This is a genomic window from Geodermatophilus amargosae, from assembly GCF_900116515.1.
Lineage (GTDB): Bacteria > Actinomycetota > Actinomycetes > Mycobacteriales > Geodermatophilaceae > Geodermatophilus > Geodermatophilus amargosae.
This window is the reverse complement of record NZ_FPBA01000003.1, coordinates 112,923-168,972: the sequence shown is the minus strand read 5'-3', so window position 1 is coordinate 168,972 and position 56,050 is coordinate 112,923. Positions and strand designations below refer to the sequence as shown.

Genomic DNA, 56,050 nt, shown 5'->3' with positions numbered 1-56,050 from the left:
CCGCAGTCTCCCGGACCCCCGGGTCTCGCTCGCCCCGACAGCCCGGAGGGCCGCCGTGGCGCTGTCGGCTCGCTCAGGCGGGGACGGACTCCATCGCCTCGGCGGTCAGGGCGACCGAGCGCAGCCGGACCTCGGTGGTGGGCGCCTGGTGGGCCACGATCAGCTCGTCGGCGTCGGCGAGGCGGGCGAAGTCGGTGAGCGCCTCGCGCACCTCGGCGGGCGTGCCGGCGGCGGTGTGGGTGAGCATCCCGTCGACGTGCCGGCCGGCGCCCGAGGACAGCAGCAGGTCCGCGGCGGCGTCGTCGAGGTCGCGGCCCTGGCCGAACAGACCGACGGCCAGGCGGCGGCGCGTGGTCCGCAGCGCCTCGCGGGCGGCCTCGGTCGTGTCCGCGGCGACCGCGTTGACGCCGGCGATGACGTAGGGGGCGTCGAGCTGCTCGGAGGGGCGGAAGTCGCGCCGGTAGGCGGCCACCGCGGGCTCGAGCAGCTGCGGGGCGAAGTGCGAGGCGAAGGCGTACGGCAGGCCGAGTGCGGCGGCGAGACCCGCGCCGAACATCGACGAGCCGAGCACGTACAGCGGCACGTGCGCCCCGCGGCCGGGGACGGCCTGCACGCCGGGCACCCGCGAGTGGCCGGTCAGGTAGCCCTGCAGCTCCAGCACGTCCTGGGGGAACCGCTCGGCCGAGGCCGGGTCACGGCGCAGCGCGTACATGGTGTTCTGGTCCGAGCCGGGCGCGCGGCCCAGGCCGAGGTCGATGCGCCCGGGGTACATCGCCTCGAGCGTGCCGAACTGCTCGGCGATCGTCAGCGGCGAGTGGTTGGGCAGCATGACGCCTCCGGCGCCGAGCCGGATCGTCGAGGTGTGCGCGCCCACGTGCGCGACCAGCACGCTGGTGGCCGACGACGCGATCGCGGGCATGTTGTGGTGCTCGGCGTACCAGACCCGCGTGTAGCCGGCCTCCTCCGCGGCCTGCGCCAGGGCGACGCTGGCGGCGATGCTGCTGCCGTAGGTCTCCCCCCGGGCGACAGGGGCGAGGTCGAGCACGGACAGCGGGATGCGCATGGAGGAGCTCCTGGGGACGGGGGTGCGTGGCCGGTGCAACGCGCGGCGACCCCTCGCCCTTCCGGCACCCGGGCAGTCGGCTGCAAGTCACCGGCAACCGGTCCGGGGGACCGTCGCACCGTGACCGCGACCGCACCGCTGCCGTTCCCCGTCACGCCCCGCCGGCCCGGCGATCCCGAGGTCGACGTCGCCCGCCTGGCGCTGGCGCACCGCGCGCTGCGACGTGGTTGCCGGCTGCTGGCCGACGTCGCGGAGGAGGCCGCCGCCGGCGGTCCGTGGTCGCCCCGGCGGCGGCAGGCGGTGGTCGGCTTCGGCCGGGCCGTGCTGCGGGAGGTGCACGCGCACACCGCGCGGGAGGACGCCGTCCTGTGGCCGGTGGTCGCCGCCAGCGCCGGCGCGCACGGTGCGGACCTCGATCCGCTCACCGAGGACCACGCCGTCCTCCGCGCGCTGCTCGGCCGGGCCGGGAGCGCGCTGACGGCGTTCGCCGCCGCCCCGGGCGCCGCGCCCGCGCTGGCCGCCGTCCTCGCGGAGCTGGCCGTCGTGCTGGACGAGCACGTCGAGGAGGAGGAGCGCGAGGTGTTCCCCGTGCTGCGCCGGTGCGTCTCGGTACGCGACCTGGCCCGCTACGAGGCCGTCTGCGCGCGCGGGTCCGGACTGCGGCAGGCGGCCTTCGCGCTGGCGGAGGTCGCCGACGCCTGCGCCACCCCCGCCGAGCGCGCCGGGCTGCTGGCCGCGACGCCCCCGCCGCTGCGGGTGCTCCTCCGGGCGGCCGAGCCGCGCTGGCGCCGCCGTCGCGACCTCGTGTCCGGCCGGGGCAGCCATTAGCGCTACGAAGGCTCCTCAGTCGAGGGCGGTACGGGCGGCCGCGAGCCACCCGGGGTGTCCGGTGCGCTCGGCCACGGCGACCGCCACCGCGCGGTGCGCCTCGGCCGCCTCCCGGTCGCCGCGCGCCGCGGCCAGGCGGGCGAGCAGCGTCGCCGTCGGGCCGAAGGCCATGAGGGCCGTCTCGGTCCCGCAGACGCCGTCCCGGTAGGGGAGCAGTTCGGCCTCGGCCTCGGCCATCCGCGCGGCGTCGCCGAGGGCCAGCCCCACCTCGCCCCGGACGAACTCGAAGAACGGCGTGAACAGGTCGCGGACCGCGCGGGAGTGCGGTGGGCACAGAGCTCGCACCTCGTCCGTCCGCCCGGCCAGCACCAGGGTCAGGGCCCAGGTCTCGGTGGAGATCTCGGGCGAGATCGGGACCATGGCGGCGATCTCCTCGGGCGCGACCGGTTGCGCCTCCGGGCTCCCGAGCTGCAGGCCGAGCTGGGTGTGCAGCCGCAGCGCCCGCGTGATCTCGGGGTAGTACCCGGCCGCGAGCAGGGCCTGCTCGGCGACGTCGTAGGCGGCCTCGGCCTCGGCCACCCGTCCCGCGACGGCGGCGCGCATGCCGACGTAGCAGCGGGCGATGCCGTGCAGCAGCGGCAGCCCGTGTGCCGCGGCCAGGCGCTCGGCCTCCGCGGCGTGCGTGTCGGCGGCGTCGAGGTCGAGCACCGCGCAGGTGTCCTGCAGGAGCATCAGCCGCGCCACCGCCTCGAACAAGCCGAAGCCCTCGCGCCGGGCGAGGTCGAGCAGCTCGGTGCCCAGCGCGGTCGCCTCGCTGCGGTCGGGCCCGCCCACCGCGTGGAACTGCCGGGCCGCCAACGCGTGGGCCAGCGCGAGCGGGTCCCCGCCGAGCCGGCCCTCGGTCACCGCCTGCCCCGACGCCTCGACGGCCCGCGCCTCGTGCCGCTCCTCGAGCTCGGTGGCCAGCAGCGCGAGCAGCCGGGTCCGCTGCGGGTCCCCGACCGGCAGGGCGGCGATCGCGGACTCGGTGCGCGCGACGAACCGGTCGTCCACGGGGTCGACCCAGGCGTTCCAGAACGTCGGCACGTCCGAGGACAGCAGCACGCCCGCGGTCAGCTCCGCCGGCGCGTCCTCGGGCAGCACCGCTAGGGCGCGGGCCCGCAGGGCGCGGGCCTCGCCGACCGCGCCCGCCCGCGCCGACGCGTGCGCCTGCGCGCCGAGCAGCCAGGCGAGCCCCACCGTGTCGCCGGGCCGGGCCACGCGGTGCGCCTCGGCCGCGCGTCCCCACATCACGGCGGCGTCGGCGTGGGCGAACCGGCGCCCGGCGAGCTCGGCGGCCGCCTGCGCCCAGCGGGCGGCCGCCGCGGCGGAGCCGGGCCCGGCCGCGGCGGCGTGGTGGGCCAGCGCGGTGACGTCGTCGGGCCGCAGCCGCTCGAGGACGGCGGCCACCCGCCCGTGCAGGCGGGTCCGGCGCAGGGAGGACAGGTCCTCGTAGAGGGTGTCGCGCACCAGGGAGTGCACGAACCGCAGCTGCCCCGGCCCGGGTTCGACCAGCAGCCCGCTGACCAGTGCGGTCTCCAGGGCCTCGACCAGCGCCTCCTCGTCCTCGTCAGTGCCACCGCCGGCCGGGGCCGCGGCCGACAGCAGCACCTCGGCGTCGACGTCGCGGCCGATCACCGCTGCCAGCTTCAGCAGGGTGCCGGTGCGCGCCGGCAGGCCGGCCAGCCGGTGGCGGACGACGTCGCGCACGGTGCCGGGCACGGAGGCCACCTCGGCGCCGGAGTCGACCAGCCGCAGCAGCTCCCGCACGTAGAAGGGGTTGCCGTCGGCGCGGGCGGCGATCGCGGCGCGGGTGCGGCGGTCGACCGGGGTGAGCGCCCAGTCCTCGACCAGCTCGTCGACGGCGGCGGCGTCCAGGCCGCGCAGCGGGAGGCCGAGGGGGGACCGGCGGGCGAGGGCGGCGAGGACGTCGGCCAGCCCGGCGCTCTCCTCGGGGCGGTGCCCGGCGACGACCAGCACGCGGCACCCGGCGAGGGCCGGCAGCAGGTCCAGGAGCAGTGCGGTGGTCTCGCGGTCGGCGCGGTGCAGGTCGTCGACGGTCACCAGCAGCGGCGCCCGCGCGGCGACGGCGGCCAGCCAGGCGGCGACGGCGCGGTGCAGCCGGAAGCGGTGCCCGGTCGGGTCGCCGGGCAGGGCGGGGGCGTCGTCGGTGAGCAGCGCCGCCAGGGGAGCGGGGTCGGCCGGCGGGGTCCCGGCGGCCAGCGCGCGCAGCGCGGCGGCCCACGGCCAGCCGGGCGGGGCGCCGTCGGTCTCCGGGCAGGACACCGCCAGCGTCGCCCAGCCGCGCCGGGCGTGCTCGGCGCGCAGGTGGTCGAGCACCGTGGTCTTGCCGCTGCCCGCCTCCCCGGCGAGCAGGGCGACCTCGACCGAGCCGGCGGCGGCCCGCCCGGCCGCGGCGTGCAGTGCGGCCAGCTCGGTCTCGCGGCCGACCGGCCGGGGCACCTCCGCCGCAGCGGTGACGGCGGGTGGCGGCGGCGAGGGCTCGGGGGACGGCGCCGGGCGGCCGACCGCGGGGGCCGGCCGGCGCACCGGCAGGAGGGAGGGCGCCTGGGCCAGCACGGCCTCCTCCAGCGCCCGCAGCTCCGGGCCGGGGTCGACGCCGAGCTCGTCGGCCAGCCGGGTCCGCACCTCGCGCAGGGCGCCCAGGGCCTCGCCCTGCCGGCCGGCGCGGTAGAGACCGAGGGCGAGCAGCCGCCAGCCCTCCTCGCGCAGCGGGTGCTCGGCCACGTGCGCCCGCAGCTGCGGGAGGGGGTCGCGCCCGCCCGGGGCCTCGAGGGCGACGGCGGCCCGCCGTTCGACGGCGGTGAGCCGCAGCTCGTCCAGGCGGGCGGCCTCCGGCGCGGCCCACGGCTCGTCGGCGTACTCGGCGTAGGCCGGGCCGCGCCACAGGTCGATGGCCGCGCCGTAGCGCTGCCGCGCCTCGGCGGGGTCGGTCGCGGCGAGCCGGTCGCCCTCGTCGAGCAGCCGCACCGCCTGCAGCACGTCGACGGCGTCGTCGGCCGGGCGCAGCGCGTACCCGGGCGGGACGGTGACCAGCAGCCGGGCCGGCGTGCGCGGGGCCCGGCCGGGCTCGAGCACCCGGCGCAGGTGGCTGACGTGCGCCTGCAGCGTCCCGAGCGCGTCGGCCGGGAGGCGCCGCGCCACAGGTCGGCCACGAGCACCTCGGCGGGGACCACGTGGCCGCCGGCCACCAGCAGCCGGGCGACGACCGAGCGCTGCCGCCGGCCGCCGAGGTCGAGGGGGACGCCGTCGCGGACGGCGGTGACCCCGCCCAGCACCCTGAACCCGACGGTCCCGGCCCCCGCGGTATCCATGGCGGGCGCGAGCATAGGTCGGCACAGGCCGCGACGCCGAGCGGCTGTGGCAGGTCCCACACCAAGGGGGCACGGCCGGGGTCCTCGGCTCAGGGGACCCCGGCCGGCGGCGGTCAGGCGCTGCGGCTGCGGCGGTTGCGCGCGGGGACCGACTCGACGGACTCGACCGGTGCGTCGGGGCCCTCGACGCCCAGGCGCCGCTCGAAGCCGGGTGGGATGACCAGGTCGTCGCGGGCCAGGTCGGCCACCGAGTCGCGGCCCAGGCCGGTGAGTGCGGAGCCGAGGCCGTCGCGCAGCAGGTCGAGCACGTTCTCTACGCCGGCCTGCCCGTTGGCGGCGAGGCCCCAGAGGTAGGCGCGGCCGATCATGACCGCCTTGGCGCCCAGGGCGAGGGCCTTGGCGACGTCGGTGCCGCGGCGGATGCCGCCGTCGAGGAGCACCTCGACCTGGTCGCCGACCGCCTCGGCCACCGCCGGCAGGGCGCGGATGGAGGCGGGGGTGCCGTCGAGGTTGTTGCCGCCGTGGTTGGACACCGAGATGGCGGTGACGCCGGCGTCGACGGCCTTCTTCGCGTCGTCGACGCGCATGACGCCCTTGAGCATGAACGGCCCGTCCCACTGCTCGCGCAGCCAGGCGAGGTCGTCCCAGCCGGGCATGGGGGATGCCTGCCACATGCCGTAGGCGCCGAAGAAGGTGGGCGCCTGCTCGCCCGGGGTGGCGACCATGTTGGGGACGGTGAGGTCCGGGATGCGGCCGGTCCTCGCGAAGGCGGCCAGCCAGCGCGGGCGCATGAGCACCTGCGGCGCGTAGCGGCGGGCGGCCTCGAAGTCGATCTTCGCGGGGATGAACGGGCTGCCCCAGTCGCGGCCGTAGGCGAAGGACCAGTCGAGGGTGGCGATCATGCCGACGGCGCCGGCGCGCCTGGCCCGGTCCATGCGGGCGAGCATCTCCTCGCGGGTGCCCACCCAGTACATCTGGAAGAAGGTCTGCGGGTTGGCCGCGACGACCTCCTCGACCGGCTTGCTGGCGAACGAGGACAGGCCCATCGCCACGCCGCGGGCGGCCGCGGCGCGGGCGACGGCGACCTCGCCGTCGGGGTGCACGGCCTGCACGCCGGTCGGGCTGATCAGGACCGGCATCGACACGTCCTGGCCCATGACGCGGGTGGCCATCCGGCGCTCGTTGGCCAGGCCCGCGGTGTGCGGCGCGAAACCCAGCTCCTCGAAGGCCCGGATGTTGTCGTCGACGGTCAGGCCCTTCTCCGACCCGGCCACCAGGGCGCCGTAGACGCCCTTGGGGAGCCGGCGCTTCGCGCGCCGCTGGGCCTCGGCCACCGTCTCGAACCACGCGTTCGCCACGAGTGTCTCCGTTCGTCCGTCCCGCCGGGCCGGCCCCGGTGGCACTCAGTGCCACTCTAGCGGCGGAGTGTGGCGCACACCACCGCCGGGGAACCACCACCGCCCGGGAACGGGGCAGCCCCGCGGCCGGTGGCCACGGGGCTGTCGGGGGAGTGCGCCGGGCGGACCCGGCCGGTGCTCAGAAGCGGGCGGCCAGCGCGGCGATCTCGTGCGCGGACTCCTGCGTCGGGGCGGTGGCGAGGGCTCGCTGCAGCTCGCGCTCGTCGCGGCGGCGGGCGCGGGTGCTGCGGGCGGTGGCCAGGGCGGTGCTCAGGCGGGTCATGTCGGGTCCCTCTCAGGCGGTGTCACGTCCGTGACGGTCCACGGCGGCGGCCACCTCCGGTCGTCACCGGCGGGCCCGTGCGGGTGCGGCGCCGGTCACACGGATTCCGGCTCCGACCTGCTGGGTCTGCATGTCCAACCATCCTCCCGAGTGCATGGTTCGTCAAGCGAACCCAGCGTGACCTACGCTGCACCCGTGACGGCCGACACACCGCCCGCCCCCGACGGCACCGCCCTCGACGTCTACGACCGCGCGCGCTGCTCGGTCGCCGGCACCCTCGCCGTGGTGGGGGAGAAGTGGAGCCTCCTGGTGCTGCGCGAGGCGTTCCTCGGCGTGCGGCGCTTCGCCGACCTGCAGCGTGCGCTCGGCGCACCGAAGGCGGTGCTCACCGACCGGCTGAACTCGCTGGTGGCCCAGGACCTGCTCGTCCGCGTGCCCTACCGCGACGAGGGTGCCCGGCAGCGTTCCGAGTACCGGCTCACCGAGCGCGGCCGCGACCTCTACCCGGCGGTGGTGGCCCTGATGCAGTGGGGCGACCGGTGGCTGGCCGCCGACGGCACCCCGCCCCTGGAGCTCTCGCACCGCGACTGCGGTGCGCCGGTGTCGCTGTCCCTGCGCTGTGCCGCCGGGCACGAGGTCGGGGGCCCGCGGGAGGTGGTGGCGACGCCGGCCGGGCACGAACGGGCCGGGAAGACGGGCGACACACCCGCGGGCTAGCGTCGGCGGCGCCTGCGCTGCCGCTGCGACCCGGGAGGCCGACCTGCCCACCACCGTGATCCCCGGCGGCGCGAGCGCGCCGGAGCTGTCCGCCCACCTGGCCGTCCCGCCGGTGGGCGAGGGGCCCTGGCCCGGTGTCGTCGTCGTCCACGAGGTCTTCGGTCTCACCGACGACGTGCGGCAGCACGCCGACCGGCTGGCCGCGGCGGGCTACCTCGCCGTCGCGCCGGACCTGTTCACCGCCGGGGGCGCGGTGCGCTGCCTGCGCTCGACGTTCCGGTCGCTCAACCGCGGCGAGGGCCCGGCCTTCGGCGACCTCGAGGCCGCGCGCCGGTTCCTCGCCGGCCGGGACGACTGCACCGGCCGGATCGGGGTCCTCGGGTTCTGCATGGGCGGGAAGTTCGCGCTGATGGGCGCCACCCGCGGGTTCGACGTCTCGGCGCCCAACTACGGCCCGCTGCCCGCGGACGCCGAGCGGGTGCTCGCCGGCGCCTGCCCGGTGGTGGGCAGCTACGGCCGCCGCGACGTCGCGCTGCGCGGCGCGGCCGGCCGGCTGGACCGGGTGCTCACCGACCTCGGCGTCGAGCACGACGTGAAGGAGTACCCCGACGCCGGGCACTCGTTCCTCAACCGCCACGACGCGGGGCCCCTCACCGCGCTGGGGAAGGTGCTCGGCGTCGGTCACCACGGGCCGTCGGCGGAGGACGCGTGGGCGCGCATCCTGCGCTTCTTCGACCGGCACCTGCGGACCCGGACGTGAGCGGGGGCGGAACCGGGGGACCGCTGGCCGGCCTGCGGGTGGTGGAGCTCGGCGGCATCGGGCCCGGCCCGCACGCGGCGATGGTCCTGGCCGACCTCGGCGCCGACGTCGTCCGGGTGGAGCGGCCCTCCGGCGGGCTGTCGCTGGGCGGTGCGGCGCGCGACGTCGTGATGCGCGGCCGGCGCTCGCTCGCCGTCGACGTGAAGACGCCCGAGGGCCGCGACCTGGTGCTGGGCCTGACCGGGCACGCCGACGTGTTCCTCGACGTCTTCCGCCCCGGCGTGGCCGAGCGGCTGGGCCTCGGCCCCGACGCCTGCCTGGAGCGCGCGCCGGGTCTGGTCTACGCGCGGATGACCGGGTGGGGGCAGGACGGGCCGTGGGCCGACCGGGTCGGCCACGACGTCAACTACCTCGGGCTCACCGGCACCCTGGCCGCCCTCGGCCGGCCCGGTGAGGTGCCCCGCCCGCCGCTGAACCTGGTCGCCGACTACGGCGGCGGGTCGATGCTGGTGCTGGTCGGCATCCTGGCCGCGCTGCACGAGCGGTCGCGCTCGGGCCGCGGCCAGGTGGTCGACGCCGCCATGGTCGACGGCGTCGCGCTGATCTCGCAGATGCTGTGGTCGATGCGCGGCATGGGGCTGTGGTCGGACCGGCCGGGCACCAACGTCCTCGACGGCGGCGCGCCCTACTACGACGTCTATGCCTGCGCCGACGGCCGCTTCGTCGCCGTCGGCGCGCTGGAGCCGCAGTTCTACGCGGCGCTGCTGGACGGGCTGGGGCTGGCCGGGGAGGACCTGCCGGCGCAGGCCGACCCGCGCGGCTGGCCGCGGCTGCGGGAGCTGTTCACCGCCGCGTTCGCCGCGCAGCCGCGGGAGCACTGGGAGCGCGTCTTCGACGGCACCGACGCCTGCGTCACGCCGGTCCTGACGTCGGACGAGGCCGCCGAGCACCCGCACCTGGCCGCCCGCGGCACGCTCGTGGACGTCGACGGCGTCCGGCAGGCCGCCCCGGCGCCGCGGTTCTCCCGCACGCCGGCGGGGCCGCCCGCCCCGGTGCCGCCCGGCCCGGCCGACGCCGCGGCCGTGCTGGAGGAGTGGTCGCGCCCCCGATGACGGGGACGCACGAGCCGCGGTGCGCCGCGGAGGAGGAGGCCCAGCAGTGAGCGAGCCCGGAACCGAGTCCGTGCTGGTCGAGCGCCGCGGCGCCGTCCAGGTGATCACCATCAACCGGCCGCAGGCCAAGAACGCCCTGGACGGCGCGGTCGCCCGGGGCGTCGCCGACGCCGTGGACGAGCTCGACGCCTCCGACGACCTGCGCGCCGGCGTGCTCACCGGTGCCGGCGGCACGTTCTCCGCCGGCATGGACCTCAAGGCGTTCCTGCGCGGCGAGCGGCCCTCGATCGAGGGGCGCGGGCTGTGCGGGATCACCCAGACGCCGCCGCGCAAGCCGCTGCTGGCCGCCGTCGAGGGGTGGGCGCTGGCCGGCGGGTTCGAGCTGGTGCTCGCCTGCGACCTCGTCGTCGCCGGGCGGTCGGCGCGCTTCGGCGTGCCCGAGGTGTCCCGGTCGCTGATCGCCGCCGGCGGTGCCGCGCTGTTCCTGCCGCGGCGGGTGCCGCACGCCGTCGCGATGGAGATGCTGCTGACCGGGCAGCCGGTCGACGCCGAGCGGGCCGCCGCCGTCGGGCTGGTCAACCGCGTCGTCGACGAGGGCGGTGCGCTCGAGGCCGCCGTCGCGCTGGCCGAGGTCATCGCCGCCAACGGCCCGCTGGCGGTCGCCGTGACCAAGCAGATCGCGCGCAGCACCTCCGACTGGACGGCCGAGGAGGCCTGGGCGAGGCAGCAGCCGCTCATCGAGCCGGTGTTCGCCTCCGAGGACGCCCGCGAGGGCGCGACCGCGTTCGCCGAGCGCCGCAAGCCGGTCTGGAAGGGGCGCTAGGCGGGCGGGCCCGTCGAGGTCCGGACGACGAGCTCCGCGGGCAGGCTCCGCGGCGCGGGGGCGGGCCGGGCGGCCAGCAGGTCCAGCAGGGCCTGACCGGCCGCCCGGCCCTTCTCGCGGGTCGGCTGGCGGACGGTGGTGAGGCCGAGGCCGGGCGCCGTCGCGGCGTCGTCGAAGCCGGCGACCGACAGGTCCCCGGGCACCCGCAGGCCGAGCCGGGCCGCCGCCTGCAACGCGCCCTCCGCGAGCCGGTCGCTCAGGCACAGCAGCGCCGTCGGACGCGGGTCGGTGGCGAGGACGGCATCCGCGCCGACCTCCCCGACCTCGGGCGTGCTGTCGCCGCCGTGGAACACCGGGACGCCCGCCCAGTCGAGCCCGGCGCGCCGCGCGGCGTCGCGGTAGCCGGCCAGCCGGTCACGGGTGACGGCGTAGGTGGCGGCCGCCTGCGCCCGCTCGTCCACCAGCCCGGGGGTGATCGGGTCCCGGTGCATCCCGAAGGAGACGACGGCCAGCCGCCGGTGCCCGAGGTCGAGCAGGTGCCCGGCCACGGCCGCCGCGGCGGCGCGGTCGTCCACGCCCACCCACGGCGTCCCCGGCGCCCCGAGCGCGGCGAGCCGGTCCGGACGGGGCTGGTCCACGACGACGAGCGGCAGCCCGCGGACGATCGCCGCCGCGAGCAGCGGGTCGTCGTCGCCCACCGAGGAGACGACCAGCCCGTCGACGACGGCGTCGCTCACCGCGGCCAGGCGCCGCGCGGGGTCGGACGAGCCGGGCACGAGCAGCAGCCCGGAGCCGGCCGGCTCCGCCGCCGACGCGACCCCGGCGAGCAGCGCGACGGCGACCGGGTCGTCGAAGGCGTAGGACAGCCCGTTGTCGTAGGCGACGCCGATCGCGCCGACGCGGCCGCGCCGCAGGCCTGCAGCGAGCGGGTTGGGCCCGGGATAGCCGAGCCGGCGCGCGGTGGCCAGGATCCGCTCGCGCAGCGCGGCGGAGAGCTGGTCGGGCCGGGAGAACGCGTTGGACACCGTCTTGGCCGAGACGCCGACCGCCGCGGCCACCTCCTGGAGGGTCACCGGGCGGTGGCGGTCGTGCGGCACCCGGTGATCCTCGCGTGCTTCATCGATGAAGAAGCGGGTACCGCCGCGGCATGACGGCGGTGGTCCCGCTCTGCGCGGTGCAGTTCGTCGACGTCCTCGGCACCACCCTGGTGATCGCGGCGCTGCCGACGATGCTGGCCGACCTCGGCGCGCCCGCGTCGGCGGCCACCCCGGTGGTGGCCGTCTACGCCGTCCTCTTCGGCGCGCTGCTGGTGCTCGCGGCCCGCCTGGGCGACCGGTTCGGGCACGCGCGGGTGCTGTCGGTGGGGCTGGCCGGCTTCGGCGCGGCGTCCCTGGCGGCGGCGGTCGCCCCGTCGGTCGGGGTGCTGGTGGCCGCTCGCGGCGCCCTGGGTGCGGCGGCCGCGCTCTCGGTGCCCACCGCGCTGCGCCTGCTGACCGCCGCGACCGAGGAGGGGCCGGCGCGGCGGCGGGCGCTGGCCGCGTGGAGCGCCACCGGGGCGGCGGCCGGCGCGAGCGGGCTGGTCCTCGGCGGCGTGCTCACCGACCTCGCCGGGTGGCGGCTGCTGTTCTGGGGGAACCTGCCGCTGGCGGTGCTGCTCGTGGTCGCCGTGCGCCGCACCGCGCCGCCCACCCCGCGTGAGCGCGGCGGGCCCCTCGACCTGGCCGGCGCGGCGGTGCTCGTCGCGGCCGTGGCGGCGGTCGTGGCGGGCGCGTCGCTGCTCGAGGACGGCGCGCACCGGGCCGCCGGCGCCGGGCTGCTCGTGGCCGGCCTCGCCGCCGCGTCGGCGCTGCCCGCCGTCGAGCGCCGGGCCCGCGACCCGCTGCTGCCGCGCACCGCCGTCGGGCACCCCGGCCTGCGCCGCGGCGTGCTCGCCTCGGCGGCCAACACCGCGACGACGAGCTCGGCGGTCACCGTGGCCACGCTGCACCTGCAGGGCAGCGAGGGGCTGGGTGCGACGGCCACCGGGCTGGCGCTGCTGCCCTTCAGCGTGTGCGTCGTCGGGGGCGCGGCCCTCTCGGCCCGGGTGATGCGGTCGGTCTCCGCGCGCGCCACCGCCGCCGCGGGCCTGGCCGTCATCGCCGCCGGTACCGCGGCCCTGCTCGGCGCGGGGCTCGGGCCGTGGGTGGTGTCGGCCGGGGTCGCCGTCTCGGGGCTGGGCATCGGGCTGTCCTCGGTGGCCGCCACGTCGCTCGGGACCGACGTCCCCGCGGAGCTGCAGGGGACCGCGGCCGGGGTGCTCAACACGGCCGCCCAGCTCGGCACCGCGCTCGGCGTCGCCGTCGTGCTGCTCGTCGTCCGGGTGAGCGAGGGGACGGCGCTGCCGCTGGCCGGTGCGGGCCTGGGGTGGCTCGCCGCCGCGCTGCTGGCCGCCCTGGCCGCGGGCCTCCTGCTGCGGCGTCCCGCCCGGGCCGCCGTCGCCGCCAGGAGCGCGGGTTAGTGTGCCGGGCACCACACCTGGTCGAGGGGAGCAGACATGCGTGACGCGGTGATCGTCGAGGCGGTGCGCGCGCCCGTGGGCAAGCGCAACGGCGGGCTGTCGGGGGTGCACCCGGTCGACCTGTCCGCGCACGTCCTCACGTCCCTGGCCGAGCGGGCCGGCATCGACCCGGCCGAGATCGAGGACGTCATCTGGGGCTGTGTCTCCCAGGTCGGGGAGCAGACCTTCGACATCGCGCGCACCGCCGCGCTGGCGGCGGGCTGGCCGGAGACGGTGACCGGCGTGACCGTCGACCGGCAGTGCGGGTCCTCGCAGCAGTCGGTGCACTTCGCCGCGGCCGGGCTCGTCGCCGGGCAGTACGACGTCGTCGTGGCCGGCGGCGTCGAGTCGATGAGCCGCGTGCCCATGGGCACCGCGCGCAAGGACGCCGACCCCTTCGGCACCCGGTTCGCCGAGCGCTACGCCGGTGCGAAGATCAACCAGGGGCTGGGTGCGGAGACCATCGCTGAGCGCTGGGGCCTGTCCCGCCAGCAGTGCGACGAGTTCTCAGTCGCCTCGCACGAGAAGGCCGCCGCCGCCCGCGCCGAGGGCCGCTTCGACGCCCAGATCGCGCCGGTGACCACGCCCGACGGCACCGTGGTCAGCCAGGACGAGGGCATCCGCGAGTCGACGGTGGAGAAGCTCGGCACGCTGAAGACCGCCTTCCGCGAGGACGGCGTCATCACCGCCGGCAACTCCTCGCAGATCTCCGACGGCGCGGCCGCGCTGCTGATGACGACGTCGGAGAAGGCCGCCGAGCTGGGCCTCACGCCCATCGCCCGGGTGCACACCGCCGTCCTCGCCGGCAGCGACCCGGTGGTCATGCTCACCGCCCCGATCCCGGCGACCCAGAAGGCGCTGGCCAAGTCGGGCCTGTCGATCGACGAGATCGGCGCCTTCGAGGTCAACGAGGCCTTCGCCCCCGTGCCGCTCGCGTGGCTGGCCGACATCGGCGCCGACGCCAAGGCGCTCAACCCCAACGGCGGCGCCATCGCGCTGGGGCACCCGCTCGGCGGCTCCGGCGCGCGGATCATGACCACGCTCGTGCACCACATGCGCGACAACGGCATCCGCTACGGCCTGCAGACCATGTGCGAGGGCGGCGGCCAGGCCAACGCCACCATCCTCGAGCTGCTGTAGCGGCCCGACCCCCGGCGCCCGGGGCCGCCCGCAGGGGTGGCCCCGGGCGCCGTTACGTTCGGCGGTCGTGAGCGCCACCGCGGGGGATCCCACGCTGCTCGACGTCCTGACGCTCGAGGAGGTCGACCGCGACCTCTACCGCAGCACCCTGGTCTTTCCCGACCCGCTGCCGCTCTACGGCGGCCAGGTCGCCGCGCAGGCGCTGCTCGCGGCCGGCCGCACGGTCGCGCCCGACCGGCTGGCGCACTCGCTGCACGGCTACTTCCTGCGCAGCGGCGACGCCGCCCGGCCCACCGTCTTCCGGGTCGACCGGGACCGCGACGGCGGCTCGTTCTCCGCCCGCCGGGTGGTGGCGGTGCAGGGCGGTGAGGTCGTGCTGTCGATGTCGGCGTCGTTCCAGGCGCCGACCGCCGGGCCCGACGTGCAGGTGGCGGCCGCCCCGGCCGCCGAGGACCCGGCGGAGTGCGCACCGTTCACCCTGCCGCGGCTCTTCACGATGGAGGGGCGGACGCCGTCCCAGCCGTGGCAGGCGGCTCACATGCCGACCCGCTTCTGGTCCCGGTCGACCGTGGCGCTGCCCGACGACCCGCTGGTGCACGCCTGCGCGCTCGCCTACCTCTCCGACATCGGCACCGGGCTCTCGGCGCTGCCGGAGGACGAGGCCGCGCCCGGCCCGACGCTGGACCACGCGGTGTGGTTCCACCGGCCGGCCCGGCTCGACGCCTGGGTGCTCATGGACCTCGTCCCGCACACCGTCTCCGGCGGACGGGGCTGGTACACCGGGTCGGTCACCACCCGCGACGGCGTGCTGGCCGCGAGCCTGACCCAGGAGACGCTGTTCCGGCCCGGCCGCAACCCGTTCCGCCCGGGCCGCTGAGCCGGTCGGTCCCTCCTCGGAGGAGCCCGGCGGTGGCACCGTCGTCCTGATCGGCGAGGATGGGGGGCCTGCGAGGGGGAAGGACGGACACGTGGCGAAGCACCGGGCACCCGAGGGCAGCCCCACCGACTTCGACGCGGCGACGGTCGCACTGGCCGACGTCTCGGGCGACTACACGATCGACGTGGCGCACACCCGGATCGGCATCCGCGCGCGGCACGCGATGGTGACGACGGTCCGCGGCGCGTTCACCGACTTCGCCGGCGAGGCCCACCTGGACACGCTGAAGCCCGAGGCGAGCAGCGTGTCGATCCGGATCCGGACGGCGAGCATCGACACCGGGCAGGCCGACCGGGACGCGCACCTGCGCTCCCCGGACTTCCTCGACGTCGAGCGCTGGCCGGAGATGGTGTTCTCCTCCACCGACGTCGAGCAGGTCGACGAGGAGACCTTCGAGGTCACCGGCGACCTCACCATCCGCGACGTCACCCGGCCGGTGACGGTCGAGTTCACCCTGACCGGGTCGGCGAAGGACCCCTTCGGCAACACCCGTGTGGGCTTCGAGGGCGCGCTGTCGATCAAGCGCAGCGACTGGGGCCTGGTCTGGAACACCCCGCTGGACACCGGCGGCGTGCTGGTCAGCGACCGCATCCAGGTCGAGTTCGACGTCTCGGTGATCCGCAGCGCCTGACGCCGCTCAGTCCGGCCGGCGCGGGCGGTCCTCCCCGCATGGCGCGCGTGCTGCTGGACATGGCGGTCTCCCTCGACGGCCTGGTGAGCGGTCCCGGCGGGACCGACGTCGGCCTCTACGACTGGTTCTTCGACCCTCCCGAGGCCAGCCGGCCCGTCGTCGAGGCGATGGTGGCCGACACCGGCGCGATCCTCGTCGGGCGGACCGCCTACGGGACGGCCGACGACGCCCAGGGCTGGGACGAGACGCCCTACGACGTGCCGCACGTGGTGGTGACCCACCGGCCGCCGGACCCGCTGCCGGCCGGGCCGGTGCGCTTCGAGTTCGTGGCCGGCGTGCCCGCCGCGGTGGCGCGGTCGGCGGAGCTGGCGGGGGAGCGGTGGGTGGCGGTCGGCGGCGGTGCCGACGTCGCCCGCCAGTGCCTCGCCGCCGGCCTGGTCGACGAGGTGCAGCTGCACGTCGTCCCGATCGTGGTCGGCGACGGGCTGCCGCTGTTCACCCGCCCCAGCCGCGCGCTGCGGCTCACCCCGGTCCGGGTGGTCTCCGCGCCGAGCGTGACCCACTGCCGCTACCGCGTCGAGCCGGGCTGACGCCTGCGCCCGGATCGGCACGTCGACGGATCGTCATGTCGACGGATCGTCATGTCGACGGATCGGCACGTCGAGGTGTCGTCCCGTCGAGGTGTCGACATGGCGACCGGGCGGTCAGCCGGGACGCACGACGTCGTAGCGCACGACGGCGAACTCGCCGTTCTGCGCCACCTCGCGGGTCACCAGCTCCACGTGCGTGGGCAGCAGCGGCGCCCCGGCGCCCAGGGTCACCGGCGCGATCGACACGGCCACCTCGTCGAGGAGTCCGGCGTCGGCGAACTGCGCGGCCACCGGGCCGCCGCCGACCACCCACACGTCGAGGTCCCCGGCGGCCGCGACCAGCTCCGCGTGCAGCGCGAGCAGGTCCTCCCGGGAGTCGACGGCGGTGAACCGGATGTCGGCGCCGGCGTACGGCTCCATCGTGCGGTGGGTGAGCACCCAGGCCGGCTGGTCGTAGGTCCAGGCGTCCGGGCCGCCGTTGTCGCGCAGCCACTGGTAGGTCGAGGCGCCCATGACCAGCGACCCGACGGTCTTCTCGAACGCCTTGTAGCCCATCGCCCCCTCGTGGTCGGCCTCCCGCGTGAGCAGCCAGTCCAGGGAGTGCTGCGGGTCGGCGATGAAGCCGTCGAGCGTGGTGGCGGTGTAGTAGACGGTGCGGGTCATCGTTCCCTCCGGGAGAGCCACTCGATGGGGTCGCCGGTGTCGACCGCGACACCGGCCTCGCGCAGCCAGTGCCGGGCCAGGAGCCGGCGGTGCGCGGAGAAGGTGAGGACGTGCGCGACGACGCTGCCGAGGACGAAGCTCTCCGGCGGCTCGCACAGCGCGTCGACCAGCCGGTCGCCCCAGGCGCCGCGGCGGGCGATCTCGCGGACGGCGGCCAGCCAGCGCGGCGCGACGGCGTCGTGCCGGTCGAGCAGCGCGGCAGGGTCGTCGGCGCCGCGGACGGGGGCGTCGCCGCCCTCGAGGGAGGCCACCCACACCTCCGTCGTCCACACGAGGGTGTCCAGGACGGCGGCCAGCGTCTCCTCGGCGCCGTCCCAGGGCAGCACCGACAGGCCCGGTGCCCGCACCCGCCGGTACTCCTCGGCGGGCAGGCCCTTGGCCAGCTCCAGCAGGGCGCGGGTGTCCTCGACGCCGTGGTGCACCAGCAGTGCGGTGACCTCGTCGCCGCCGCGGCGGGCCGGCTCGTCGGACACCCACAGCGACGACGGCGGGTGGAAGTGGATGCCGTTGGGCGCGGGCAGCCAGTGGGCGTCCCGCCCGGCGCCGCCCGCGGCCGCCGAACCGGGACTGCGGCCGTAGGCGCGCGCAAACGCCCGGCTGAAGCCCTCGATCGACTCGTAGCCGGCGGCGAAGGCGGCGTCGGTGACGCTCGTGCCCTGCCGCAGCTGCCAGGCCGCGCGCTCCAGCACCACCCGGCGGCGCAGCGCGACCGGGGACTCCCCGGCGCCGCCGGACACCTGCCGGCTGAAGTGGAACGGCGAGGCGTAGGCGTCCCCGGCCATGTCGGAGAGCGTCCGGTTGTCCTCGTCGAGGACGGCGTCGAGCAGTTCGCGGAGGCGGTCGCGGCCGGGTGGGGTCACACGACGAGTCTGGCGACCCGGCCGCCTCCCGCGCCCGACCGTTCTTGCGCCGTCAGCCGGCCGCCCACGCCGCCTCCACCGAGGCGCGGCACCGGTCGATGTCGTCCCCGGCGGCGGCCAGCAGGGCCACGGTCGTCCCGGTGGCCAGCGGCGCGAGGACCTCGGCAGGCAGCACGCCCTGCACGACCAGCGAGACGAGCCCGTGCCCGGCGGCCCAGACCTGGGTGGCCAGCGTGCGCGGGTCGGCGCCGGGGGCCAGCCGGCCCTCGTCGCGCGCCCGGGCCGCCGCGGCCACCAGCCGGTCGAACGACGCGTCGGCGGCCGCCTCGTCGGCGAGGTCGGCGCCGGCGTCGAACATCGCCCGGTACAGCTCCGGGTGCTCCAGGGCCGTGCGGGCGTAGGCCACACCGAGGGCGGCGAGGTCGTGCACCGCGTCGTCGGTCCGGGGGACGGCGGCCAGCCGGGCCGCCAGGCGGGTGAAGCCCTCCTGCCGGACCGCGCTCCACAGCCCGGGCATCCCGCCGAAGTGCGTGTAGACCGCCATCGTCGAGGCACCGGTGCCCTCCACCAGCGCACGCAGGGTCACCGGCTCGCGCGCGGCGAGCATCCGGGCCGCCCGCTCGACGAGGAGCAGACGGACGGCGGGATCGGGTCGACGGGGCACTGGACCATCATGCCATAGCAACGCTATGGTTCAGTCCCGACCACCCCTCAGGAGGAACCGTGACCGTCGAGCTGATCGACCCGCCCGGCCTGCCCGTCCCCGGCGTCTACCGCCAGATGGCCGTCGCCCGCGGGAGCCGCACCGTCTACCTCGCCGGCCAGGTGGCCCGCACCGCCACCGGCGAACCCGTCGGCGCCGGCGACCTCGCCGCCCAGGTCGAGCAGGCCTACCTCAACGTCGCCACCGCGCTCGACGCCGTCGGCGGCAGCTTCGACGACGTCGCGAAGGTGACCCTGTACCTCGTCGACTGGGACCCCTCCAAGCTCGCCGCGCTCGGCGAGGGTGTGGGGCGGGCCGCGGCGAAGCTGGGGTGCGACCTCACCCGGCCGGTGACCCTGCTCCCGGTGGCCGCGCTGGCCGAGCCGGACCTGCTCGTCGAGGTGGACGCGACCGCCGTCCTGGAGTGACGGGCTCGGAGCGACGGCCCGGGGTGACCGCCACCGGCACGGGTGCGTGTCGGTGGTGCGCGACCGGGTAGGGCAGCACGGCGCGGCGGCCGGAGGGCGGCCGCGCCCCCCGGCCGGGCGGGATCGCCGTGCCGGGCGCCCGCTGCACCACCGGAAGAGGCCTCACCGTGCCGCCACGCGCATCGACCGACGCCGCCCCGGGCTCCTTGCAGGCGGAGTCCGCCGCCGAGGAGTACCACCCGGACCCGAAGCGGTGGAGCGCGCTGTCGGTCACCCTCGTCGTCGGCTTCATGAGCCTGCTCGACGTCAGCATCGTGTCCGTGGCCCTGCCCTCGCTGCAGCGCGACCTCGGCGCCACCCCGGCGACCGTGCAGTGGGTGGTGTCGGGCTACGCGCTCACCTTCGGGCTGATGCTGGTGCCCGCCGGGCGGCTCGGTGACGCCTTCGGCCGGCGGCGGCTGTTCCTCCTCGGGCTGGCCGGCTTCGTGCTGTCCAGCGCCGCGGCGGGGGCGGCGCCGTCGGTCGCCTGGCTGATCGCCGCGCGGCTCGTGCAGGGGCTGGCCGCCGGGTGCCTGGCGCCGCAGAACTCCGCGCTGATCCAGCAGCTGTTCCGCGGCGGCGAGCGCGGGCGGGCGTTCGGCCTGTTCGGCGCCACGGTCGGCATCTCCACCGCCGTGGGCCCGGTCGTCGGCGGCGCGATCCTCGGGCTGGCCGACGGGGCCGACGGCTGGCGGTGGCTGTTCTACGTCAACGTGCCGATCGGCGTCGTCGCGTTCGCGCTGGCCCTGCGGCTGCTGCCCCGCGGCGGGGGCGGCGGGCGCGGGCGGATCGACGTCGTCGGGGTGCTGCTGCTCGGCGCCGGTGCGCTGGCGGTGCTGTTCCCGCTGGTGCAGGCGGAGTCCGGCGGGCTGGCGCAGCTGTGGTGGCTCTTCGGTGCCGGGGCGGCGCTCCTCGTGGCGTTCGTCTCCTGGGAGCGGCGGGTGGTGGCGCACGACGGGCAGCCGGTGTTCGACCCGCGGCTGGTCACGCAGACCCGCGGCTACGGCATCGGCGCGGCGCTGGGCACCGTCTACTTCGTCGGGTTCAGCGGCATCTGGCTGGTGCTGGCGCTGTTCTTCCAGACCGGCCTGGGCTACACGCCGCTGCAGTCGGGTCTGGCGGTGACGCCGTTCGCCCTCGGGTCGGCGTCCGCGGCCGTGGTGGCCGGGCGGCTGGTCGAGCGGTACGGGCGGAGGCTGACGGTCCTCGGGCTCTCGGGCGTCGTCCTCGGGCTGGCCGCCGCGGCGGTCGTCCTGCTGCTGGTGCCGCCGTCGGCCGCCGGGTGGGCGATCGCGCCGGCCCTGCTCGTGGGCGGCATCGGCGGCGGGTTCGTCATCTCGCCGAACATCACGATGACCCTGCGCGACGTGCCGGTGTCGATGGCCGGCTCGGCCGGCGGCGGCCTGCAGACGGCGCAGCGGTTCGGGGCGGCGATCGGCACGGCGGCGCTGCCGGGGTTGTTCTACCTCGTCCTCTCGGCGACCGGCGACGACTACCCGGCCGCGGCGGCCGCGGGACTGGCCGTGTCGGTGCTGGGCGCCGTGGCCGCGCTGGTGCTCGGCGTGGTCGACCTGCGCCGCAACCGCGCCGAGGACGCCGCCGCGGCCGCCGACGACGAGGCCGACGGCGTGCACGGTCACGCCCACGCCTGGCACCACTGACGCCGGCCGGCCGCGTGCACACAGCGCTGCGCGCGCCGGCTCACTCCGGTGGACCTGCCCCGTGTCCACGAGCTCCGTGGCGACGTCGCGGACCTCGGTGTCGGTCCGGTTGGAGACGCGGGCGAGGGCGTCGAACGCCTGACCGGCGGTGAGGCGGAAAGCGCTCCATCAGGATGCCCGTGGCGTGGTCGATGACCGCGCGGGACTCGAGTGCCACCTGCAGGTGCTCGGTCAGCTGCAGCGCCCGCGCGTGGAGCAGGGCGTTGGCCACGGGGACGACGGCGTGGCGGGAGAACCGCTCCACGCGCTCCCGGGGCCCCGCGCCGGGTGCCGGGGGCGACTGCACGTAGGCGTCGAGCCCGCCCGTCACGGCATCCCGGGACGGGAAGGGCGTCGACACGACGCCGCGCTGGCCGGCCTCGGCGGCGGTCCGGGCGAGGTCCGGCCACCGTCGCTCGGTCCCCGAGTCCTCGACGAGGAGCATCCGGCCACGGGTCGCGGCCTCCAGGCAGGGGCCGTTCCCGGTGCGGTACTGCACGCCGTCGAGTTCGGCGGCCACCGGTGAGCTCGTGGACACGGTGCTGCCGCCCTCGGACCCGACGACGGTCACCGACAGGGCCGGCCGTCCTCCGAGCACCTCGGCGGCCAGGTCGGCGACCTGCTCCATCACGAGGGGCAGTGGGCGGTCCACCGGCACGAGTCCGAGGTCGAGGAGAGCGGCCGAGAGCCGGTCGTCCGCGGGGTTCACCCGAGTCACTCCGAGCAGGGCGGTCCCGGCCGTGCGAGTCGGCTGTGGGCGTCGGGGTCCCGGTCGTCGCAGGACCCTCGGACGGCGGGGACGGACCCCGGGGCACGCCGGCTGTGTGACGCGACAGCCAGGACGGCGCCGTCGTCCCGGGGCGCTCGGGGCACGCCCGGAGGCGCGTGGCGCGACCGGCCGCGGGTAGGGACCGCCCGTGGCAGACACCCAGGACGGTCCCGAGCTCCACCCGGTCACCCGCGAGCTGGCGGAGGGCCCCAACTACGCGGCGATCAGCACCCTGCTGCCCAGCGGGCGCATCCAGACGCAGTACATCTGGGTGGGCACCGACGGGGAGCGGCTCTACGTGAACACCGAGACCGGACGGCGCAAGTTCGAGAACCTCAAGAGAGACGCGCGGGTCACCCTGGCCATCCGCGACGAGGGGAACCCGTACCGCTACGCCGAGGTGCGCGGCCGGGTGTCGGAGACGACGACCGGGCCGGAGGCGCGGGCGCACATCGACGAGCTGTCGCAGAAGTACGACGGCCGGCCCTACCCGGCGGAGAACATCACGACCGAGCGGGTCACCGTCTGGATCGAGCCGGAGCGGCAGACGACGGCCGGCTGACCCCCGCCGTACCGGGCCCCGCCGGGCCCGGCGCGTACCGCGCGGTGAACTCCCCGGGGGTCATCCCGGTGACCCGGGCGAAGTCGCGGGTCAGGTGCGGCTGGTCGGCGTAGCCGAGGTCGGCGGCGACCTGGGCGGCCGTCGCCGTCCGGTCGCGCAGCCGCTCGGCGGCCTCCTGCAGCCGGCGCCGCTGCACCAGCCACTTCGGGGACAGCCCCAGCCGGCGGGCCGCCAGCCGCTGCAGCGCGCGCTCGGACAGCCCCGTCTGGGCGCACAGCTGGTCGACCCGCGTCAGGTCCGGCCGCGACTCCACCAGCGCCACGAGCCGGTCGACGAGCAGCCCCTCCCCGTCGACCGGGAGGAAGCGCCGCAGGGCGTCGTCGTAGGCGGCCCGCGCGGCTGCGTGCGCGTCGGGCGAGTGCGGGTCGCCGGCCATCGCCGCGCGCACCCGCGCGGCGAGCCGGTCGCCGTCGTCCCCCAGGACCTCGGCGACGTCGACGGACCGGTCGGTGTACGCCGACACCGGCCCGCCGGCGACGAGCGCACCGGCCGCCGGGGTGAGCATGACGCCGGCCGCCCAGCCCTCGCCGGTGAGCGTCGTCGTCGACAGCCCGGACACCACGCCGTAGAAGCGGGCGTAGCCCGGGGTGACGACGACGAGGCAGACCGGGTACTGCAGCACCCGCTGGACGGCCTCCTCACCCGGCGGCACCGACCACACCGGGATCCACGTCCGCTGCACCAGCGCGGCCATCGGTCCCGTCGTCTCGTAGCGGTACATGACGTGCGAGGCGTCCCGCGGGTCCCGCAGGTGCGCCCGCTCGATCGTGTCGCGGCGGTGCACGGGAGCGCTGTCGGGTTCCATCAAGACGCCAGGTTGCCGCATCGCCGATGCTGCCGTCATGGACGCCCCCTCCGCCCCGGTCCCCACCGGCACCCCGACCGCCACCGACTACGCCGCCGTCCTGGAGCCGCTGCTGGCCGTCGCCGACGCCGTCCCCGCCGCCGGCTGGGACGCCGCCACGCCCTGCGAGGACTGGTCCGCCCGCGACGTCGTCACGCACGTGGTCGACACCCAGCGCGAGTTCCTCACCGGCCGCGGGATCGACCTGGGTCCCGCGCCCGACGTCGCCGCCGACCCCGCCGCCGCGCTCCGGGCACACGCCGGCCGGGTGCTCGCCGCCCTGTCCGACCCGGCCGTCGCCGACGAGTCCTACGACGGCTTCTTCGGCCCGACGACGGTGGGGGAGACCCTCGCCCGGTTCTACGTCTGGGACATGGTGGTGCACCGCTGGGACCTCGCCCGCGCCACCGGACAGGACGCCGGCCTCACCGACGCCGAGCTCGGCCGCATCGAGTCCGGCGTCAGCACCTGGGGCGACACCCTCTACACGGACGGCATCTGCCGCCCCGCCGTCGAGGTGCCCGGCGACGCCGGCCGGGAGGAGCGGGTGCTCGCACTCCTGGGCCGCCGGGCCTGATCCGCGGGCTCCGCCGCGGTGCGCAGGTTCGCGACCGCGGCAGCCGAGGTCCCGGGCGTCTGCTGCGCCGACGTGGTCACCGACGGCAGCCCGTAGGGGTGGCGAGTCGCGCCCGGGCCCCTGTGACGACCCGCTGCCCCAGGAGCCGGAGCGCCCGCCACCGAACCGTTCCCGACTGGGGTCAAGACGCGGACGACGGTGGCGATACTCCGTAGTAACGCATCCAGGATCTTCGTGTCAGCGACGCAGGAGCAGCCCTCGTGACCCAGCCCGGCTCCATGCCCCCGGCCGACCAGCCCCAGGCCGGCTACCCGTACCAGCCGCCGCCCACGCAGCCGTTCGGCGCTCCGCAGGGCCCCTGGCAGCAGCCCACGCCGCCCGGCGCGGGGCTGCCCACACCGCCGGGCCGCCCCTGGTTCAAACGGAAGCGGTTCGCCATCCCGGCCGGGGTGCTGGCGCTGGCCGTGCTGGGCGCAGCCGTGGGGCCGAAGGAGGACACCGACAGCGTCCCCGCCGCCAGCTCCAGCGCGCCCGTGGCAGAGACGTCGGCGCCCGCCTCGAAGGCATCCTCTGCTCCGACCTCGTCCGTCCAGGAGGTCGCCCCGACTCCTGCGCCAGCGCCAGCGCCCGCCCCTGCGCCCGCTCCGGATCCGGCTCCCACTCCCAGGCCAGCTCCGGCTCCGGCACCGGCACCGGCACCGGACCTGACCATCGGTCAGGAGAACGCCCAGGAGTCCGCGAGGGACTACCTCGACTTCACCGCCTTCTCGCGCTCCGGACTCATCGAGCAGCTGGAGTTCGAGGGTTTCTCGACCGGTGACGCGACCTGGGCCGTCGACAGCCTGGGCGTCGACTGGAACGAGCAGGCTGCCCAGTCCGCGAGGGACTACCTCGACTTCACCTCGTTCTCGCGCTCCGGGCTCATCGAGCAGCTGGAGTTCGAGGGGTTCACCCCCGCGCAGGCCGAGTACGGGGTGAGCCAGGCCGGGTTCTGATCCGGGCTCCACCGGAGCTCCGTCGACGGGGCCCCGCGTCGGATCGCGCCGGGACCGGTCACCGCCCGAGGATCTCCGGGATGAACGGGGACCGGCGGCTCGTCGAGGAGGGCTGGGGCGCAGCCCTCGGCTTCCCGCGGTCTCCCTCGACCCCGCCGGCCCGGTGGTCGAGGTCGAGGTCCTGGAGTCCGCCGACCTGCCCGCACCCTGGTCCCGGTGGGACGCGTTCGAGGGAACCGGCTACGAGCGGGTCCTGGCTCCCGTCGCCACGGACGGCGGCGACGTCGAGGCGTACCTCTACGTGCACCTCGCACCCGACGGGGGCTGAGCCGCCCACGCCCGGGGTAGGCCCGGCGACATGCACCCTGGGCACACCGACACCGCCGACGGGCCCCGCGAGGGCCGGCTTCAGCTGCGCGACGGCCGCACGATGGCCTACGCCGAGTGGGGCGACCCCGACGGGCGGCCGGTGCTCGGCTGCCACGGCTCCCCGAGCTCCCGGCTCGAGCGGCACGTCGACGACGCCGGCGCCTACCGCCGCTGGGGCGTGCGGCTGGTCGTGCCCGACCGGCCCGGCTTCGGGCGCTCGGACCCGCAGCCGGGCCGGCGGGTGACCGACTGGCCCGGCGACGTCGCCCAGCTGCTGGACTCGCTGGGCATCGACCGCTTCGCCGCCCTGTCGCTGTCCGGAGGGGCGGCCTACGCGCTGGCCTGCGCGCACGCGATGCCCGACCGGGTGACCACCGTGGGGATCCTCGGCGGCGCCCCGCCGCCGGACGTGCCGTGGCCGTGGCCGGGCTGGCTGCCGACGTCGGTCCGCGCGGCCGTGCACCGGCCCTCCCCGGCGACGGCGGCGCTGCTGCGGCCGGTGTTCGCGCCGCTGACCGTCCGCCCGCAGCTGCTGCCGCGCTACCTGCAGCTGCGGCTCAACCCCGCCGACCGCCGGGTGCTCGGCCGCCCCGCGGTCCGGCGGGTCATGGCCCGCGCCTTCACCGAGGGGATGCGCCAGGGCGTCGCGGCGCTGGCCGAGGACCGGGCGCTGCTGTTCCGGCCGTGGGGCTTCCCGGTGGGCGAGGTGCGCCAGCACGTCGACGTCTGGCACGGCACGCAGGACTGGCAGGTGCCGGTGGCGCTCGGCCGGGTGCTGGCCGGGATGCTGCCCAACTGCACGGCGCACTGGTTCGCCGGCGAGGGCCACTTCCTGGTCTTCGACCACGCCCGCGACGTCTACGGTGCACTCGCGGTCTGAGTGGGTAGCGCCGCGGCATGCCTCCCGACCAGCGCGGCAGCAGCACCGTGCCGCCCACCTTCGTCGACGCCAACCGCCTGTGGGTCGACTCGCGGATCCGCTACGAGATCGGCCTGCGGGTCGAGGGCGCCATCCTGCGTCGTCTGGGGGCCCGCGGGCAGCGCGCCGTCGAGATCGGCACCGGCCGCCGCGGCCTGGGTACCCGGGTCGCCGTCGAGCAGCTGGGCGCCACCGACGTGACCGCGTTCGACCTGTACCCGGCCACCGTCGGCCGCGCCCGGATGGCCTGCGCCGACCTCGGTGAGCGGGTCACCTTCCGGGTGGGGGACGCCACCGCCCTCCCGGTCGACGACGCCAGCGCGGACCTCGTCGTCGACTTCCACGCGCTGCACCACATCGCCGACTGGCGTGCCGCCGTCGCCGAGGCCGCCCGCGTGCTGCGCCCCGGCGGGCAGCTGGCGCTCACCGAGATGACCGCCCGCTTCGTCGACGCGCCGTGGCTGCGCGCGGTCTCCCGCCACCCGGCCGACCGCTTCTCCACCGACGAGCTGCTCGCCGAGCTGCGGGCGCACGGCCTCGAGGTGCCGGCCGCGCGGCTGCGGCGGGCGGCGGGCGACCGGTGGATCCAGGCCGTCGCCACCCGCACGTGACCGTCGGCGGGATCGTCCGCGGGAGCCTGGCGCTGCTGGGCCGGCACGCCGGGCGGGTCTACGCGCTCGCGCTGGCGGTCACTCTGGTGAACACCGTGCCCGACGTGCTGCGCCAGCTGCTGGTCTACCGCGACCCGAGTCTCGCCTCCGCGCTGCTGGTCGACCTCGTCGGCTTCACCACCGGCCTGATCGCTCAGCTGTGGCTGACCGGCGCGCTCACCGACCTGCCCGGCACCGGCCGGGTGCGGCCGGGCGGCGCGCTCGGCCGGGGGACGGCGACCGCGCTGCGGGCGGTGCGGACCTCTCCGCTCGCGGTGCTCGCCGGGGTGGTGCTCGGCGGCGCGGTGTCGGCGCTGCTGACCCTGCCCGCGTCGGTGGCCGCGCTCGGGCTCGAGCGGGTGATCGGCCCGCTGGACGCGCCGTCGGCCGGGGCCTTCACCGTCGCGACCGTCAGCGACGTCGTGGCCAGCGCGGTGACGCTGCCGTTCCTGGCGGTGGTGCTCGTGCTGACCGCCGGTTCGACCAGGCACGTCGCGGGCAAGGGCAGCTCGTGAGCAGCCGCGTCGGAAGCCAGGACTGGGACGTCACCCGCAAGGCCGTCGGGTCGCTGTCGATCTGGATCGGGACGGCGGCGCTGTTCGCGCCCCGGTGGATCGCCGGCGCGCTGGGTGTGCGGCCCGACGCGGCGCAGGGGGACGTCGCCCTGCCGCTGCTCGTGCGGCTCGGCGCCGCGCGCAACATCGCGATGGGCGCGGCGCTGCTGGTCACCCCGGCGCCGCAGGCGAGGCGCACCACCGAGGTGACGCTGCTGCTCACCGGCCTCGACGCGGCGGCGGTGTGGACCTCGCGCGCGGAGGGCGACGTGGCGGCGAGGAGCGCCGCGCTGTCGGGCATCGTGCTGGCGCTGGCCTCCTACGGCGCCGTCCGCTGGCATCGCGCGCCGGCCGGACGCTAGCGCCAGGCGAACACCGGCTGCTCGAGGTGGGCGACGCGGGTGTGCAACCCGCGGCAGGCGACCTGGCAGAACTGGTACACGACCGCCGCGGTCGGGGCGTGCACCCAGCCGCCCAGCAGCGGCAGCCGGATGACCGGCGCCTCGGACTCGGGGATCGTCACCAGCACCGGGTCGACGTCGAGGTCGGTCAGCGACACCCGGTACACCGCGGCGACCTCGGCCTCGGCGGGGCGCAGCTCCCCGGCGTTCCCGGCCCACACGACCACCGGCGTCATCACGTAGCCGGAGCGGGTCACGTAGTCGTCGAGCAGTCCGACGACGTCGTCCGGGCCGCGCTCGAGGCCGACCTCCTCGGTGAGCTCGCGCAGCGCGGCCTGCACGGGCGTCTCGCCGGGGTCGAGCCGGCCGCCGGGCAGCGCCCACTGCCCGGCGTGCGCCCGCAGCCGCGCCGCCCGCCGGGTCACCAGCAGGGCCGGCCCGCCCGGCTCCTCCGTCACGCACACCGCGACGGCGGCCTGGCGCAGCTCGGGGCGGCCGGCCGCGCGGCGCGGGAGGTCCCGCAGCCGCGCGGCGGCCGTTCCCCGGTCGAGCGTCAGAACCAGCCGCGCCGGCCACCGAGCTGGCGGACGGCTGCGTCGAGCTGGGCGGCCACCGCCGAGACGTCGGTGTCGCCGTGCGAGAGGTGCAGGCGGGCGCCCACGTCGCGGCCCTCGGTCAGCAGGCCGCCGCGGCGGTCGACCTCGAGGACGACCTCGACGCCGTGCGGGGAGGCCAGGAAGGTCACCTCGAGCTCGTTGACCCGCCCGCGCAGCGACGACGGCGGGGCGAACTCGACCTCCTGGTAGAAGGGCAGGTCGCTGCCGGCCAGCCGGCCCTTCTCCACGTCGGCGCCGCGGAAGGCGAAGCCCAGGCCGGTCAGCGCCTGGATGACCGTGCGCTGCACCGGCAGCGGCTCGACGGTGACCGCGTCGAGGTCGCCCGGGTCCGTGCCGCCGGGGATGTCGACCCGGGTGCGCAGACCGATCTTCACCCCGCGCAGCGACCAGCCGTCGAGCGAGGTGAACGGGCACTGCCACGGCACCGGGAAGCTGAACGGGACCGCCGCCCGGGCGCCCGCCTCGATCCGGCCGGCGCCGGCGATCGGCGCGGTGCCGAAGGTGACGTTCTCCTTCCACTCGTGGTCTCCGCTCTCCACCTCGACGGTGGCCTGCAGGGACACGCGGAGCTCGTTGATCTCCTGGGCGACCTGGCCGCCGGTGAGGTGCACGGTGCCGGTGACGGTGCCACCGGGGGTGGTCGTCGGGTTGTCGAGGACGGCGTCGACGGTGGCGTTGCCGGCGCCGAGCTTCGCCATCAGGTTGCGGAAGGCCATGGGGGAACAGCTCCGTTCGGTTCGGGGACGGCGGGCACTCTGACACCACGCCCCGGACCTGGCGAGGGGTTCCCGCGCGGCCGGTCGCCGGCGGGCAGCACCCGCAGCGCCAGCAGGGCGACGTCGTCGGACCGGTCCGGCGCCAGCCGGGACAGCAGCGCGTCGCACACGTCGTCGGCGGGGCGCCCGGGCAGGTCCGCGGCGGCGTCCAGCAGCCGCGCGAGGCCCGCGTCGAGGTCGGCGTCGCGGCGCTCGACGAGGCCGTCGGTGTAGAGGACGACGGTGCTCCCCGGCGGCAGCGTCTCCTCGACGTCGGTGCGCAGAGCGCCGGGACGGACGCCCAGCAGCAGGCCGCCCGCCCGGTCGAGCAGCCGGGGCCGCCCCGCGGGCGGGACGAGCAGCGGCGGCGGGTGCCCCGCGGTCGACCAGGTCAGCGACCGCCCGCCTCCGCCCTCGGCCGCGGGACCGACGCAGGCGAGCACGGCGGTGACCAGCGTCGAGACGCCGAGGTCGGCCAGGGCGCGGTCGAGCGTGCCCAGCACCCGCGACGGCGGCCCCGACACCGCGTGCGCGATGCCGCGCAGCAGGTTGCGCACCTGGCCCATGACCGCGGCCGCATCCACGTCGTGGCCGGTCACGTCGCCGATCACCAGGGTCGTGCCCGCGCCGCCGGCGAACACGTCGTACCAGTCCCCGCCGACCTCGGCCTCGCGCGCGGCCGGCCGGTAGCGGACGGCGACGTCGAGACCGGGCCGGTGCGGCGGCTCGGTGAGCATCGAGCGCTGCAGGCTCTCGGCCAGATTACGGGCCACCGAGGCGGCGCGGCGCTCGTCCTCGAGGCGTCCGACGCGTTCCAGCGCCTGAGCGGTCTGCACCGCGACGGCGTCCAGGACGCGCACGTCGTCGTCCTCGAGGGACTGCGGCGTGCGCCAGCCGACGGTGAGGGAGCCGAGCAGCCGGCCACCGGACCGCAGCGGGAGGGCCGCCCACGCCTGCAGCCCCGGCTCCGGCGGCGGCTGGGCCCCGGCGTGCGGCACGAGGACGGCGCGACCGGCGGCGGCGACCGCGGCGGGGTGCTGCGCGCCGGCGGCCACCCGGGAGCCGAGCAGTCGTCCCGGCGCGGTGAGGACGAGGTCCCCGGTGCCCGGCTCCGGCAGGGCGAGCACGAGCAGGTCGGCGCCGAGCACCTCCCGGCCGTGCCCGGACAGCCGGGAGACCAGGTCCGCGCGCGTCTCCGCCGCCGCCAGGGCCGACACGGTCGCGGCCAGACCCGCCAGCGCCCGCGCGGTGCGCCGCTGCCGCTCGCCGAGCGCGCGGAGGTCGGCGTTGAGCTCCTCGAGCTCACGCGTGCGGCGGTACAGGTCGGCCTCCACGTCGGCCACCCGCCGCTGCCCGCGGTCGACCTCGCCGCGCGCCTCCTCCCGCTGCCGCACGTAGTCGGTGATGTCGTCGGAGCGGTGCAGCAGGAAGGCGACCTCCCCCTCCTCGTCGAGGACCGGCACGTGCACCGGGCTCCAGTAGCGCTCCTCGAAGCCGCCGCCGGCCCGCGGGATGTCGTACTTCTGGATCGGCATGACGACCGGACGGCGGGTCTCCAGCGCCTCCTCGAGGGTGGCCCGCAGGTTGACCAGTCCGTCCGCGGCGGGGTCGTCGGGCGGCATGGGGAAGGCCTCGAACAGGTGCCGTCCGACCTGGTCCTCGAGCGTCGTGCCGGTCGCCTCCAGACGGGCCCGGTTGGCGTGCACGATCACGAGGCCGGGGGTCAGCAGCAGGAACGGCGCGGGCGCCGCGTCGAAGACGCGCGCCCAGTCCGGAACCGGCAGGTGCTGACCCACCGGCCCATCCTCCCCGGCGAGGGGACCGTGGACACGCCGGGGCTACCGGAGAGTAGTTGGACGTCCTACTAAATCGGGCCTACCGTTCGGGCATGGCGTCCGCGGAGCTGCACGTGCCCGTCCACCCCGTCCGGTTCGTCACGGCGGCGAGCCTGTTCGACGGGCACGACGCCGCGATCAACGTGATGCGGCGGCTGCTGCAGAGCCAGGGCGCGGAGGTCGTCCACCTCGGCCACGACCGCGGCGTCGACGAGGTGGTGCGGGCCGCCGTCGAGGAGGACGTGCAGGGCGTCGCCGTCTCCAGCTACCAGGGCGGGCACGTCGAGTACTTCAGCTACCTCAAGGAGCGCCTGGCCGCGGCCGGGGCGGGACACGTGCAGGTGTTCGGCGGCGGTGGGGGCGTGATCGTGCCCGAGGAGATCGCGCTGCTCGCCGAGCGCGGCGTGCGGGTGTTCAGCCCCGAGGACGGCGCCCGGCTCGGCCTGCCGGGGATGATCAACGAGCTCGTCCGTGCCTGCGACGTCGACCTCGCCACCGAGGGCCCCGACGTGGACGCGCTGCTCACCGGCGACCCGCGGGCGCTGGCGCGGGCGATCACCGTGCTGGAGGCCGGCGCCGACGAGGCGCTGGCCGCACGGGTCCGTGAGGCCGCCGCCGGGCGCACGGTGCCGGTCCTCGGCATCACCGGCACCGGCGGGTCGGGCAAGTCCTCGCTCACCGACGAGCTGCTGCGCCGGCTGCGCCGCGACCAGGAGGACAAGCTGCGGGTCGCCGTCGTCGCGATCGACCCCAGCCGCCGCCGGGGCGGCGGCGCGCTGCTCGGCGACCGGATCCGGATGAACGCGCTGGAGTCCAGCGAGGGATCGCACACCTTCTTCCGCTCGATGGCCACCCGCACGGCTGGCGCGCAGGTGCCCGGACACCTCGACGACGTCCTCGCCGCGGTCAAGGCCGCCGGCTTCGACCTGGTCGTCGTGGAGACGCCGGGCATCGGGCAGGGCGACGCGGCGATCGTGCCCTTCAGCGACGTCTCGCTCTACGTCATGACGCCGGAGTTCGGCGCCGCCTCGCAGCTCGAGAAGATCGACATGCTCGACCTCGCCGACGTCGTGGCGATCAACAAGTTCGAGCGGCGCGGAGCCGAGGACGCGCGCCGCGACGTCGCCCGGCAGATGGTGCGCAACCGCGAGGCCTTCGGTCAGCCGTGGGAGGGGATGCCGGTGTTCGGCACCAGCGCCGCCCGCTTCGACGACGACGGCGTCACCGCGCTGTACCAGCACCTCCTCGGGCTGCTCGTCGAGCAGGGCCTGCCCGCCGGCGCCGGGGTGCTGCCGCAGGTCGACGTCCGCGCCTCGACCGGGCTGACCAGCGTGGTGCCGGCCTCGCGGGCGCGGTACCTGGCGGAGGTGGCCGAGGCGGTGCGGGGTCACCACCGGGTCACCGAGGAGCAGGCCGCCGTCGTCCGGCGCCGCCAGCACCTGACCACCGCGGCCGAGGTGCTCGACGGGGATGCGGCCGAGGCCGCGCGCGAGGCGGCCGCCGCCGCCGACCGCCAGGTGCTGCCCGAGGTGCGGGCGCTGCTCGACGAGTGGCCGGCGCGGGTGGAGCAGTACTCCGGCGACGAGTTCGTCTACACCGTGCGCGGCAAGGAGATCCGCACGCCGCTCAAGCGGCAGACGCTCAGCGGGACGGCGGTGCCGCGGGTCGCGCTGCCGCGCACCAGTGACGCCGGCGACCTGCTGCGCTTCCTGCGCCGGGAGAACCTGCCGGGCTCCTTCCCGTACACGGCCGGCGTCTTCCCCTTCAAGCGGGCCGGCGAGGCCCCGGCGCGGATGTTCGCCGGCGAGGGCGACGCGTTCCGCACCAACCGGCGGTTCCGGGTCCTGTCGGCCGGCAACGAGGCCACCCGGCTGTCCACGGCGTTCGACTCGGTGACCCTCTACGGCCGCGATCCGCAGCCGCGGCCCGACGTCTACGGCAAGGTCGGCACCTCCGGCGTCTCGATCGCCACGCTCGACGACATGCGGGTGCTCTACGACGGGTTCGACCTGTGCTCGCCCACGACGTCGGTGTCGATGACCATCAACGGGCCCGCGCCCGCCGTCCTGGCGATGTTCCTCAACACCGCGATCGAGCAGCGGCTGGACGCCTTCCGCGCCGACGAGGGCCGCGAGCCCGACGAGGCCGAGGCCGAGGAGATCCGCGCCTGGGTGCTGGCCAACGTCCGCGGCACGGTGCAGGCCGACATCCTCAAGGAGGACCAGGGCCAGAACACCTGCATCTTCTCGACCGAGTTCGCGCTGCGCTGCATGGCCGACATCCAGCAGTGGTTCATCGACCACCGGGTGCGCAACTTCTACTCGGTGTCGATCTCGGGCTACCACATCGCCGAGGCGGGGGCGAACCCCATCAGCCAGCTCGCCTTCACGCTGGCCAACGGCTTCACCTACGTCGAGGCGTACCTGGCGCGCGGGATGTCCATCGACGACTTCGCGCCCAACCTCTCGTTCTTCTTCTCCAACGGCATGGACGCCGAGTACACGGTGATCGGCCGGGTGGCCCGCCGGATCTGGGCGGTGGCGATGCGCGACCGCTACGGCGCCGGCGCCCGCTCGCAGCAGCTGAAGTACCACGTGCAGACGTCGGGCCGGTCCCTGCACGCGCAGGAGATGGACTTCAACGACATCCGGACGACGCTGCAGGCGCTCTGCGCGATCTACGACAACGCCAACTCGCTGCACACCAACGCCTACGACGAGGCGGTGACGACGCCGTCGGAGCACTCGGTGCGCCGAGCGCTGGCCATCCAGATGATCATCGACCGGGAGTGGGGACTCGCCGGCAACGAGAACCCGCTGCAGGGCTCGGCGGTCGTCGAGGAGCTCACCGACCTGGTCGAGGAGGCGGTGCTGGCCGAGTTCGACCGGATCGCCGAGCGCGGCGGCGTGCTGGGCGCCATGGAGACCGGTTACCAGCGCGGCCGCATCCAGGACGAGTCGATGCTCTACGAGCACCGCAAGCACGACGGCAGCCTGCCGATCGTCGGCGTCAACACCTTCCTCGACCCGCACCGGGACGAGGCCCCGCCGAGGAAGGTGGAGCTCGCCCGGGCCACCGAGGCGGAGAAGCAGTCGCAGCTGGACCGGCTGGCCGACTTCCAGGCCCGCCACGCCGACGAGGCGCCCGCCGCGCTCGCGGCGCTGCAGGAGGCGGCGACGTCGGGCGGCAACGTGTTCGCCGCGCTGATGGACGCCGTCCGGGTCTGCTCGCTGGGCCAGGTCTCCGAGGCGTTCTTCGAGGTGGGTGGCCAGTACCGCCGGAATGTCTGAGGACGACCTGGGGGAGCCGGTGCCGCTGGCGGGGCCGGCCCGGCGGGTGGTGTCGCTGGTGCCCTCGCTCACCGAGGCGCTGGCGGTCACCGTGCCCGAGCGGCTGGTGGGCGCGACCGACTGGTGCGCGCACCCGGCGGACCTCGACGTGCCGCGCGTGCGGGGGACCAAGAACCCCGACCGTGCGGCGATCGAGGCGTTGCGGCCGGACCTCGTGGTCTGCAACCGGGAGGAGAACCGGCGCCTCGACGTCGACCGGCTGCGCGCCGCCGGGATGGCGGTGTGGGTGACGGTGATCGAGTCGGTGGACGACGCGCTGGCCTCGATGCGCCGGCTGCTCACCGAGGCGCTGGCCGTGCCCGAGCCCGGCTGGCTGACGACGGCCGCCGCCGAGTGGGCGCGCCCGGTGCCGGCACCGGCGCTGCGGTGCGCCGTGCCGGTGTGGCGGGACCCGTGGATGGTCGTCGGCCCCCGGACCTTCACCGGCGACGTGCTCGCCCGGCTCGGGCTGGTCAACGTCTTCGACGCGGGGGAGGACCGCTACCCGCACGTGCCGGTCGACGACGTCCTGGCCGCGCGGCCCGACGTCGTCCTGCTGCCCGACGAGCCGTACCCCTTCACCACTGACGACGGCCCCGAGGCGTTCCCCGGCGTCCGCTCGGTGCTGGTGTCCGGCCGGGCGCTCACCTGGTACGGCCCCTCGCTGGCCACCGCCCGCGCCGAGCTGCTGGCCGCGATCCGCAGCTGACCGACTCCCGCGAGTGAGTGTCTGTCGTTACCCTCCGCTTCCCAGTGTGGCCACTCCATCCCTCTCGGATGCAGCGAGGAGCAGCCGTGAAGACACGCAGTGCCGTACTCCACACCCAGCCCGGCCGGTACGAGGTCACCGAGGTCGACCTCGACGGACCCCGTGAGGGCGAACTGCTCGTCAAGATGGCCGCCGTCGGGCTGTGCCACACCGATGACCACGACGTCCCACCCGGGAGCGCCCCGCCCCTCCGGCTGCCCCTCGCCGGTGGCCACGAGGGCGCCGGCGTCGTCGTCGGCGTCGGACCCCACACTCCCGGGTGGGCCGAAGGGGACCACGTGGTGCTCAGCTTCGTGGCGGTCTGCGGACGGTGCCGGATGTGCTCGACCGGCCGGCAGAACCTCTGCGACCTCGGCGCGCGACTGTTCACCGGTGCCCGGATCGAGGACCCGAGCAGCTTCCGGATGTCCTACCAGGGCAGGCCGGTGGGCCAGGCCTACGGCCTCGCCGCGCTGAGCGAGCACACCGTCGTCGACGCCCGGTCGGCGGTGAAGATCGACCCCGACCTGCCGCTGGACAAGGCGGCGCTCGTCGCCTGCGGCGTCCCCACCGGGTGGGGATCGGTCACCAAGATGTCCGACGCCCAGAGCGGCGACGTGGTCATCGTCATGGGCGTCGGCGGGATCGGGATCAACAGCGTGCAGGCTGCCCGGGCCATCGGCGCCCGGGCGGTCATCGCCGTCGACCCGGTCGAGTTCAAGCGCGAGACCGCCAAGCAGCTGGGCGCGACGCACACCGCCGAGACCATGGCCGAGGCCACCGAGCTGGCCCGGTCCATGACGAACGGCCAGGGCGCCGACGCGGCCGTCGTGGCCGTCGGCGTCGTCACCGGCGACCACATCGCCGAGGCGGTGGCCTCCATCCGGAAGGCCGGCACGGTCGTCCTCACCGGTACCGGGAGCATGCGCCAGGCCGGCGGCATCCCGATCAACGGCACGATGTTCACGGTGTTCCAGAAGCGGCTGCAGGGCGCGCTCTTCGGCGGGTGCAACCCGCGGTGGGACGTCCCCAACCTGCTGGCCCAGTACGTGGCCGGCACGCTCAAGCTCGACGAGCTCATCACGCGGACCTACTCGCTGGAGCAGGTCGCCGAGGGCTTCGACGACATGAAGGCCGGCCGGAACATCCGGGGGGTCGTCCTCTTCGACTGAGCGACCGGCCGGGCGCCGATCGGGGGCGCCCGGCCGGCGGCTGGTCGCACTGCTCTCAGCCGTCAGGGGAGGGCGCGGCGCATGAGGACGCGGGGGAAGCCCCCGGCGACGGCGTCGGTGTCCGCGGCCTTGGTGAAGCCGGCCTTCTCGAACAGGCTCCGCGTGCCGACGTAGGCCATGGTCAGGTCGACCTTCCGGCCCTCGTTGTCCACCGGGTAGCCCTCGACGGCCGGGGCGCCGTTCGACGCGGCGTACTCCACGGCGCCGCGGACGAGCGCGTGCGCGATCCCCTGACCGCGGTGGCCGGGCCGCACCCGGACGCACCACAGCGACCACACGGGCAGGTCGTCGACGTGCGGGATCTTCCGCGAGCGCTCGAAGGGGAGCTCCGCCCGCGGCGCGACGGCTGTCCAGCCGACCACCTCGCCGCCGTCGTACGCGAGCACGCCCGGGGCGACCGGGCGGCCGGTCAGCTCGCGGACGAACTCCCCGCGTGCCGGCCCGACCAGCTCGCGGTTGGTCCTGGAGTCGAGCCGGTGGCTGAGGCACCAGCAGACGTTCGCGTCCGGGTTCCTCGGACCGAGGACCGTCGCGACGTCGTCGAACCGCGCACTCGTCGCCGGGGCGACCTCGATGGCCATCCGGCCACGCTAGGGCCGGCGACGGCGCCCGACCACGCCCCGCCGCCCGGACGTGCCCCGCGGCCCGTCCTGCGCCTCGCCGCACGTCCTCGCCGTCGCCGTCGCCGTCAGCACTCCAGCCCGCCCTCGGCGACGCCGACGTCGATGCAGTCCAGGTCGCTGGCGAAGGACACCCGCTCGGCGGCGGTGAGGGCGCCGGGTTCGAAGCGCACGACGATCCAGCCGGAGAGGTGGGCCTCGCCGGCGAAGCTCCGTGCCAGGGCCACGGCCTCGTCGCGGTCGGCGAACCGGTACACGGTCAGCGCGTCCGACCGCACCGCCTGGATGCAGGGGACCTCCTCGTCGCAGACCTCGTCGGTCGCCCAGCGCCCCCCGGGCAGTGCCGACGGGTCGCCCCCGCTGTCCACGAACCTCCCGAGGTCGACGTGGCGCCGGCTGCTGTCGTCCTCCAGCCAGTGGTAGGCCTCGACGAGCCCGGCGCCCGCCACCAGGCCGACCGCCAGGCCGACGCCGGCCCAGAGACCTCGGGGCATCATCGCGCTCTCCTCCGCCCGCTCGCGCCCGCCGGGCCCGCCGGGCCCGCCGGACCCGCCGGACCCGGCGGGCCCATGCTGCGCGAGGCCGGGCTCCGGCGGCAGTGCGCCACACCCCGACGGGCGACGTCGGCGGGCTCCGCGGTCCCCGGGTGTCGACCTGTGGCGGTCTGCGCCCCCTGGGCCGACCGCAGGTCGACGACGGGCGGTCGGCCCCCGGCCGGGTCCTGCGCTCAGCGTCCGGGCTGCACGCCGGCCAGGAAGCGCTCGACGACGGCCGTCCACCGCTCGCGGGCCTCGTCGTTCGCCTCGAGGCTCGGCACGCCGATCTGGGTGGCCACGAGCGACGCCGTCCCGTTCCTCTTCGGCTCGCTCGTGACCACGACCGACGAGCCGTCGACGGCCCTCGTCCGCCAGGTGATCCGCCGGTCGGTGCCGCTGACCTTGACGTCCCCGCCGGCGAGGACCTCCTGCACCCCCGCGTCGCCGTCGGCGAAGGCCCGCCACCGCTCCATGAGCTCGGCCATGCCGAGCGACGTCGCCCTGCTCACGCTGTACTGGAAGGTGCCGTCGGGGCGCTGGCCGGGGACGCGCCGGCCGATGTGCTGCTCGTAGGCCACGGTCACCGACTGCGTCCACCAGCCGCGCTGCGCGAAGTCGTCGCCGAGCTCCTCGTACACCTGCAGCGCGATCTGCCCGTGGTCGAGGTCCTGCGCGCCGATGCCGTCCATGAAGCGGAGCCACTCGTCCCACGTCCGGCCCGTCGCTCGCTCGACCGGCCCGATCCGGGGATTCGTCACCACGGACGGGATCCTGCCGGATGCCAGGTCAGCCCGGGTGCCCCCGCAGCGGCTCGCCGACGCAGCGGCGGTGCAGCCGGCGGAGCTGGCGTGGGTCGACGCCGACCTCGCCGGCCACCGCGGCCACCGTCGCGCCCGCCGCCAGCCGACGCCGGACGGCCTCGGCCCGGACGTCGCTGACGAACGCGTGCGGCGTCGCCCGCCGCGTCGGGCCGACCGTGTCCCGGTAGGCCGGCAGCTCGCGGGACAGCACCGGGGCGCCGCCGCCGAACAGCCCGGTCCGGAAGGCGCCCGGCTCGACGACGACGAAGCGGTCGCCGGGCACCTCGTCGGCGAGGGTCTCGGTGAGCAGTTCGAGCGCCGCCTTGGTCGCGCAGTACACGCTGAAACCCGGCACTGTGACCTGCCCGCCGGAAGACCGGCAGCACCGCCCGGGTGAGCGCGGCCGGGGCGACGACGTGCAGCTCGAACAGCGCGCGGAACTCGTCCTCGGTGGTCTCCTCCAGTGCGCCGACCTGCGTGCGGCCGGCGTTGTTCAGCAGGACGTCGAGCCGCCCGACCCCGGCGACGACGTCGCGGACCGTCCGCTCGGCGACGTCGAACCGTGCCACCTCCAGGACGTCGAGCACCAGCGGCACGAAGCGGCCGGGCGAGTCCTCGGACGCCAGGGCCGACAGGCGGTCCGCCGAGCGGGCGACGCCGACCACCGTGTCGCCGTGCGACAGGGCGGTCCGCGCGATCGCCTCGCCGAAGCCCGAGCTCGCGCCGGCCACCAACCACGTCCGCGGGTCCGTCATGGCCCGGGACGCTAGGGCCCATCCCGGGCGCCCGGGGAGGACGTTCCTTGCTCAGTTCCCGGCCCAGCGGAGCACGCGCAGCGCGCGGAGGGTGTTCCAGCGGCTGGGCGGGCCGTCGCCGTCCTCGAGCGGGAGGTGCACGGCGCCCTCGTGGGGGTCCTCGAGCAGCCAGGTGCCGTCGGGCTGCTGCTTCTCGCGCAGCAGCTCCAGCGCCTCGGTCAGCCGCGGGTCCGGTGTGCCGCCGGCATCGCGGAGGTGGTCGAGTGCCCGCAGCACGTCGTGGTGCCGGTACGGCGGGAACGAGAGGGACAGGTAGCCGGGGGAGACCACCTCGCCGGTGCTGCGCCGCCGGAACAGTGACCGATCGAGCAGGTACTCCTCCCCGCGGGAGCGCGCTGCCGCGGTGTCCGCGCCGGTGGCGCGCTCGTACGCCAGCAGTCCCTCGAGCACGTTGGGAGTCGAGTCGAACGACGACCGCGTGTTGCCGTACTCGGTCCAGCAGTTCCACCCCCCGTCGTCCAGTTGCTCGTCGAGGAGTCGTCGCACGATGCCGTCGACGTCCTCGCCGAGCCACGCGCCGACGGCGACGGTCCGGCCGTTGATGCAGGCCTCGACCTCGCCGTCGAAGAACCGCTGCCCGGCGTGCTCCCAGCGGCAGTTCTCCCGCACGAGTGCCGCCGTCTCGCGCGCCGCAGGGGAGCCGGGGTCGAGACCGAGATCGCGCAGCAGCACGAGGGTGGGGAGCGTCGCCGTCCAGGGCTGGCCGCCACCGCCGTCCCACCCCGACGCCGGGAAGCAGGCACCGCCGGCCCACTGCCCGTCCGGGTCGCGCAGCGCGAGCAGCCGGGCGCCCCAGCCCTCGGTGGCCACCCGTGCCCGCTCGGCGGCGACGACGTCGGCCGGGGCGTCGAGCAGGTCGCGCACGACCTGCCACCGGATCGCGGGGTCGCCGTCGAGGAGCCAGTCCACCACCGTCACGAGGCGGGGCTCTCTGCGTCGACCGGGGCGCCGCCGAAGCCGATCTCGTTGCCGTCGGGGTCGCGGTAGGTGACCTTGCGGACGCCGTTCCCGTACGTCTCCCGCGACGTGGGCTCGAGACCGCGTGCCCTCGTGGCCGCGACCCGTCCGTCGAGGTCGTCGACGAAGACGGTGACCCTCGCGTGCCCGGCATGGTCGGGCTTCAGCTCGGTGTGGACGTACCGGTGCTCGGCCAGCTCCCACACGACCTCGACGTCGTCGGGCACGAAGGCCGGCTCCGAGCCGAACAGGCGCCCGTACCAGTCCAGCGCACGCTCGCGGTCGCCGACGGGGATCCCCGCGAAGAGGTCGACGGTCATGGCCGGACGCTAGCGAGCAGAGCTGACGTCAGGCGGGCTGCAGGAACTCCAGGCGGTTGCCGAAGGGATCGTGCGCGTGGACGCGGCGGAAGCCCGGGAAGTCGGCGTCCCAGGTGACCTGCTGCCCGGCGGCGCCGAGGCGCCGCACCAGCTCGTCGAGGTCGCTGACGAGGATCCCCGGGTGGGCCTTGCGGGCCGGGACGAAGTCGTCCTCGACGCCGAGGTGCAGCTCCAGCCCGCCGGCGCGGAACCACGCGCCACCGCGCGCGGCCAGCACCGGCGGCTTCTCGACCTCGGTCATCCCGAGCACGCCGGCGAAGAAGGCCCGCGCGGCCTCCTCCTCGCCGCGCGGCATGGCCAGCTGTGCGTGGTGCAGTCCCTCGAACACGGCCCCGACCCTGCCACCTCCGCGGAGGTCAGCGGCCGGCAGGCGGGGCATCGTCCCGGTCGGAGACGAACGTGCCCAGGGACCCGCGCTCGGAGAAGGCCGCCCACGTGTTCAGCGCGGTGATCCCGACGACCACGGCGCACCAGGACACGAGGAAGGCGAGGCCGCCGCCGCTCGCGTCCCCGAACTGCGTGATGCCGAAGGCGAGCATCCCGACGCCGACGACGATCCCGAGGACGGCGGCCGGCCTGCTCGGCTTGTAGCGGAAGGAACTCACGGCGGGGGGCCTCTCCTGTCCGGTGCGTCCGACTCGATCCGGCGGGCACCGTGCGTCCCCCTGCCGCCGGCGATGATCATCGGGGAGCCGGCCGCACCGCGCACGCCGGCGGCGCAGGATGGCGGGCATGCCGCGGCTGCTCGTCGTCCACCACACGCCCTCGCCGAACCTGCAGGCGGTGCTGGAGGCGGTCCGCGAGGGCGCCGCGATGGTCGAGGAGGTCGACCTCGAGGTCCGCCCGGCGCTGTCGGCCGGCCCCGCCGACCTGCTCGCCGCCGACGGCGTCGTGCTCGGCACCCCGGCCAACATCGGCTACATGAGCGGGGCGCTCAAGCACTTCTTCGACACCGTCTACTACCCCTGCCTCGACGCGACCGTCGGCCTGCCGTTCGGCGTCTACGTGCACGGCGGCGACGACACCGCCGGCGCCCTCAAGGCCATCGGCACGATCACCGGCGCCCTGCGGTGGAAGCAGGTCGCCGCCCCGCTCAGCCTCACCGGCGCGTCCACCAAGGAGGACCTGGAGGCGGCGCGGGAGCTCGCCGCCACCGTCGCGGTGAGCCTGTAGCCCCGGACGGCCATAGCCTGCCGGGGTGAGCACCCGACTCGTCGTCATCGGAGGCGACGCCGCAGGCGGCAGCGCGGCGTCGCAGGCCAGGAAGCGGCGGCCCGACCTCGACGTCGTCATGTTCGAGCGCGGCCGCGCGACCTCCTACTCCGCCTGCGGCATCCCGTACTGGATCTCCGGCACCGTCGACACCGAGAACGACCTGATCGCCCGCACGCCCGAGCAGCACCGCGCGGCCGGTCTGGACGTCCGCATGCGGACCGAGGTCGTCGGCATCGACACCGACAAGGGCGTCGTCCACTGGCACGACCTCGACGCCGGCACCGAGGGCACCGAGCCCTACGACCAGCTCGTGTACGCCACCGGCAGCGTCCCCATGCGCCCGCCGGTGGAGGGCATCGACGCCCAGGGCGTGTACGGCGTCCAGGTCCTCGACGACGGCGTCGCGCTGCGCACCGAGCTCGACAGCGGGCGCGTGCAGAAGGTGGTGGTCATCGGCGGGGGCTACATCGGCCTGGAGATCGCCGAGGCCTGCCGCGTGCGCGGGCTCGACGTCACCGTGGTGGACAAGTCGCCGCAGCCGGTGGGCACCTTCGACCCGGACATCGGCCGGTACATCGCCGACGCCGTCCGCGCCGAGGGCATCGAGCTGGTCCTCTCCGACGGCGTCGCGGGCATCGACGTCGGCCCCGACGGGCGGGCGCGCGCGGTGGTCACCGAGAGCGGCCGCGAGCTGCCCGCCGACCTCGTCGTCCTCGGGCTCGGGGTGCGGCCGAACGTGCGGCTGGCGCAGGAGGCCGGCATCCCGCTGGGCACCTCCGGCGGGATCGCCGTCGACCAGCGGATGCGCACGCAGGTGCCCGGCGTGTGGTCGGCCGGCGACTGCGTGGAGTCGGTGCACCGGCTGTCGAAGCAGCGGGTGGTGGTGGCCCTCGGCACGCACGCCAACAAGCAGGGCCGGGTGGCCGGGATCAACATCGGCGGCGGCTACGCCACGTTCCCCGGCGTCATCGGGACGGCGATCACGAAGATCTGCGCGACCGAGGCCGCCCGCACCGGACTGTCGGAGGCCGAGGCCGATGCGGCCGGGTACTCCTTCGTCGCCGCCGCGGTCGACTCCACCACCAAGGCCGGCTACTTCCCGGGCGCCAGTCCCATCCGGGTCAAGATGATCGCCGAGCGGCGCAGCGGCCGGCTGCTCGGCGCCCAGGTGGTCGGCCAGGAGGGCGCGGCCAAGCGGGTCGACGCCCTGGCCATCTGCATCTGGAACGAGATGACCGTCGACGAGGTCCTCTCCCTCGACCTGTCCTACGCCCCGCCGTTCGCCCCGGTGTGGGACCCGGTGCTCATCGCCGCCCGCAAGGCGTTCGAGGCGGTGGAGGCCGACGCCCGGTGAGCCGGGCGGAACGGACGCGGTCCCCTCGACCTCCACACCGTGGCAGCGGGATCTCCGGGCCCCGGGCGGGCGCTCGGCCCGCCCTCGTCCCGAGGGGGGACGCCGTGCCGTACCTGGTGCCGGAGTTCGACCACCACGCCGACCTCGAGCCCCATGTCGTCGGGCCCGGGCCGTACGGGGAACCGCATCGAGGGGACGATCACCGGCGGCGAGGTCTCGGGGACCGCCTGAAGGGCACGCTCATGGGCGGGAGTGCGGACTGGATGCTGGTCGGTGCCGACGGGTTCGGCCGGCTCGACGTGCGGACGACGATGCAGACGGTGGACCGGGCCCACGTCCACCTCCAGTACGCGGGGCTCCTGCAGCTGACCCCGGCTGTGGTCACGCTCGTGCAGGGCGGGGGCACGGCGACGGACTTCGGCGACCAGTACTTCGTCACCACCCCGCGGCTGGAGACCGGCGACGAGCGGTACGCCTGGGTGAACCACACGGTCCTCGTGGCCGAGGGACGCCTGGTGCCCGGGAAGCGGGTGGAGTACCGCGTCTACCGGGTGGCCCCAGGGGAGGACGCGACCTGGCGGGGTGGGAGCGCGGCGCCCATCTGCTCGACGATGCGCCGCAGCACCGGCTCGGGCGTGGCCAGGTTGAGCCGCACCGCGCCCCGGCCGGCGGCGCCGCACCGGGCGCCGTCCACCACCGCCACCCCGGCCTCGCGCAGGAGGTGGTCGCCGGGGTCGGGCACGCCGAACCCCTCCAGCCAGGCGAGGTAGGTGCCCTCCGGCGGCCGGTGGCGGATGCCGGGCAGGTGCTCGGCGACCAGGTCGGCGAGCAGGCGGCGGTTGCGGTCGAGGACGCCGAGCACCTCCTCGAGCCAGCCCAGCCCCTCGGTGTAGGCGGCGACGTTCGCGACGGCGCCCAGCGTGGAGGCGCCGTGCTCGGCCTCGTGCCCGACCTCGGCCCACAGCTGCGCGTCGGCGTCGTTGCTGAGCACCAGCTGCGCGCACTTGAGGCCGGGCAGGTCCCAGGCCTTGGACGCGCTGGTGGCGGTGAGCGTGTGGCCGGCGGTGGTCTCGCCGAGCGAGGCGTAGGGGACGTGCCGGTGACCGGGGAAGACCAGCGGCGCGTGGATCTCGTCGGAGAACACCCGCCCGCCGTGCCGGTCGACCACCTCGGCGATCGCGGTCATCTCCGCCGGCTCGAGCACCCGGCCGACCGGGTTGTGCGGGTTGCACAGCACCAGCAGGTGCCCGCCGGCGCGGAAGGCTGCGTCGAGCGCGTCGAGGTCGTACACGAACCGGTCGCCGTCGCGGGCCATCGGCACCTCGAGCACCTCCCGGCCCAGGGCCGGCGGCACCTCGAGGAACGGCATGTAGGCCGGGGTCGGCAGGACCACGGGCGACCCCGGCCGGGACAGGTGGGTGATCGCCGCGGACAGGCCGGCGAGGACGTCGGCCAGCGGCCGGATCCGCTCCGCCGGCACCTCCCACCCGTGCCGGCCGCGCAGGAAGCCGGCCGTCGCCCGGGACAGGTCGTCGGCGAGCCAGTCGGGCAGGTAGCCGAACAGCCCGCGGTCGACGGCGGCGTGCAGCGCCCGGGTGACCGCGGGCGCGGTGCCGAGGTCCATCTCGGCCACCCAGGCGCCGAGCGCCTCCGGGTGCCGCGACCACTTGAGCGAGCCCTGCGCGCGGAGGGCGGTGACCGCGGCGTCGGCGTCGGTCACCGGGGGGACCAGCCCAGCAGCGGGCCGAGGCGCTCGGCGGTGTCGGTGAGGATCTGCGTGTAGTCGGCCTCGGCGAAGCTGAACGGCAGGGCGAACACCACCTCGGTCACCTCGCGGAAGCCGGCGTGCGCGTACAGCGCCTCGGCGATCTGCTCGGAGGACCCGACCAGGTCGGGCGCGTACAGCAGCCGCGCCGGCCCCTGCGGGCTGCCGGTGCGCGGGGTGCGCGCCTCGACGTAGGCGGCGTAGCGCTCGCGCTGGTCGGGCGTCGCGCTGTCGGTGGGGATGACGACCAGGCCCTGCGACACCCGCCCGGCCGGGTTGGCCTCGCGGAAGGCCCGCACCTGCGCGGCCTGGATCTGCGCGAAGTCGGTCGAGCCATCCTCGGCCTTCACCACGCTGCTGGTCAGGAAGTGCATGCCGGCGTCTCCGGCCCACTCCGCCGACCGGGTGCTGCCGCCGCCGTACCAGAGGCGGTCGCGCAGGCCGGGGGAGTGCGGCTGCACCCGGTCCGACCACTCCTCGACGACGCCCTCGCGCCCGGCGAACGACGTCGCGGGCTCGCCGGCGACCAGGCGCAGCAGCCGCTCCACGCGCGTGTAGGAGAAGTCCTCGACGTCGGCGGTGTCGGGGTAGAGCGCGTCCTTGACGTCGTCCCAGTGCATCGGCGGGCCCACGCTGACGCCGGGGTTGAGCCGGCCGCCGGAGAGGACGTCGACGGTGGCGAGGTCCTCGGCCAGCCGCAGCGGGTTCTCCCAGCCCAGCGGCGTCACCGCGGTGCCCAGCTCGATCCGCGAGGTGCGCTGGGTCAGTGCGGCGAGGACGGCGACCGGGGAGGAGATGCCGTACTGCAGGTGCCGGTGGCGCAGCCACGCGCTGTCGAAGCCCAGCTGCTCGCCGAGCTCGACGGTCCGCAGGGTGGTCTCGTGGCCGCCTGCGGGGTCGGCGGGGTCGAACAGGCCGATGGTCAGGAAGCCGAGTCGCTCGAGCGGGACACCGGGGGCGGGCATGCACCGGATCCTGCCCGCCCCCGGCTCGTCGGTCCCAGGCGGGCGTCGAGGGCGGCGGTGAGGGCGCCGGCAGTGGTGTATACGGCCTCCCTGCGGCGCAACACCTGCTGGATCGTTGCGCCACAGTGAGCCACGCCACTACGGTCAGCCGCTGTGACGACCGCCGCGGTCCCCGCCACCCGTCTCGGGCGGGCGCTCCGCGACGGCGTCGACGACGACGGCCCGATGCGCGCCTTCCGGCTGGCGCGCCGCACCTTCCTCGCCGGCACGCGCGTGGACATGAGCCCGCTGGCGGCCGGCCTGGGCGTGGACCGGGCGACGCTGTTCCGCTGGGTCGGCAACCGCGACCAGCTGCTCACCGAGGTGATCTGGTCGCTCTTCGTCCCCACCTGGCGCCGGGCGGTGGAGGAGGCGCACGGCGAGGGCGCGACCCGGGTGGTCGACGCGCTCACCCGCTTCACCCGCGACGTGTGCTCCTCGGAGCCGTTCCGCACCCACCTGCGCCGGGAGCCCGACCGCGCCCTGCGGCTGCTCACCACCCGCGCCGCCGACTACCAGGTGCGGGTGACCGGTGCCTTCGCCGAGCTGCTCACCGCCGCAGAGGCCGCCGGTGCCGTCCTGCCGCTGCCGGTACCTGACACCGCCTACGTGCTGACCCGCGTGGCGGAGTCCTTCGTCTACGCCGACCTCATCGCCGGCGCCGAGCCCGACGCCGCCAAGGCCGCCGTCGTCTACGCCGCCCTGCTCCGCTGTCCTGCCCCGCCCACCCCGTCGTCACCTGCCCTGGAGGAACCGTGACCGCCACGTCCGACCGCACGTCCATCCCGCTGCCCGGCCGGCTCGGGGACCCCGGCGCCGAGTACCGCACCGACCCCCGCGCCGACCGGCGGCTGCGCGAGGCCCTCGCCCGCTTCGGCCTCGACGCCCAGGCCGCGGCCCCGCCGTTCCCGCGCGACACGCCGCTGGAGGACCGGCTGGCGTTCGTCCGCGGTGCCCACGACGCCTTCGAGGGTCTGTACGCGGCGGTCGCCCAGGAGGAGACCCACCGGGACGACGTCGTCCGGGCCGTGCGCACCGCGCCGGGCCGGGACGGCGACGAGATCCCGCTGTACGTCTTCCGGCCGGCCGGCACGGAGGGGCAGGCGCTCCCCGGGCTGGTCTACGTCCACGGCGGCGGCATGACGATCCTCGACTGCGACAACCGCCTGCACACCCGCTGGTGCGAGGACCTCGCCGCCACGGGCCTGGTCGTCATCGCCGTGGACTTCCGCAACGCGGTCACCACCGACGGCCACGCGCCGTTCCCGGCGGGCCTGCACGACTGCGCCGACGCGCTCACCTGGCTCGACGCGCACCGCGACGAGCTCGGGATGACGTCCCTGGTGCTGCAGGGCGAGTCCGGGGGCGCGAACCTGTGCCTGGCCTCGGCGCTGCTGGCCCAGCGCGAGGGCCGCCTCGGCGCCATCGCCGGCGTCTACGCGATGGTCCCGTACATCTCCGGTGGCTACGGCTGGGACGAGGAGACCAAGCGCGCCGAGCTCCCCTCGCTCGTGGAGAACGAGGGCTGGTTCCTCAACACGCTGATGATGGACGTGCTCGTGTCCACCTACGACCCCACCGGGGAGCACGCCCGCGACCCGCTGGCCTGGCCCTACTTCGCCACCGTCGAGGACCTCACCGGGATGCCGCCGCACGTCGTGTCGGTCAACGAGCTCGACCCGCTGCGCGACGAGGGGATCGCCTACTACCGGAAGCTGCAGGCGGCCGGCGTGCGCGCCACCGGCCGGGTGAACCTGGGGCTCACGCACGGTGCCGACTCGATCTTCAAGACCGCGGTCGGCGACGTGTACGACTCCACGGTCGCCGACATCTCCCGGTTCGCGCGGAGCCTGGCCGGCTGAGTCAGCGCACGCGGACGGCGAGCAGCGCGACGTCGTCGTCGGTGGAGCCGCGCACGCCCTCGAGCAGCAGGTCGAGCAGGTCGTCCAGCGAGCCGCCCTCGTCCGCCGCGAAGTGGGCGGTGAGCTGGGCGATGCCCTCGTCGAGGTCGGTGCGCCGGCGCTTGACCAGCCCGTCGGTGTACAGCAGCACCGTGCTGCCCGGCGCCAGGTCGACGGAGTGGGTGTGCCGCTGCCGCGCGGGGTCCAGCCCCACCAGCAGGTCCGGCTTCGAGGCGAGCACCTCGATGCGGCCGTCGGGGGTGCGCAGCAGCGGCGGCGGGTGCCCGGCGTTGCTCCACGACAGCACCCGGCGCCCGTCGTCGGTCCCGTCGACGCGGCTCACCAGCGCGGTGGCCAGCGCCCCGGTGCGCAGCCCCGCGACGGCGGCGTCGAGCCGGTCCAGCGCCCGCGCCGGGGGTCCCCCGCCCTCGAAGGCGAAGCCGCGCAGCATCGACCGCAGCTGGCCCATGGTGGCCGCGGCCGCGACGTCGTGGCCGGTGACGTCGCCGATCACCAGGACCGTGGCGCCGTCGGAGTCGTCGAAGGCGTCCCACCAGTCGCCGCCGACCTGCGCGCCGGCGCTGCTGGGCAGGTAGCGCGCGGCCAGGTCCAGACCGGGCGGGTCGGGCAGCTCGCCGAGCAGCGCGCGCTGCAGGGTGGTGGCCACCGACTCCTGCCGGGCCAGCAGCACGGCGCGGGCCACGGCCTGGGCGGTGTACCCCGCCAGCGCCAGGACCAGCCCCTGCTCGACCGGGCCGAAGGCGCGCGGCGCGTCCCAGACCAGGCTCAGCGTGCCCGGCAGCGACCCGGCGACCGGCAGGGGCAGGTGCGCCGACGCGCCCACCGGGCCGGGGACCGGCAGCGGCGGCCGGGCGGACGGGAAGCGCTCAGCGGTGGCCGCGGCGTCGGGCAGGAACACCGCGCGGCCCGTGGCCAGGGCGGCCGACGGCGGGTGCTCGGTGCCCAGCGGCACGGAGCCCGCGTCGCCCACGGCGGCCGTGCTGCCGGCGTGCCCGGGCGTGGGCACCAGCCGCAGCCGGCGGGTCGCCGGGTCGACCAGCGCCAGGCAGGTCCAGGAGGTGCCGAGCACCTCGGCGGCGGCCGCGGTCACGGCCGCGGCGACGTCGGCCAGGGTGACCGCGTCGGCCAGGGTGTCGGCGAATCGCAACAGCATGCGGGTCTGCTCGCCGACGCGCTCGGCTGCTCGCCGGGCGGTCTCGGCCTCGCGGGTCAGGGCGCGCAGCCGCAGCTCCGAGGCGGCCAGCCCGGCGACCTGGGTGAGCACCGCGACGTCGGCGTCGGTCCAGTCGCGGGGGCGGGAGTCGATCGCGCACACGGCGCCGACCACGTCGCCGTCGGGCCCGACCAGCGGCACGCCGCAGTAGGCGATCACGCCGAGGTCCTCGATGGCGCGGTTGGCCGACAGGACCTCGACCTCGCGGGCGTCGCGGACCACCAGCGGCTGGGCCGTGGACCGCACGTACTGGCAGAACGAGTGGCTCAGCGGCGTGCTGCGGCGGACCTGCCACTCCGGCGGGAGGCCGACCGCACCGGGGAACACCTGCTCGTCCGGGCGCACGAGCGAGACCAGGGCGGTGGGGACGTCGAGCAGTGTCCGGACGAGGGCGACCAGCCGGTCGAAGTCGGCGTCGGCGATCCCCCTCGGGTCGTCGGTCCCGCCGTCCGTGCTGGTCACGGGGTCACGGTAGTCGCCGGCCGGCACCGTCCCGGCGTCCACGTGCCTTCCACCGGGCACGGGCCCGCGGAGGGGGCCACGCTGTGTTCGCCGGCCCGTCGGCGGGTCGTTCACCCGCGTCGGCTGGGGTCGCTGCGGGACCGCCGGCGAGGGCCGCCGGCCGAGCCCTCCGGAGGCACCGTGTCCGTCCCCTCGTTCCGCCCGTCCGCTGCGGGGGTCGCACTGCTCGCCGTCCTGCTCGTCCTCGCCGGGCCGGCCTCGGCGACGCCGCGGCACGGCTCCCCACCGGCATCCGGCGCCGACGACGCGGACCTGCTCGTCATCGCCCACCGCGGCGCGTCGGGGTACCGGCCCGAGCACACGCTGGCCGCCTACGAGCTCGCCGCCCGCATGGGAGCCGACCACGTCGAGTGCGACGTCGTCAGCACCGCCGACGGCATCCTGGTCTGCCGGCACGAGAACGAGATCTCCGGCACCACCGACGTCGCCGACCGCCCCGAGTTCGCCGACCGGCGCACCACCAGGGTCGTCGATGGTGTCTCGCTGACCGGCTGGTTCACCGAGGACTTCACCCTCGAGGAGCTGCGGACGCTGCGCGCGGTCGAGCGGCTGCCCGAGGTGCGCGAGGAGAACACCCTCTACGACGGGCTCTACCCGGTGCCCACGCTGGAGGAGTACCTCGACCTGCTCACCGACCTGAGCCGGGAGCTGCCCCGCGAGGTCGGCGCCTACATCGAGACCAAGCACCCGACCTACTTCGACTCGATCGGGCTCTCGCTCGAGGAGCCGCTGGTGGCGGCGCTGCAGGAGGCGCGCCTGGACCGGCGCGACTCGCCGGTGTTCCTCCAGTCCTTCGAGACGGCGAACCTGCGCGAGCTCGACGCGGCCGGCGTCCGGGTGCCGCTGGTGCAGCTGCTGTCGGCGACCGGCGCGCCGGCCGACCTGGTCGCCGCCGGCGACCCGCGGACCTACGCCGACCTGTCCACCGCCGCGGGTCTGGCGGAGATCGCCACGTACGCCGACGGCGTCGGCCCGGAGAAGAACCAGGTGATCCCGCGCAACGCCGACGGGACCCTCGGGGAGCCCACGTCGTTCGTCGACGACGCGCACGCCGTCGACCTGCTGGTGCACCCGTACACGTTCCGCAACGAGAACACCTTCCTGCCCACCGACCTGCTCGAGGGGCCGGCGCCCGACGACTACGGCCGGGCTCTGGAGGAGCAGCTGCGGTTCTGGGCGACCGGCATCGACGGGATGTTCACCGACAACCCCGACACCGGCGTGGTGTCCCGGGACCTCTTCGAGGACGGTGCGCTCCCCGAGGCCGCCTGAGCGCTCACCGCTGCCGCGGCAGCCGGCCCATCAGGTGGAACTCCGGGTTGGGCGGGATCGCCGCGAAGTGGGCCAGCCGGTTCGACAACGCGAAGAACGCGGTGATCGCGCCGACGTCCCACACGTCGTCCTCGGTGAGGCCGTGCGCGCGCAGGCGGTCGAGGTCGCCGGCGGTCACCGCGGCGGGGTCGGTGGCCAGCCGCACGGCGACGTCCAGGACGGTGTGCACGCGGTCGTCGAGCGGGGCCTTGCGCCAGTCGACGGCGACGAGGTCGGCCAGGTACGGGTCGCGGGTGCGGATGCGCGCGATGGCCCCGTGCGCGACGACGCAGTAGGCACAGTCGTTGGCCGCGCTGGTCGCGACGACGATCAGCTCCCGCTCGCCGGTCGACAGGCCCGGGGTGTCCTTGTCCATGAGCGCGTCGTGCATGGCGAGGAAGGCGCGCTCCTCGGCCGGCCGCCAGGACAGCGCGGCGAACACGTTCGGCAGGAAGCCGGACTTCTCCTCGACCTCGGCGTGGCGCTCGGCGAGGTCGGGGGGGAGGTCGGCGGCGTCCGCGACGGGGAAGCGGCTGATGGGCCCGGGCGACGGTTCGGCGGTCACCCCTGCAGCGTGCACCGCCTCGACGGGATGCGCCCGGGCCCGCTCCGCGCCGCTGGTCCGCGCTGCTAGTCCACCAGGACGACGCGGTCGCGACCGCCGCGCTTGGCGCGGTAGAGCCGGGCGTCGGCCCGGCCCAGCAGCTGGGCCGTCGTCCGGTCGGGGACGTCGGCGGTGCTGGCCGCGCCGATGCTGACGGTCACCGGCAGGTCCCCGGTGAGCGGGGCCCACGGGTGGCCGGCGACGGCGCTGCGCACCTGCTCGAGGTGCGCGGCGGCGGTCTCGGCGTCCACGCCGGCGAAGACGAGCAGGAACTCCTCGCCGCCCAGCCTGGCGACCAGGGAGCCGGTGCCGGGCGCCGCCTGCGCCTGCAGCAGCCCGGCGACGGCACGCAGCACCTCGTCGCCCACGGCGTGCGAGCAGGTGTCGTTGACCCGCTTGAAGTGGTCCAGGTCGAGCAGCGCCACCCACACCTGCGCGCCGTCGGCCAGCGCCCGCGGCAGCTCGTCGTCGACGTGCCGCCGGTTGTGCAGCCCGGTCAGCGGGTCGCGCAGGGACAGCTCGCGCCAGCGGCGGCTCTGCCGGCGCGCCTCCGTCGTCTCGTAGATGGCCTGCATCGCGCGGGCACGCGAGTCGCGCTGCGCCGACTGCTGCTCCACGAGCTCGGCGCAGTAGCGCTTGTGCTCCTCGAACGCGGCGCGGTGGTCGCCGGCGGCGGCGTGCAGCTCGGCCTGCTCGGCGCGGGCCCGCACCCGGATGGAGGTCAGCCCGTGCTCCACGCAGCGGCGGACGCACTCGTCGAGGGTCGTCTGGGCGGCGTCGACCGCACCGCGCCGGCGCTGCACCTCGGCGAGGGTGAGCAGGAAGTCCGCGCCCGCGTCGCCGTCGTGCGAGCTGCCGAGCACCTCCGGCGCCAGGCCGGGCGTCAGCGCCGCCTCGGCCTCGTCGAGCCGGTCGAGGCCCATGAGCGCGCGGGCGACGGTGTCGAGCCGGCCGACGTCGAGGGGGATCCCCTGCGCGGAGGCCAGGTCCTGCAGCCGGGTGCTGAAGTGCAGGGCGTCGGCGAAGCGGCCGGCCAGGGTGTCGGTGTAGGCGCGGTTGTTGAGGATCCGCAGCTGCCGGTCGACGTCGCCGAGGTCCTCGGCCAGCCGCAGGACGGTGGCGTAGCGCTCGGGCGCGGCCGGGTCGCGGGACAGACCGAGGACGTCGGCCAGCCGGACGAGGTGGTCGACCCGCAGGGCCGGGAGGGTGTCGTCGTCGAGCAGGTCCACGCTCTGGACGGCGTGCTCGAGCGCGCCGGCGAGGTCGCCGAGTTCCTGGAACACCGCGGTGAGGACGAAGGAGCTGCGGGCGATCAGGTGCCGGGAGCGGGCCTCGGTGGCCCAGCGGTGCACGTCGTGGGCGATCCGGCCGGCCTCGGCGACCGAGCCGCGCCGGCGCAGCACGTCGGCGCCGGCCAGCAGGGCCCGCTGCTCGAGGTCGGGGCGGCCGAGCTCGCGCGCGGCGGCCGCGGCGTCGCCGGCGCGCGCGGCGGCCGGCTCGGAGTCGAAGCGCGAGAGGGTCTCCAGCTCGTCGAGCGTCGTGAGCAGGACCGCGAGAGGGTCCGGCGGGCGCCCGGCGGCCCCGGGCGCGACGCCGCTTGCCAGGCGGACGGCGAGACTGGTCACGGGCCCCCATCGGCAGGCGCAGGACCCGGCGACAGGCCGGTCGCGGGAGGTCCACCCGGTCGGGTGAGTCCGGTCGGGGTGGGGGAGACGCCGTCGGCGTCGTCCGCCCGCGACGGTACGCGGACGTGCCGGGAGCGGGCGGTCCCGGGCGCTCCCGCCGTCCAGCCGGCCATGCGCACCTCCCAGCCCTGCGGTCAGCCACGGCGCTGCCGGACCCGTCCGGCGCGCGCTGTGCCCTCCATCACACCAGACGCGGTCCCCGTCAGCGAGCAGCCGCAGGACCTCGACGCGTCGCCCCTGGCGGCGGCCGGTCACACCGGACGGCGGCGGAGCATGCCCTCCTGGACGACGCTGAGCACCAGCCGGCCCTCGCGGTCGAAGACGCGGCCGGAGCAGATCGCGCGGCCGCCGGCCGACCGGTCGCTCTCCTGCTCGTAGCAGAGCCAGGTGTCGGCGCGGGCCGGCCCGTGGAACCAGACGGCGTGGTCCAGGCTGGCGGTGGCCACGCCGGGTGCCCCGATCACCGTGCCGTGCGGCGCGACGGCGACCGACAGCAGCAGCATGTCGCTGGCGTAGGCCAGCGCACAGGCGTGCAGCCGCGGGTCGTCGGGCAGCGCCTCCCGCGAGCGGAACCAGAACCGCTGCCGGGGCGGTGCGGCCTCACCCCGGCCGGCGGCCACCCGCGGCAGCGCGCCGTCGAAGCGGAAGTCGAACGGGTGCCGGCGGTCCAGCCACGACAGCCACTCGGCGACGGGCGCCGGGGCGCCGGCCAGCGACTCCTCCGGCAGCGGCAGCGACTCCGGCGGCGGTGCGCCGAGCGCGGGCACCTGGTGCTCGGGACCGGTCTCGGGCCGGGCGAAGGACGACGTCAGCACCAGGGTGGTCCGCCCGTGCTGGACGGCGGTCACCTCGCGGGTGGCGTAGCTGCCGCCGTCGCGCACCCGGGTGACCTGCAGGTCGGTCGGCGCGGCCGGGTCGCCGGCGCGGACGAAGTAGGCGTGCAGCGAGTGCACCGCCCGGTCGTCCGGGACGGTTGCGGTGGCCGCCAGCAGCGACTGGGCCACCACCGCGCCGCCGAACGCCCGGTCGGCCGGGATCCCGCGCGGGCGGCCGCGGAACAGGTCGGGCCCGGCCTCCTCGACGTCGAGCAGGGCCACCAGCCCGCCGGGCACCGGTCCCGTCCCCGCCACCGCGCCTCCCGCCTGCCAGCCGACCCGTGCAGTGAACCACCCGCTCCGGCTCACCCGGCGAGGACGGCGACCACGTCGTCGTCCCCACACGAGCCGGCCGCGACCGCCCGGCTGCCGTCGGGGGCGACGTCGAGGGCGTCGTGACCGCCGAGACCGTCGCAGGAGCTCAGCGGCTCCCCGAGCTCGCCGGTGGCCGGGTCGAGGGTCACGAGGGCCGGCTCGGTGCTCCACGCGAGCGTCACGAGACCGTCGGACGGCCCGGCCGCCACGGCGTCGACCGGCCCGGTGACCGCGACCTCGACGGAGCCGCGGAGCTCGCCCGCGGAGAACAGCGACACCCGGCGGCCGTCGCGGACGTCGGTCAGCACGACGACGTCGCCGTCCCCGGTCACCCCGACGGAGACGTCGGTGTGGGTCGACGTCCCCACGGCCGCGACGACGTCGAACGGCACGACCACCGGCTCGAGTGCGGCGTCGTACTCGGCGAGCCGGTCCAGCGCGCCACCGGGCGCCGGATCGCTGATGACCGCCACCAGGCCGCCGTCGGGACGGGGCAGCAGCCGGTACGCGCGCGCCCGCGGGTCCAGCCCGGTGCCCAGCGGCGCGGTGCCGGTGACCTCGCCGGTGACGGCGTCGACGGCGACCAGCCGGGCCGGCTCGCCGGTCTCCTCGGCGGGCGCCAGGCTCAGGTACACGGTGGCGCCGTCGGGGGAGCGCACGGCGGACAGCACCGGGCGGCCGACGTCGACCCGCCGCTCGGTCACGTCGCTCCCCCGCACCGTGAGCAGGACCGGACCGCCGTCGTCGCTGCCGGCGACGAGCAGGGCGCCGTCGGCGGAGGGGTGCAGCGTGGCCCCCCGGCCGAGGTCGGGGAGGTCGACGACGTCGCCGACCTCCGCTCCGTCCCCGCCGGGGAGGACCTCGACGAGCCGGACGTCCGCGCCCCAGGTCAGGACGAACGCCCGGCCGTCGGGGAGCGTGGCGGCGTCGAGGGCCTGGACGCGCGGCAGGTCCGGGTGCGGCTCGCCGGCGACCGCGTCGAGCACCACGGTGCCGAGGACCTCGTCGAAGGGGACGGGTGCGGAGGCGGCGGCGGTCCCGCCGGGCGCGGCGGTGCAGCCGGCCAGCGCCAGGGCGCCGGCGGCGAGCAGGACGGGGAGGCAGCGGGTCGGGGTCACGCCGCGACGCTGGCGGCGGCCGCTTGCGACCCGCTTCGCTCCTGCTTGCCGCCGGTCAGCCCCCGGCCAGCAGGGCGCGCACGGCCTCGAGGTCGTCGGCCTGGCCGGCGGTCTTGTCCGGGCGGTACCGCAGCACGCGGGCGAACCGCAGCGCCACGCCGCCGGGGTAGCGGGTGCTGCGCTGGGCGCCGTCGAGGGCGATCTCGACGACGAGCCCGGGCTCCAGCTCCACACCCCAGGAGTGCTCGGCGCGGGCGTGTGCGGGGAAGGTGCGGGTCTGCCAGTCCAGCAGCTCGTCGGTCATGCCCTTGAACGTCTTGCCGACCATCACCGGCTCGCCGCCGTCGGGGTCGCGGGCGCCCAGCCAGATGTTGGACAGCGTGCCGGTGCGCCGGCCGTACCCCCACTCCGCGCCGAGGACGACGAGGTCGAGGGTGTGCACCGGCTTGACCTTCTGCCAGGCCCGGCCGCGCCGGCCGGCGGCGTAGGGGGAGTCGAGGGCCTTGACCACCACGCCCTCGTGGCCGGCGGTCAGCGCCTCGTCGAGCACGGCGGCGGCCTGCTCCGGCGTCGGCCGGCGGACGCCGGGCATCCGCAGCGGCGCGTGCTCAGCGCCGGCGAGCAGCCCGGCCAGCGCGTCGAGGCGGACCGCGAGCGGCTCGTCGAGCAGGTCGCGGCCGTCGAGGTGCAGCACGTCGAAGAGGAAGGGGCTCAGCAGGACGGCTGCCTCGTCGGAGGCGTCGGCGCCGTCGCTGCCGAAGCGGCTCATCGTGTCCTGGAAGGCGCGCGGGCGGCCGTCGTCGTCGAGGGCGAGGGTCTCCCCGTCGAGGACGGCGGTGCGGCAGGGCAGCGCGCGGACCCGCTCGACCAGCTCGGGCACCCCGCCGGTCACCTCGCGCAGCGTGCGGGTCCACACCCGGACCTCGTCGCCGTCGCGGTGGACCTGGATGCGGGCCCCGTCGAGCTTGTGCTCCACGGTGACCTCCGCGCCGAGGTCGGCCAGCGCGGCGTCCAGCGAGGAGCCGGGGCTGGCCAGCATCGGGCGCACCGGCCGGCCCACCCGCAGCCCCACCGTCGACAGCGCGTCCTGTCCGCCGCCGAGGGCGAGCGCGGCCGTCTCGTCCAGCCGGCCGGCGAGCATCATGGCCCGCCGCACCACCGGCGCCGGGACGCCGGCCG

General features: G+C 76.3%; 56 protein-coding genes and 2 pseudogenes (1 of these 58 running past the window's edge). 29 read left to right on the top strand and 29 right to left on the bottom strand.

Annotation, left to right across the window (positions count from 1 at the left end):
* Positions 1–73: 73 nt before the first annotated feature.
* Complete coding sequence (locus tag BM414_RS06010) at positions 74–1,063, bottom strand: LLM class flavin-dependent oxidoreductase (protein WP_093578528.1); 990 nt, start codon at positions 1,061–1,063, stop codon at positions 74–76.
* 120 nt (positions 1,064–1,183) lie between these two features.
* On the opposite strand from BM414_RS06010, the gene BM414_RS06005 reads away from it, so the two are divergent.
* Positions 1,184–1,891, top strand: a complete 708-nt coding sequence (locus tag BM414_RS06005) for a hemerythrin domain-containing protein (RefSeq protein ID WP_175551444.1) — start codon at positions 1,184–1,186, stop codon at positions 1,889–1,891.
* Positions 1,892–1,906: 15 nt separating this feature from the next.
* Here BM414_RS06005 and BM414_RS06000 read toward each other — a convergent pair whose 3' ends face one another.
* The 3 genes from BM414_RS06000 to BM414_RS29145 all read right to left on the bottom strand — a co-directional run bounded on the left by BM414_RS06000 (position 1,907) and on the right by BM414_RS29145 (position 6,945).
* Entirely contained in the window at positions 1,907–5,095 is a 3,189-nt protein-coding gene (locus BM414_RS06000) for an ATP-binding protein (RefSeq protein WP_175551443.1), read from the bottom strand.
* Between the two features lie 283 nt (positions 5,096–5,378).
* Positions 5,379–6,623 (bottom strand): pre-mycofactocin synthase MftD, encoded by a 1,245-nt coding sequence (gene mftD, locus BM414_RS05995; protein WP_093578525.1) that lies wholly within the window; start codon positions 6,621–6,623, stop codon positions 5,379–5,381.
* Positions 6,624–6,801: 178 nt separating this feature from the next.
* Positions 6,802–6,945 (bottom strand): hypothetical protein, encoded by a 144-nt coding sequence (locus BM414_RS29145; RefSeq protein WP_175551442.1) that lies wholly within the window; start codon positions 6,943–6,945, stop codon positions 6,802–6,804.
* A gap of 195 nt (positions 6,946–7,140) precedes the next feature.
* Here BM414_RS29145 and BM414_RS05990 point away from each other — a divergent pair, with 195 nt between their 5' ends.
* The 4 genes from BM414_RS05990 to BM414_RS05975 are packed head-to-tail and all read left to right on the top strand — an operon-like array spanning position 7,141 to position 10,357.
* Positions 7,141–7,662 carry a winged helix-turn-helix transcriptional regulator gene (locus BM414_RS05990; protein ID WP_093578749.1) on the top strand — a complete coding sequence of 174 codons (522 nt, stop codon included), beginning with the start codon at positions 7,141–7,143 and terminating at the stop codon, positions 7,660–7,662.
* A gap of 55 nt (positions 7,663–7,717) precedes the next feature.
* Entirely contained in the window at positions 7,718–8,422 is a 705-nt protein-coding gene (locus tag BM414_RS05985) for a dienelactone hydrolase family protein (RefSeq protein ID WP_245784523.1), read from the top strand.
* Positions 8,419–9,534 carry a CaiB/BaiF CoA transferase family protein gene (locus BM414_RS05980; RefSeq protein ID WP_093578524.1) on the top strand — a complete coding sequence of 372 codons (1,116 nt, stop codon included), beginning with the start codon at positions 8,419–8,421 and terminating at the stop codon, positions 9,532–9,534. The genes BM414_RS05985 and BM414_RS05980 overlap by 4 nt, the downstream gene beginning before the upstream one ends.
* Positions 9,535–9,580: 46 nt before the next feature.
* Positions 9,581–10,357, top strand: coding sequence for a crotonase/enoyl-CoA hydratase family protein (locus tag BM414_RS05975; RefSeq protein ID WP_093578523.1), 777 nt, complete (start codon positions 9,581–9,583; stop codon positions 10,355–10,357).
* On the opposite strand, the gene BM414_RS05970 is transcribed toward BM414_RS05975, so the two are convergent.
* Positions 10,354–11,454, bottom strand: coding sequence for a LacI family DNA-binding transcriptional regulator (locus BM414_RS05970; protein ID WP_093578522.1), 1,101 nt, complete (start codon positions 11,452–11,454; stop codon positions 10,354–10,356). The genes BM414_RS05975 and BM414_RS05970 overlap by 4 nt on opposite strands.
* A gap of 50 nt (positions 11,455–11,504) precedes the next feature.
* Between BM414_RS05970 and BM414_RS05965 the strand changes: the two genes are divergently transcribed.
* The 5 genes from BM414_RS05965 to BM414_RS05945 all read left to right on the top strand — a co-directional run bounded on the left by BM414_RS05965 (position 11,505) and on the right by BM414_RS05945 (position 16,191).
* Complete coding sequence (locus tag BM414_RS05965; RefSeq protein ID WP_093578521.1) at positions 11,505–12,854, top strand: MFS transporter; 1,350 nt, start codon at positions 11,505–11,507, stop codon at positions 12,852–12,854.
* 36 nt (positions 12,855–12,890) lie between these two features.
* Positions 12,891–14,033, top strand: coding sequence for a thiolase family protein (locus tag BM414_RS05960; RefSeq protein ID WP_093578520.1), 1,143 nt, complete (start codon positions 12,891–12,893; stop codon positions 14,031–14,033).
* A 67-nt stretch (positions 14,034–14,100) separates the two neighbouring features.
* On the top strand, positions 14,101–14,910 hold the full coding sequence (locus tag BM414_RS05955; protein ID WP_245784522.1) for an acyl-CoA thioesterase: 810 nt from the start codon (positions 14,101–14,103) through the stop codon (positions 14,908–14,910).
* 91 nt (positions 14,911–15,001) lie between these two features.
* Positions 15,002–15,601, top strand: a complete 600-nt coding sequence (locus BM414_RS05950; RefSeq protein WP_093578519.1) for a YceI family protein — start codon at positions 15,002–15,004, stop codon at positions 15,599–15,601.
* Between the two features lie 38 nt (positions 15,602–15,639).
* On the top strand, positions 15,640–16,191 hold the full coding sequence (locus tag BM414_RS05945) for a dihydrofolate reductase family protein (RefSeq protein ID WP_093578518.1): 552 nt from the start codon (positions 15,640–15,642) through the stop codon (positions 16,189–16,191).
* Between the two features lie 114 nt (positions 16,192–16,305).
* On the opposite strand, the gene BM414_RS05940 is transcribed toward BM414_RS05945, so the two are convergent.
* The 3 genes from BM414_RS05940 to BM414_RS05930 are packed head-to-tail and all read right to left on the bottom strand — an operon-like array spanning position 16,306 to position 18,438.
* Positions 16,306–16,854, bottom strand: a complete 549-nt coding sequence (locus tag BM414_RS05940; protein WP_093578517.1) for a dihydrofolate reductase family protein — start codon at positions 16,852–16,854, stop codon at positions 16,306–16,308.
* Entirely contained in the window at positions 16,851–17,774 is a 924-nt protein-coding gene (locus tag BM414_RS05935) for a helix-turn-helix domain-containing protein (protein WP_175551441.1), read from the bottom strand. The genes BM414_RS05940 and BM414_RS05935 overlap by 4 nt, the downstream gene beginning before the upstream one ends.
* Before the next feature lie 52 nt (positions 17,775–17,826).
* Positions 17,827–18,438: a TetR/AcrR family transcriptional regulator gene (locus BM414_RS05930; RefSeq protein ID WP_175551440.1), complete on the bottom strand. Its 612-nt coding sequence runs from the start codon at positions 18,436–18,438 to the stop codon at positions 17,827–17,829.
* 59 nt (positions 18,439–18,497) lie between these two features.
* Between BM414_RS05930 and BM414_RS05925 the strand changes: the two genes are divergently transcribed.
* Together BM414_RS05925 and BM414_RS05920 are read left to right on the top strand one after the other, a co-directional pair.
* Positions 18,498–18,905 (top strand): RidA family protein, encoded by a 408-nt coding sequence (locus BM414_RS05925; RefSeq protein WP_093578516.1) that lies wholly within the window; start codon positions 18,498–18,500, stop codon positions 18,903–18,905.
* Positions 18,906–19,072: 167 nt separating this feature from the next.
* Positions 19,073–20,605: an MFS transporter gene (locus tag BM414_RS05920; protein ID WP_245784521.1), complete on the top strand. Its 1,533-nt coding sequence runs from the start codon at positions 19,073–19,075 to the stop codon at positions 20,603–20,605.
* A 40-nt stretch (positions 20,606–20,645) separates the two neighbouring features.
* On the opposite strand, the gene BM414_RS05915 is transcribed toward BM414_RS05920, so the two are convergent.
* Complete coding sequence (locus BM414_RS05915) at positions 20,646–21,353, bottom strand: GAF and ANTAR domain-containing protein (RefSeq protein ID WP_093578515.1); 708 nt, start codon at positions 21,351–21,353, stop codon at positions 20,646–20,648.
* Between the two features lie 208 nt (positions 21,354–21,561).
* Between BM414_RS05915 and BM414_RS05910 the strand changes: the two genes are divergently transcribed.
* A complete protein-coding gene (locus tag BM414_RS05910; protein WP_093578514.1) occupies positions 21,562–21,975 on the top strand; it encodes a PPOX class F420-dependent oxidoreductase in 414 nt (137 codons plus the stop codon).
* Here the strand turns inward: BM414_RS05910 and BM414_RS05905 are convergent.
* Complete coding sequence (locus tag BM414_RS05905) at positions 21,932–22,840, bottom strand: helix-turn-helix domain-containing protein (RefSeq protein ID WP_093578513.1); 909 nt, start codon at positions 22,838–22,840, stop codon at positions 21,932–21,934. The genes BM414_RS05910 and BM414_RS05905 overlap by 44 nt on opposite strands.
* A gap of 37 nt (positions 22,841–22,877) precedes the next feature.
* Here BM414_RS05905 and BM414_RS05900 point away from each other — a divergent pair, with 37 nt between their 5' ends.
* From BM414_RS05900 to BM414_RS29130, 7 genes are all read left to right on the top strand, one after another.
* Positions 22,878–23,456: a TIGR03086 family metal-binding protein gene (locus BM414_RS05900; RefSeq protein ID WP_093578512.1), complete on the top strand. Its 579-nt coding sequence runs from the start codon at positions 22,878–22,880 to the stop codon at positions 23,454–23,456.
* Between the two features lie 260 nt (positions 23,457–23,716).
* The gene (locus BM414_RS05895) at positions 23,717–24,451 is read left to right on the top strand and encodes an Ltp family lipoprotein (RefSeq protein WP_217644566.1); all 735 of its coding nucleotides are present in this window, start codon (positions 23,717–23,719) and stop codon (positions 24,449–24,451) included.
* 163 nt (positions 24,452–24,614) lie between these two features.
* Positions 24,615–24,779, top strand: coding sequence for a hypothetical protein (locus BM414_RS29140; protein ID WP_175551439.1), 165 nt, complete (start codon positions 24,615–24,617; stop codon positions 24,777–24,779).
* A 30-nt stretch (positions 24,780–24,809) separates the two neighbouring features.
* Positions 24,810–25,700 (top strand): alpha/beta fold hydrolase, encoded by an 891-nt coding sequence (locus tag BM414_RS05890; protein WP_093578511.1) that lies wholly within the window; start codon positions 24,810–24,812, stop codon positions 25,698–25,700.
* 17 nt (positions 25,701–25,717) lie between these two features.
* Positions 25,718–26,350 (top strand): class I SAM-dependent methyltransferase, encoded by a 633-nt coding sequence (locus tag BM414_RS05885; RefSeq protein ID WP_093578510.1) that lies wholly within the window; start codon positions 25,718–25,720, stop codon positions 26,348–26,350.
* A complete protein-coding gene (locus BM414_RS29135; protein ID WP_093578509.1) occupies positions 26,347–26,904 on the top strand; it encodes a hypothetical protein in 558 nt (185 codons plus the stop codon). The genes BM414_RS05885 and BM414_RS29135 overlap by 4 nt, the downstream gene beginning before the upstream one ends.
* The gene (locus BM414_RS29130; protein ID WP_093578508.1) at positions 26,901–27,305 is read left to right on the top strand and encodes a DUF4267 domain-containing protein; all 405 of its coding nucleotides are present in this window, start codon (positions 26,901–26,903) and stop codon (positions 27,303–27,305) included. Before BM414_RS29135 ends, BM414_RS29130 begins: the two co-directional genes overlap by 4 nt.
* On the opposite strand, the gene BM414_RS05870 is transcribed toward BM414_RS29130, so the two are convergent.
* From BM414_RS05870 to BM414_RS05860, 3 genes are all read right to left on the bottom strand, one after another.
* Positions 27,302–27,829, bottom strand: a complete 528-nt coding sequence (locus tag BM414_RS05870; RefSeq protein ID WP_281246716.1) for an NUDIX hydrolase — start codon at positions 27,827–27,829, stop codon at positions 27,302–27,304. The genes BM414_RS29130 and BM414_RS05870 overlap by 4 nt on opposite strands.
* Positions 27,830–27,897: 68 nt before the next feature.
* Positions 27,898–28,677: a sporulation protein gene (locus BM414_RS05865; RefSeq protein ID WP_093578507.1), complete on the bottom strand. Its 780-nt coding sequence runs from the start codon at positions 28,675–28,677 to the stop codon at positions 27,898–27,900.
* Entirely contained in the window at positions 28,659–30,512 is a 1,854-nt protein-coding gene (locus BM414_RS05860) for a SpoIIE family protein phosphatase (protein WP_217644565.1), read from the bottom strand. Before BM414_RS05860 ends, BM414_RS05865 begins: the two co-directional genes overlap by 19 nt.
* 92 nt (positions 30,513–30,604) lie before the next feature.
* Here BM414_RS05860 and icmF point away from each other — a divergent pair, with 92 nt between their 5' ends.
* The 3 genes from icmF to BM414_RS05845 all read left to right on the top strand — a co-directional run bounded on the left by icmF (position 30,605) and on the right by BM414_RS05845 (position 35,800).
* The gene (gene icmF, locus BM414_RS05855) at positions 30,605–33,841 is read left to right on the top strand and encodes a fused isobutyryl-CoA mutase/GTPase IcmF (protein WP_093578506.1); all 3,237 of its coding nucleotides are present in this window, start codon (positions 30,605–30,607) and stop codon (positions 33,839–33,841) included.
* Positions 33,834–34,589 carry a helical backbone metal receptor gene (locus BM414_RS05850; protein ID WP_093578505.1) on the top strand — a complete coding sequence of 252 codons (756 nt, stop codon included), beginning with the start codon at positions 33,834–33,836 and terminating at the stop codon, positions 34,587–34,589. Before icmF ends, BM414_RS05850 begins: the two co-directional genes overlap by 8 nt.
* An 86-nt stretch (positions 34,590–34,675) precedes the next feature.
* Positions 34,676–35,800: an NDMA-dependent alcohol dehydrogenase gene (locus BM414_RS05845; RefSeq protein WP_093578504.1), complete on the top strand. Its 1,125-nt coding sequence runs from the start codon at positions 34,676–34,678 to the stop codon at positions 35,798–35,800.
* A 62-nt stretch (positions 35,801–35,862) separates the two neighbouring features.
* On the opposite strand, the gene BM414_RS05840 is transcribed toward BM414_RS05845, so the two are convergent.
* From BM414_RS05840 to BM414_RS05805, 8 genes and pseudogenes are all read right to left on the bottom strand, one after another.
* Positions 35,863–36,441, bottom strand: coding sequence for a GNAT family N-acetyltransferase (locus tag BM414_RS05840; protein ID WP_093578503.1), 579 nt, complete (start codon positions 36,439–36,441; stop codon positions 35,863–35,865).
* Between the two features lie 107 nt (positions 36,442–36,548).
* Positions 36,549–36,977: a hypothetical protein gene (locus BM414_RS05835; protein ID WP_093578502.1), complete on the bottom strand. Its 429-nt coding sequence runs from the start codon at positions 36,975–36,977 to the stop codon at positions 36,549–36,551.
* Between the two features lie 230 nt (positions 36,978–37,207).
* Positions 37,208–37,777 (bottom strand): hypothetical protein, encoded by a 570-nt coding sequence (locus BM414_RS05830; protein WP_093578501.1) that lies wholly within the window; start codon positions 37,775–37,777, stop codon positions 37,208–37,210.
* 25 nt (positions 37,778–37,802) lie between these two features.
* Positions 37,803–38,571 (bottom strand): annotated as a pseudogene (locus BM414_RS05825) (SDR family NAD(P)-dependent oxidoreductase).
* A 51-nt stretch (positions 38,572–38,622) separates the two neighbouring features.
* On the bottom strand, positions 38,623–39,549 hold the full coding sequence (locus BM414_RS05820) for a prenyltransferase/squalene oxidase repeat-containing protein (RefSeq protein ID WP_093578500.1): 927 nt from the start codon (positions 39,547–39,549) through the stop codon (positions 38,623–38,625).
* Complete coding sequence (locus tag BM414_RS05815; protein WP_093578499.1) at positions 39,546–39,908, bottom strand: VOC family protein; 363 nt, start codon at positions 39,906–39,908, stop codon at positions 39,546–39,548. The genes BM414_RS05820 and BM414_RS05815 overlap by 4 nt, the downstream gene beginning before the upstream one ends.
* Positions 39,909–39,936: 28 nt before the next feature.
* Positions 39,937–40,296 (bottom strand): VOC family protein, encoded by a 360-nt coding sequence (locus BM414_RS05810; protein WP_217644562.1) that lies wholly within the window; start codon positions 40,294–40,296, stop codon positions 39,937–39,939.
* Between the two features lie 28 nt (positions 40,297–40,324).
* Positions 40,325–40,573 (bottom strand): hypothetical protein, encoded by a 249-nt coding sequence (locus tag BM414_RS05805; protein WP_093578497.1) that lies wholly within the window; start codon positions 40,571–40,573, stop codon positions 40,325–40,327.
* 127 nt (positions 40,574–40,700) lie between these two features.
* Between BM414_RS05805 and BM414_RS05800 the strand changes: the two genes are divergently transcribed.
* From BM414_RS05800 to BM414_RS31730, 3 genes and pseudogenes are all read left to right on the top strand, one after another.
* On the top strand, positions 40,701–41,141 hold the full coding sequence (locus BM414_RS05800; RefSeq protein ID WP_093578496.1) for a flavodoxin family protein: 441 nt from the start codon (positions 40,701–40,703) through the stop codon (positions 41,139–41,141).
* Between the two features lie 25 nt (positions 41,142–41,166).
* The gene (locus BM414_RS05795) at positions 41,167–42,537 is read left to right on the top strand and encodes an FAD-dependent oxidoreductase (protein ID WP_093578495.1); all 1,371 of its coding nucleotides are present in this window, start codon (positions 41,167–41,169) and stop codon (positions 42,535–42,537) included.
* A pseudogene (locus BM414_RS31730) lies at positions 42,474–43,031 on the top strand (DUF3237 domain-containing protein); the annotation flags it as partial. The gene BM414_RS05795 and the pseudogene BM414_RS31730, both read left to right, overlap by 64 nt.
* 50 nt (positions 43,032–43,081) lie before the next feature.
* On the opposite strand, the gene BM414_RS05785 reads toward BM414_RS31730, so the two are convergent.
* A complete protein-coding gene (locus BM414_RS05785; RefSeq protein WP_245784519.1) occupies positions 43,082–44,257 on the bottom strand; it encodes a MalY/PatB family protein in 1,176 nt (391 codons plus the stop codon).
* Complete coding sequence (locus BM414_RS05780) at positions 44,254–45,267, bottom strand: LLM class flavin-dependent oxidoreductase (RefSeq protein WP_093578494.1); 1,014 nt, start codon at positions 45,265–45,267, stop codon at positions 44,254–44,256. The genes BM414_RS05785 and BM414_RS05780 overlap by 4 nt, the downstream gene beginning before the upstream one ends.
* A 153-nt stretch (positions 45,268–45,420) precedes the next feature.
* Here BM414_RS05780 and BM414_RS05775 point away from each other — a divergent pair, with 153 nt between their 5' ends.
* Together BM414_RS05775 and BM414_RS05770 are read left to right on the top strand one after the other, a co-directional pair.
* The gene (locus BM414_RS05775; protein WP_245784518.1) at positions 45,421–46,065 is read left to right on the top strand and encodes a QsdR family transcriptional regulator; all 645 of its coding nucleotides are present in this window, start codon (positions 45,421–45,423) and stop codon (positions 46,063–46,065) included.
* The gene (locus tag BM414_RS05770; protein WP_093578493.1) at positions 46,062–47,168 is read left to right on the top strand and encodes an alpha/beta hydrolase fold domain-containing protein; all 1,107 of its coding nucleotides are present in this window, start codon (positions 46,062–46,064) and stop codon (positions 47,166–47,168) included. Before BM414_RS05775 ends, BM414_RS05770 begins: the two co-directional genes overlap by 4 nt.
* Position 47,169: 1 nt before the next feature.
* Here the strand turns inward: BM414_RS05770 and BM414_RS05765 are convergent, their stop codons facing one another.
* Positions 47,170–48,903, bottom strand: coding sequence for a GAF domain-containing SpoIIE family protein phosphatase (locus BM414_RS05765; RefSeq protein WP_175551438.1), 1,734 nt, complete (start codon positions 48,901–48,903; stop codon positions 47,170–47,172).
* Between the two features lie 180 nt (positions 48,904–49,083).
* Between BM414_RS05765 and BM414_RS05760 the strand changes: the two genes are divergently transcribed.
* The gene (locus BM414_RS05760) at positions 49,084–50,235 is read left to right on the top strand and encodes a glycerophosphodiester phosphodiesterase (protein WP_175551437.1); all 1,152 of its coding nucleotides are present in this window, start codon (positions 49,084–49,086) and stop codon (positions 50,233–50,235) included.
* Between the two features lie 4 nt (positions 50,236–50,239).
* Here BM414_RS05760 and BM414_RS30025 read toward each other — a convergent pair whose 3' ends face one another.
* The 5 genes from BM414_RS30025 to BM414_RS05740 form a co-directional block, all read right to left on the bottom strand.
* Positions 50,240–50,839 (bottom strand): peroxidase-related enzyme, encoded by a 600-nt coding sequence (locus tag BM414_RS30025; RefSeq protein ID WP_217644561.1) that lies wholly within the window; start codon positions 50,837–50,839, stop codon positions 50,240–50,242.
* A 65-nt stretch (positions 50,840–50,904) separates the two neighbouring features.
* Positions 50,905–52,503 (bottom strand): GGDEF domain-containing protein, encoded by a 1,599-nt coding sequence (locus BM414_RS05755; RefSeq protein WP_245784517.1) that lies wholly within the window; start codon positions 52,501–52,503, stop codon positions 50,905–50,907.
* Between the two features lie 311 nt (positions 52,504–52,814).
* Positions 52,815–53,693 (bottom strand): acyl-CoA thioesterase, encoded by an 879-nt coding sequence (locus BM414_RS05750; protein ID WP_217644560.1) that lies wholly within the window; start codon positions 53,691–53,693, stop codon positions 52,815–52,817.
* A gap of 50 nt (positions 53,694–53,743) precedes the next feature.
* Positions 53,744–54,871, bottom strand: coding sequence for a hypothetical protein (locus BM414_RS05745; RefSeq protein ID WP_093578490.1), 1,128 nt, complete (start codon positions 54,869–54,871; stop codon positions 53,744–53,746).
* Positions 54,872–54,926: 55 nt separating this feature from the next.
* Positions 54,927–56,050, bottom strand: the 3' portion of a protein-coding gene (locus BM414_RS05740) for an ATP-dependent DNA ligase (protein WP_093578489.1). The gene runs 433 nt beyond the window's last position; 1,124 of the gene's 1,557 nt are visible here — the last part of the coding sequence; its start codon lies off the right edge, out of view — the gene reads right to left on this strand; the stop codon is at positions 54,927–54,929.

Coding starts and splice junctions, on each gene's coding strand:
- BM414_RS05965 (WP_093578521.1), top strand. CDS start 11,505: ATGACGGCGGTGGTCCCGCTCTGCGCGGTGCAGTTCGTCGACGTCCTC.
- BM414_RS05780 (WP_093578494.1), bottom strand. CDS start 45,267: ATGCCCGCCCCCGGTGTCCCGCTCGAGCGACTCGGCTTCCTGACCATC.
- BM414_RS05865 (WP_093578507.1), bottom strand. CDS start 28,677: ATGGCCTTCCGCAACCTGATGGCGAAGCTCGGCGCCGGCAACGCCACC.
- BM414_RS06010 (WP_093578528.1), bottom strand. CDS start 1,063: ATGCGCATCCCGCTGTCCGTGCTCGACCTCGCCCCTGTCGCCCGGGGG.
- BM414_RS05940 (WP_093578517.1), bottom strand. CDS start 16,854: ATGACCCGCACCGTCTACTACACCGCCACCACGCTCGACGGCTTCATC.
- BM414_RS05905 (WP_093578513.1), bottom strand. CDS start 22,840: ATGGAACCCGACAGCGCTCCCGTGCACCGCCGCGACACGATCGAGCGG.
- BM414_RS05840 (WP_093578503.1), bottom strand. CDS start 36,441: ATGGCCATCGAGGTCGCCCCGGCGACGAGTGCGCGGTTCGACGACGTC.
- BM414_RS05945 (WP_093578518.1), top strand. CDS start 15,640: ATGGCGCGCGTGCTGCTGGACATGGCGGTCTCCCTCGACGGCCTGGTG.
- BM414_RS05850 (WP_093578505.1), top strand. CDS start 33,834: ATGTCTGAGGACGACCTGGGGGAGCCGGTGCCGCTGGCGGGGCCGGCC.
- BM414_RS05900 (WP_093578512.1), top strand. CDS start 22,878: ATGGACGCCCCCTCCGCCCCGGTCCCCACCGGCACCCCGACCGCCACC.
- BM414_RS05815 (WP_093578499.1), bottom strand. CDS start 39,908: ATGACCGTCGACCTCTTCGCGGGGATCCCCGTCGGCGACCGCGAGCGT.
- icmF (WP_093578506.1), top strand. CDS start 30,605: ATGGCGTCCGCGGAGCTGCACGTGCCCGTCCACCCCGTCCGGTTCGTC.
- BM414_RS05890 (WP_093578511.1), top strand. CDS start 24,810: ATGCACCCTGGGCACACCGACACCGCCGACGGGCCCCGCGAGGGCCGG.
- BM414_RS05960 (WP_093578520.1), top strand. CDS start 12,891: ATGCGTGACGCGGTGATCGTCGAGGCGGTGCGCGCGCCCGTGGGCAAG.
- BM414_RS05885 (WP_093578510.1), top strand. CDS start 25,718: ATGCCTCCCGACCAGCGCGGCAGCAGCACCGTGCCGCCCACCTTCGTC.
- BM414_RS05800 (WP_093578496.1), top strand. CDS start 40,701: ATGCCGCGGCTGCTCGTCGTCCACCACACGCCCTCGCCGAACCTGCAG.
- BM414_RS05835 (WP_093578502.1), bottom strand. CDS start 36,977: ATGATGCCCCGAGGTCTCTGGGCCGGCGTCGGCCTGGCGGTCGGCCTG.
- BM414_RS29145 (WP_175551442.1), bottom strand. CDS start 6,945: ATGACCCGCCTGAGCACCGCCCTGGCCACCGCCCGCAGCACCCGCGCC.